The 57,671-nt window shown below is 67.7% G+C and carries 50 protein-coding genes (1 of these 50 running past the window's edge); 32 read left to right on the forward strand and 18 right to left on the reverse strand.

The annotated features are described in order from the left end of the window. Window positions 1–953 precede the first annotated feature (953 nt). Window positions 954–2,315: a hypothetical protein gene (locus tag ARTB_RS19290; protein WP_243181945.1), complete on the forward strand. Its 1,362-nt coding sequence runs from the start codon at window positions 954–956 to the stop codon at window positions 2,313–2,315. Window positions 2,316–2,375: 60 nt separating this feature from the next. On the opposite strand, the gene ARTB_RS19295 is transcribed toward ARTB_RS19290, so the two are convergent. Together ARTB_RS19295 and ARTB_RS19300 are read right to left on the reverse strand one after the other, a co-directional pair. Further along, window positions 2,376–2,573, reverse strand: coding sequence for a hypothetical protein (locus tag ARTB_RS19295; RefSeq protein ID WP_243181946.1), 198 nt, complete (start codon window positions 2,571–2,573; stop codon window positions 2,376–2,378). A 568-nt stretch (window positions 2,574–3,141) separates the two neighbouring features. Next, complete coding sequence (locus ARTB_RS19300) at window positions 3,142–3,360, reverse strand: hypothetical protein (protein ID WP_243181947.1); 219 nt, start codon at window positions 3,358–3,360, stop codon at window positions 3,142–3,144. Window positions 3,361–3,724: 364 nt separating this feature from the next. On the opposite strand from ARTB_RS19300, the gene ARTB_RS19305 reads away from it, so the two are divergent. From ARTB_RS19305 to ARTB_RS19315, 3 genes are all read left to right on the forward strand, one after another. After that, window positions 3,725–4,540 carry an MBL fold metallo-hydrolase gene (locus ARTB_RS19305; RefSeq protein ID WP_243181948.1) on the forward strand — a complete coding sequence of 272 codons (816 nt, stop codon included), beginning with the start codon at window positions 3,725–3,727 and terminating at the stop codon, window positions 4,538–4,540. A 375-nt stretch (window positions 4,541–4,915) separates the two neighbouring features. Beyond that, entirely contained in the window at window positions 4,916–5,059 is a 144-nt protein-coding gene (locus ARTB_RS19310) for a hypothetical protein (RefSeq protein ID WP_243181949.1), read from the forward strand. A gap of 131 nt (window positions 5,060–5,190) precedes the next feature. Beyond that, entirely contained in the window at window positions 5,191–6,471 is a 1,281-nt protein-coding gene (locus tag ARTB_RS19315; protein ID WP_243181950.1) for a MinD/ParA family ATP-binding protein, read from the forward strand. A gap of 8 nt (window positions 6,472–6,479) precedes the next feature. On the opposite strand, the gene ARTB_RS19320 is transcribed toward ARTB_RS19315, so the two are convergent. Both ARTB_RS19320 and ARTB_RS19325 read right to left on the reverse strand, forming a co-directional pair. Beyond that, the gene (locus ARTB_RS19320; protein ID WP_243181951.1) at window positions 6,480–7,376 is read right to left on the reverse strand and encodes a nucleotidyltransferase family protein; all 897 of its coding nucleotides are present in this window, start codon (window positions 7,374–7,376) and stop codon (window positions 6,480–6,482) included. After that, entirely contained in the window at window positions 7,376–7,672 is a 297-nt protein-coding gene (locus ARTB_RS19325; protein WP_243181952.1) for a PqqD family protein, read from the reverse strand. Before ARTB_RS19325 ends, ARTB_RS19320 begins: the two co-directional genes overlap by 1 nt. Window positions 7,673–7,787: 115 nt before the next feature. Between ARTB_RS19325 and ARTB_RS19330 the strand changes: the two genes are divergently transcribed. Both ARTB_RS19330 and ARTB_RS19335 read left to right on the forward strand, forming a co-directional pair. Next, complete coding sequence (locus ARTB_RS19330; protein ID WP_243181953.1) at window positions 7,788–8,522, forward strand: GAF and ANTAR domain-containing protein; 735 nt, start codon at window positions 7,788–7,790, stop codon at window positions 8,520–8,522. 396 nt (window positions 8,523–8,918) lie between these two features. Next, window positions 8,919–10,133, forward strand: coding sequence for an MFS transporter (locus tag ARTB_RS19335; protein WP_243181954.1), 1,215 nt, complete (start codon window positions 8,919–8,921; stop codon window positions 10,131–10,133). On the opposite strand, the gene ARTB_RS19340 is transcribed toward ARTB_RS19335, so the two are convergent. After that, window positions 10,127–11,152 (reverse strand): phosphatase PAP2 family protein, encoded by a 1,026-nt coding sequence (locus ARTB_RS19340; RefSeq protein ID WP_243181955.1) that lies wholly within the window; start codon window positions 11,150–11,152, stop codon window positions 10,127–10,129. The two genes, ARTB_RS19335 and ARTB_RS19340, sit on opposite strands and share 7 nt — an antisense overlap. A gap of 451 nt (window positions 11,153–11,603) precedes the next feature. On the opposite strand from ARTB_RS19340, the gene ARTB_RS21995 reads away from it, so the two are divergent. The 7 genes from ARTB_RS21995 to menD all read left to right on the forward strand — a co-directional run bounded on the left by ARTB_RS21995 (window position 11,604) and on the right by menD (window position 20,743). Beyond that, complete coding sequence (locus tag ARTB_RS21995) at window positions 11,604–12,035, forward strand: DUF6993 domain-containing protein (protein WP_439954153.1); 432 nt, start codon at window positions 11,604–11,606, stop codon at window positions 12,033–12,035. 14 nt (window positions 12,036–12,049) lie between these two features. Continuing rightward, complete coding sequence (locus ARTB_RS19345; RefSeq protein WP_243181956.1) at window positions 12,050–12,844, forward strand: class E sortase; 795 nt, start codon at window positions 12,050–12,052, stop codon at window positions 12,842–12,844. Between the two features lie 298 nt (window positions 12,845–13,142). Beyond that, window positions 13,143–14,078 (forward strand): o-succinylbenzoate synthase, encoded by a 936-nt coding sequence (locus tag ARTB_RS19350; protein WP_243182006.1) that lies wholly within the window; start codon window positions 13,143–13,145, stop codon window positions 14,076–14,078. Between the two features lie 79 nt (window positions 14,079–14,157). Next, on the forward strand, window positions 14,158–14,685 hold the full coding sequence (locus ARTB_RS19355; protein ID WP_243181957.1) for a MarR family winged helix-turn-helix transcriptional regulator: 528 nt from the start codon (window positions 14,158–14,160) through the stop codon (window positions 14,683–14,685). 145 nt (window positions 14,686–14,830) lie between these two features. Continuing rightward, entirely contained in the window at window positions 14,831–16,927 is a 2,097-nt protein-coding gene (locus ARTB_RS19360; RefSeq protein WP_243181958.1) for a PhoX family protein, read from the forward strand. A gap of 250 nt (window positions 16,928–17,177) precedes the next feature. After that, window positions 17,178–19,013 carry an arginine--tRNA ligase gene (argS, locus tag ARTB_RS19365; protein ID WP_243181959.1) on the forward strand — a complete coding sequence of 612 codons (1,836 nt, stop codon included), beginning with the start codon at window positions 17,178–17,180 and terminating at the stop codon, window positions 19,011–19,013. After that, on the forward strand, window positions 19,010–20,743 hold the full coding sequence (gene menD, locus ARTB_RS19370; RefSeq protein ID WP_243181960.1) for a 2-succinyl-5-enolpyruvyl-6-hydroxy-3-cyclohexene-1-carboxylic-acid synthase: 1,734 nt from the start codon (window positions 19,010–19,012) through the stop codon (window positions 20,741–20,743). The genes argS and menD overlap by 4 nt, the downstream gene beginning before the upstream one ends. An 82-nt stretch (window positions 20,744–20,825) precedes the next feature. Here the strand turns inward: menD and ARTB_RS19375 are convergent, their stop codons facing one another. The 4 genes from ARTB_RS19375 to ARTB_RS19390 all read right to left on the reverse strand — a co-directional run bounded on the left by ARTB_RS19375 (window position 20,826) and on the right by ARTB_RS19390 (window position 25,195). Further along, window positions 20,826–21,602 (reverse strand): amino acid ABC transporter ATP-binding protein, encoded by a 777-nt coding sequence (locus ARTB_RS19375; protein ID WP_028276658.1) that lies wholly within the window; start codon window positions 21,600–21,602, stop codon window positions 20,826–20,828. After that, the gene (locus ARTB_RS19380) at window positions 21,599–22,570 is read right to left on the reverse strand and encodes an amino acid ABC transporter permease (protein ID WP_243181961.1); all 972 of its coding nucleotides are present in this window, start codon (window positions 22,568–22,570) and stop codon (window positions 21,599–21,601) included. Before ARTB_RS19380 ends, ARTB_RS19375 begins: the two co-directional genes overlap by 4 nt. A gap of 35 nt (window positions 22,571–22,605) precedes the next feature. After that, entirely contained in the window at window positions 22,606–23,559 is a 954-nt protein-coding gene (locus tag ARTB_RS19385; RefSeq protein WP_243181962.1) for an ABC transporter substrate-binding protein, read from the reverse strand. Between the two features lie 241 nt (window positions 23,560–23,800). Continuing rightward, complete coding sequence (locus ARTB_RS19390) at window positions 23,801–25,195, reverse strand: isochorismate synthase (protein ID WP_243181963.1); 1,395 nt, start codon at window positions 25,193–25,195, stop codon at window positions 23,801–23,803. Window positions 25,196–25,348: 153 nt separating this feature from the next. On the opposite strand from ARTB_RS19390, the gene ARTB_RS19395 reads away from it, so the two are divergent. The 4 genes from ARTB_RS19395 to ARTB_RS19410 all read left to right on the forward strand — a co-directional run bounded on the left by ARTB_RS19395 (window position 25,349) and on the right by ARTB_RS19410 (window position 30,025). After that, window positions 25,349–26,140, forward strand: a complete 792-nt coding sequence (locus tag ARTB_RS19395; RefSeq protein WP_243181964.1) for a demethylmenaquinone methyltransferase — start codon at window positions 25,349–25,351, stop codon at window positions 26,138–26,140. Between the two features lie 12 nt (window positions 26,141–26,152). Continuing rightward, window positions 26,153–27,547 carry a geranylgeranyl reductase family protein gene (locus ARTB_RS19400; RefSeq protein ID WP_243181965.1) on the forward strand — a complete coding sequence of 465 codons (1,395 nt, stop codon included), beginning with the start codon at window positions 26,153–26,155 and terminating at the stop codon, window positions 27,545–27,547. A gap of 9 nt (window positions 27,548–27,556) precedes the next feature. Then, on the forward strand, window positions 27,557–28,657 hold the full coding sequence (locus ARTB_RS19405; RefSeq protein ID WP_028276664.1) for a polyprenyl synthetase family protein: 1,101 nt from the start codon (window positions 27,557–27,559) through the stop codon (window positions 28,655–28,657). 531 nt (window positions 28,658–29,188) lie between these two features. Next, complete coding sequence (locus ARTB_RS19410) at window positions 29,189–30,025, forward strand: DUF559 domain-containing protein (RefSeq protein ID WP_243181966.1); 837 nt, start codon at window positions 29,189–29,191, stop codon at window positions 30,023–30,025. Between the two features lie 138 nt (window positions 30,026–30,163). Here the strand turns inward: ARTB_RS19410 and ARTB_RS19415 are convergent, their stop codons facing one another. Both ARTB_RS19415 and ARTB_RS19420 read right to left on the reverse strand, forming a co-directional pair. Beyond that, window positions 30,164–30,592 carry a hypothetical protein gene (locus tag ARTB_RS19415; protein ID WP_243181967.1) on the reverse strand — a complete coding sequence of 143 codons (429 nt, stop codon included), beginning with the start codon at window positions 30,590–30,592 and terminating at the stop codon, window positions 30,164–30,166. A 20-nt stretch (window positions 30,593–30,612) separates the two neighbouring features. Beyond that, window positions 30,613–31,278, reverse strand: a complete 666-nt coding sequence (locus tag ARTB_RS19420; protein ID WP_243181968.1) for a trimeric intracellular cation channel family protein — start codon at window positions 31,276–31,278, stop codon at window positions 30,613–30,615. Between the two features lie 60 nt (window positions 31,279–31,338). Between ARTB_RS19420 and ARTB_RS19425 the strand changes: the two genes are divergently transcribed. From ARTB_RS19425 to ARTB_RS19480, 12 genes are all read left to right on the forward strand, one after another. Next, window positions 31,339–32,085 carry a sirohydrochlorin chelatase gene (locus ARTB_RS19425; protein WP_243181969.1) on the forward strand — a complete coding sequence of 249 codons (747 nt, stop codon included), beginning with the start codon at window positions 31,339–31,341 and terminating at the stop codon, window positions 32,083–32,085. A gap of 131 nt (window positions 32,086–32,216) precedes the next feature. Further along, complete coding sequence (locus ARTB_RS19430; RefSeq protein WP_243181970.1) at window positions 32,217–33,962, forward strand: nitrite/sulfite reductase; 1,746 nt, start codon at window positions 32,217–32,219, stop codon at window positions 33,960–33,962. Further along, on the forward strand, window positions 33,959–34,669 hold the full coding sequence (locus tag ARTB_RS19435; protein ID WP_243181971.1) for a phosphoadenylyl-sulfate reductase: 711 nt from the start codon (window positions 33,959–33,961) through the stop codon (window positions 34,667–34,669). Before ARTB_RS19430 ends, ARTB_RS19435 begins: the two co-directional genes overlap by 4 nt. Continuing rightward, entirely contained in the window at window positions 34,666–35,721 is a 1,056-nt protein-coding gene (cysD, locus tag ARTB_RS19440; RefSeq protein ID WP_439954152.1) for a sulfate adenylyltransferase subunit CysD, read from the forward strand. Before ARTB_RS19435 ends, cysD begins: the two co-directional genes overlap by 4 nt. Continuing rightward, window positions 35,721–37,145, forward strand: a complete 1,425-nt coding sequence (locus ARTB_RS19445) for a sulfate adenylyltransferase subunit 1 (protein WP_028276671.1) — start codon at window positions 35,721–35,723, stop codon at window positions 37,143–37,145. The genes cysD and ARTB_RS19445 overlap by 1 nt, the downstream gene beginning before the upstream one ends. Before the next feature lie 283 nt (window positions 37,146–37,428). Continuing rightward, window positions 37,429–38,595, forward strand: a complete 1,167-nt coding sequence (locus ARTB_RS19450) for an ABC transporter substrate-binding protein (RefSeq protein ID WP_243181972.1) — start codon at window positions 37,429–37,431, stop codon at window positions 38,593–38,595. Window positions 38,596–38,639: 44 nt separating this feature from the next. Continuing rightward, window positions 38,640–39,365, forward strand: a complete 726-nt coding sequence (locus ARTB_RS19455; RefSeq protein ID WP_243181973.1) for an ABC transporter ATP-binding protein — start codon at window positions 38,640–38,642, stop codon at window positions 39,363–39,365. Then, on the forward strand, window positions 39,355–40,293 hold the full coding sequence (locus ARTB_RS19460) for an ABC transporter permease (protein ID WP_243181974.1): 939 nt from the start codon (window positions 39,355–39,357) through the stop codon (window positions 40,291–40,293). Before ARTB_RS19455 ends, ARTB_RS19460 begins: the two co-directional genes overlap by 11 nt. A 198-nt stretch (window positions 40,294–40,491) precedes the next feature. Beyond that, a complete protein-coding gene (locus ARTB_RS19465; protein WP_223913715.1) occupies window positions 40,492–40,788 on the forward strand; it encodes a putative quinol monooxygenase in 297 nt (98 codons plus the stop codon). Window positions 40,789–40,911: 123 nt separating this feature from the next. Beyond that, a complete protein-coding gene (gene cobA / locus ARTB_RS19470; RefSeq protein ID WP_243181975.1) occupies window positions 40,912–42,198 on the forward strand; it encodes a uroporphyrinogen-III C-methyltransferase in 1,287 nt (428 codons plus the stop codon). An 89-nt stretch (window positions 42,199–42,287) separates the two neighbouring features. Next, the gene (locus ARTB_RS19475; protein ID WP_243181976.1) at window positions 42,288–43,763 is read left to right on the forward strand and encodes an FAD-dependent oxidoreductase; all 1,476 of its coding nucleotides are present in this window, start codon (window positions 42,288–42,290) and stop codon (window positions 43,761–43,763) included. 187 nt (window positions 43,764–43,950) lie between these two features. Further along, entirely contained in the window at window positions 43,951–44,952 is a 1,002-nt protein-coding gene (locus ARTB_RS19480) for a DNA topoisomerase IB (RefSeq protein WP_243181977.1), read from the forward strand. 19 nt (window positions 44,953–44,971) lie between these two features. Here ARTB_RS19480 and ARTB_RS19485 read toward each other — a convergent pair whose 3' ends face one another. After that, window positions 44,972–45,553, reverse strand: coding sequence for a hypothetical protein (locus ARTB_RS19485; protein ID WP_243181978.1), 582 nt, complete (start codon window positions 45,551–45,553; stop codon window positions 44,972–44,974). A gap of 111 nt (window positions 45,554–45,664) precedes the next feature. Beyond that, window positions 45,665–46,504: a DUF1206 domain-containing protein gene (locus tag ARTB_RS19490; RefSeq protein ID WP_243182008.1), complete on the reverse strand. Its 840-nt coding sequence runs from the start codon at window positions 46,502–46,504 to the stop codon at window positions 45,665–45,667. 259 nt (window positions 46,505–46,763) lie between these two features. Between ARTB_RS19490 and ARTB_RS19495 the strand changes: the two genes are divergently transcribed. Beyond that, window positions 46,764–47,300, forward strand: coding sequence for a hypothetical protein (locus ARTB_RS19495; RefSeq protein ID WP_028276681.1), 537 nt, complete (start codon window positions 46,764–46,766; stop codon window positions 47,298–47,300). Window positions 47,301–47,393: 93 nt separating this feature from the next. Here ARTB_RS19495 and ARTB_RS19500 read toward each other — a convergent pair whose 3' ends face one another. The 5 genes from ARTB_RS19500 to ARTB_RS19520 all read right to left on the reverse strand — a co-directional run bounded on the left by ARTB_RS19500 (window position 47,394) and on the right by ARTB_RS19520 (window position 54,949). Continuing rightward, the gene (locus ARTB_RS19500) at window positions 47,394–50,162 is read right to left on the reverse strand and encodes a cation-translocating P-type ATPase (protein ID WP_243181979.1); all 2,769 of its coding nucleotides are present in this window, start codon (window positions 50,160–50,162) and stop codon (window positions 47,394–47,396) included. A 28-nt stretch (window positions 50,163–50,190) separates the two neighbouring features. Beyond that, complete coding sequence (ppk2, locus tag ARTB_RS19505) at window positions 50,191–51,060, reverse strand: polyphosphate kinase 2 (protein ID WP_243181980.1); 870 nt, start codon at window positions 51,058–51,060, stop codon at window positions 50,191–50,193. Window positions 51,061–51,403: 343 nt separating this feature from the next. Then, complete coding sequence (locus ARTB_RS19510; RefSeq protein WP_028276684.1) at window positions 51,404–52,084, reverse strand: FadR/GntR family transcriptional regulator; 681 nt, start codon at window positions 52,082–52,084, stop codon at window positions 51,404–51,406. Further along, window positions 52,081–53,373 carry an MFS transporter gene (locus tag ARTB_RS19515; RefSeq protein ID WP_243181981.1) on the reverse strand — a complete coding sequence of 431 codons (1,293 nt, stop codon included), beginning with the start codon at window positions 53,371–53,373 and terminating at the stop codon, window positions 52,081–52,083. The genes ARTB_RS19510 and ARTB_RS19515 overlap by 4 nt, the downstream gene beginning before the upstream one ends. Window positions 53,374–53,506: 133 nt before the next feature. Then, complete coding sequence (locus ARTB_RS19520) at window positions 53,507–54,949, reverse strand: PucR family transcriptional regulator (protein ID WP_028276686.1); 1,443 nt, start codon at window positions 54,947–54,949, stop codon at window positions 53,507–53,509. A gap of 146 nt (window positions 54,950–55,095) precedes the next feature. On the opposite strand from ARTB_RS19520, the gene ARTB_RS19525 reads away from it, so the two are divergent. Beyond that, window positions 55,096–56,526: a gamma-aminobutyraldehyde dehydrogenase gene (locus tag ARTB_RS19525; protein ID WP_028276687.1), complete on the forward strand. Its 1,431-nt coding sequence runs from the start codon at window positions 55,096–55,098 to the stop codon at window positions 56,524–56,526. Between the two features lie 84 nt (window positions 56,527–56,610). Beyond that, on the forward strand, window positions 56,611–57,671 hold the 5' portion of the coding sequence (gene gabT / locus ARTB_RS19530) for a 4-aminobutyrate--2-oxoglutarate transaminase (RefSeq protein WP_243181982.1). 304 nt of this gene lie beyond the right edge of the window; only the first 1,061 of its 1,365 coding nucleotides appear in the window; the start codon lies at window positions 56,611–56,613; the stop codon falls past the right edge of the window.

Genomic DNA, 57,671 nt, shown 5'->3' on the forward strand with positions numbered 1-57,671 from the left:
AACGACGCGCCCAGCCGGACCTACGCCGCGGCGCTCAGGACCAGAGGCAAGCACGGCGGCGTCATCGCCTGCGCGATGGCGCACCGCGCATCACGGATCGCCTACGCCATGGTCCGGGACCAGACCAGCTACGACCCCGGCCGCTGGAAGTGACAAACCGCGGCACACCATGACGCCAACCAGACATCCCCCCGGAGCCAAAGGAGGTGCCCGCAGCATCCCTTCACAACCCTGGCCGGCGGTGAGACGCTGGAACCGACGAAGGGCCGGACCAGACGCCGATACAGCTATGGCGGACGCCTTCCGCGTTACGCCGTCTCTAGCTTGGCGCCCGGCCCTTCGCCCCGCGGGCAACCCGAACGACGCCAGATGACCCGGGTGAAATAGCCGAGGTCGCATAAGTCAGCGTGGGCGCCCACAGACCAACGCCGGTGCAGCCACCAAACCGCCCCTCCACAACACTTCAGAACGCCCGCCAGACACATGGGGCGAACCGTCACGCCCGCCGCATGCACTTGACACGACCTATAGCCAGCTAGTGCCAGCAGGTCCTATGGGTGTGGTCCTGGAGTTAAACCTCCGGAGCCACACTGGATGGCTATTCTGTTTGGGAACGTAACAGGTTTACGGAGCCCTGTGATTAGCGCAGGTGCCCGCTTCCAGTCATGGCCCAACTGGTCGCGGGCTACCACCTAACCAGGGGCCGCATACTGCGGGCATTGGCGAAACTACATGAAGCTGTCCGAACCGTCCGTACCGCCTTGAAACTGCGCCGAGGCCAGTGCGAGTGGTGCCACAAGCCGCTGGGCGATTAAGCAATGGACCGCCACTGCTCGGAGGACTGCAAAGTCGAACAGTGGCTGGCCCACCAAATCTAGGTCCCGTGAGCCGCGTTAGCGGCATAGGTGTTTTGGCCCGCTAATATTGGGGCAACTACTCCTGGGGGAACCACCGTGATTGAGCTGCTTGCTTTCGTTGCTATGGCCGTCGCCTGCTTCTTCGCCCCTGTCTTGCTGATGCAGATTCCTCGACTAAAGTCGCAGCTCGCGGCGAAACTAGCCGAGAACGGCAAGCAGCCGCGTGCTTGGTCGCGTCGCCTGACCGGTGCCGGAGCGATTGCGGCGAGCCCGCTCTACGGATATGCGTTCCCCCTGGCGGCGATTCCGGCCGCTGTGATGGTGTTCGTAAAGCCAATCGCCGGCTGGCCCGGGCGGACCAAGCCGATTGTCTGGTGGTCACTCGCCGGCATCGCGGCAATGGTGATCGGCGCCAAGTATCAGCAGCAGGAAATCAGTGGAAACATCCTCCACTACGCCGCCATGGCGCTATTTGTTACGGCGGCAGTCAAGATGACAAACGGGCAGTCCTCAGCCGCTCAACTTCTCGGCTGGGCGTCCATGGGCAGTGCGTTGTTCTTCGTGATCTTCCACCCTGCGAACACCGACACTTTCGAGCACCTTTGGAAATACGGGGTTGGCCCTTACGTTGCGATCGTTGCCGTCTGGTTCTTCTGTAGCCTGTCAGGCCGTCGCGCCCTGCCGATGCTCGCCCTGTTCGTCGTCGGTTGCGCAAGCCTAATCCTTGGCTTCCGGTCGCATGGGCTGGTGTGCTTCATTGTCGTTGTCGTCCTGCTGGTGCGGGGAGATACCCGGAGTGCTGCGGCGAAGCTTTTCAAGGGGATCATTGCTGGTGGCGCCCTTTATGGGCTCTCCCAAGTCCTGCCTGCCGCAATCGAGAACGGCCTCTTTGGAGAGGCGGTCCGCCTGCGCACGATGAGTCAGCTAGGCGAGGATGGCCCCGCGCTGCTCGCCGGGCGCGTCGAGCCGCCGCTCTCAATCGCCGCTATCTGGGAGCGCCCATGGTTCGGCTGGGGGAACCTGAACGCCATAGACAACCACACCATCAGCAATGGAGCCGAGATCGCCTACAGCCTGGGGATGGTGCCCGAGGACTACATGAGGCTCTGGGTGCGTGCCGATGGGCGCGTGTCCGTTCACTCGCTCCTGGGAGAGGGCTGGGTTGAGGGTGGAATTGTCGCCGCCATCCTGCCCCTCCTACTCATCGGGCTGTTCGCTACAGCCATCCTGAAAGCAAACGGCAACTGGGCGCCACTCGTCATCCTCATTTCCATTCAGGGCATCTGGGACGTGTTCTTTTCCACATGGGCCTACAACCGTGCGCTCACGCTCGCGCTCTCTGCGGTCCTCGCGGCGTGGGCCATCGCGCACAAGCCCGAAGACTCGCGTGCGATGACCCATGTCGACCTGACTACCGGACAGCCAGTGCGAGTGGTGCCACAAGCCGCTGCGCGGTGACGCGATGGACCGCCACTGCTCGGAGGACTGCAAAGCCGAGCAGCGGCAGGCCCACCAAATCTAGATACCGTGTGCGGCTTTCAGGTTGGCGCGCTCATCCGTGCGCTGCGTGGGCGTCAGGGCTGAGGGCCAGACAACAATCTCGGCAAGGTCGATCTTGCTCCACCCAGTCCCGGCAATGTCGCGGCCCATGGTGAGGCCGCCGGTGGCGCTTGCACCAAGATCGGCGGTAACCGCCGTGCCGTCCATGCCCAGCACGCCCGCCGCGCCGATCGCGACGAGGGTGAATATCTGTCATCCGGCGTCCACGCTGGGCGAGCCATACGCCGCCGGCGGTGAGAGAGTCACCGACGCCTGACAGGAAATCTGTGCGGGGGAGCGCCGCGACGGTGACGCCGGTCGTGGTGTTGTAGACCTTCGGGCCGGCGTCAGTGTCGAACATGACCGACTTACCAACAATCAACGGGTTACGCGGGTCGCCGGTTGATGCAACAAGTGCGCGGTTCCCGGTGACCGGGTCGTTGACGTTGACGTACAGGGCCCGGGAAGGGCTGGTGCCCGTCGCTTCCGCCACGGCGTACTCCGTGATGGACAGCTGGCTGACAACGTCCGGGGCGAGCTGCGCGGTGGTGATGCCGCCCGGGCCGAGCCCCATCCTGGTCCTCAGAACAGTCTCAGCGTAGGCCGTGGGGCCACCGTCAGAGGCCTGGGCCATCAGCCACGTCTGCCGCCCGTACGTGTCAGCGAACCCCGCAAGGACTTCTTTAGCAGCAAGCTGAGTGCTGCCAAGCTGCGGCATACGTGCCGGCGTCATCATGACTGGCGATCAGGTCAGCGGCGTGGTCCGTTGGTGAACCGTCCGTGACAGGAACGTTTCGCGGCCCGTTGAGTCCGTGATGGATACAAGTGTTTCGGTAGCTGCCAGCATTGTGTTCGGCGCGCCGGGGTCGGTCCTTTCCACGAGGTCCCGTGTTGCGATTTCGGTTGACACGGCGGCAGCCACGGCAGCGGCAGGGGTGGAGTCGGTAGCGAGTGCGTCAGCCACGGCGGATGGAACGGCGGTCTCAACGCTGGCAACAATAGTGGCAGAAAGTGCCGCGTGGCGATCATGCGCGAATGATGCCAGCCGCCTATCCGCAGGAGAGCTGGAGGCCGCCGTCGTCCGGGACGGCAGAGTCTTCGCATGGAGTGATCATTTTGTTAATGCTTGCGGTTTCCTGAACTGGGCGGCCGACGAGATCGAAAACCCGAGTTCGTGCTGGCAGTTGTCTGGATCAGGCGCGGACCGCTGGCGGAAAGTCTTCCCGTGAGGTGCGGGCCTCCAGCTTCTGGCTGGCTCCGGCGGGTAGAATCAAGGCCTATACAGCGCACCAACAACGCCGGAATAGCGTCTGAATTACGGAGATTTAATGTCACGATGGCTCGAAGTCGGTCCGGACAACTACGTACTGACAACACAAGGTTCTTGGCTCAACACGGGTCTGGTGGTCGGTACTGAGCGCGCCATGGTGATCGACACCGGCGGCGGCCCACGACAGGGACGCGAGATCCTGGCTGCCGTGCGGGAAAAGACCGGGCTGCCGCTCGTTGTCGTCAACACGCACGCCCACTACGATCACTTCTTCGGCAACGCGGTCTTCGCCGATGACGGCGTGACGGAGTTTTGGGCGCACGAGAACTGCGCCGCGGACATCGAGGAGAACGGCGACGAGCAGCGCCGGTTCGTCGCCTCGGCGGAGCCGGAGATGGCGGCAGGGGAGGGCGCCGACGTCGAACTCGTGGTTCCGAACGCGATCGTGAAGGACCAGCCGGTCCTCGTGGACCTTGGCGGACAGACCGCCACGTTGTTCTATCTGGGCCGCGGCCACACCGACGGCGACCTCCTGGTCGGCACCGCGAGTACCCTCTTCGTTGGCGATCTCGTAGAACAGGGGTCACACCCGTCCTTCGAGGACTCTTTCCCGGAAGAGTGGGCCGACGCCCTCCGGCACCTGTCCGCGCTGCGGCACCGCTACGAATTCCTGATCCCGGGCCACGGCGAGCCGTGCAGCGACGAGTTCGTCAAGACGATGGCCAACACGATGACGACCGCGGTCCGGCAGGCAACCCAGGCCACCCGGGAAACTCCGGACGACGCAACCAAGGCAATCCCGATCCTGCCGTACGGTCCCGAGCAGTCGCGCTGGTTCATCACGCGCCTGCAGGACACGCGGGCCCACCACTAGAATCCGCGGGCTCCGGGCGGGTCTTAAGGACAGCGCCGGCAGCCTGTGAGTAATCTCATTCGGGACCTTTCCGGGTCCGCTCTCTCCGCCGTGTTCTACGTGCTGCTTCGCCTCAGGCGCCGCAGGCACAGCCCCACCCCCGCTACTCAGCGCCAGGAGTCATGACAGTGCCGTACGTCGATATCAACCCACACCGCAACCGCCCGAAATGGTGGGCCTACGCCGGTCTGGTCCTCTTGACGGTGGCCACCGGCGGCGTGATATTCGTGGCACTGACAGCTCTATAGCTGCGTCTGCCGCCACAGTGTACGTGATTTACGACATAATGCCCTGACTTGCCCCACCCGAAATCGTTGTGCCTGTAGCATCAGCGGCATGGGGACGAACAGGGGTAGGTACTACGCCAAGGATTCCAGGCTTGAGTTCCGGAGGAGGCGCCTGCAGGCGTTGGCCTATGTGGGGTTGGGGTTTCTGGCCATTGCGACGGCCATGGTGGTGGTGTTGGCGCTGCAGCGGTGATTGCGTCAGGAAACCCGGCCGCGCCGTGCCGCTGGTCCGTCGCGGACCACGTGTGGGCCTAGACTTGCTTTTTGGACCAATTCAAACAAGCAACGCAGCGGCCTGCGCCGTGATCCCTGGGGGGAACAAACATGTCCAAACCGGTGGACACCAAAACTGCCAACGACACGGTGGACGCAGGGCAGCCGGACCTCCGGCGTCGGCGTGACCGCCGCGCCGACGACTCCGATGCCTGGACGGGAACCATGCCCATCATCACGCCCAACGAAGCCGACGGCCAAGCTGTTCGGACCGCCCCGAGCAGCTCATGGGCAGAAGCGGCCGCCGCGGCTGATGCGCCGCCCGCGGCGCCCACACGCTCACCCTCCGGCGCAGCGCCGGCGACCTTGCCCGAAGCCCCCGGATCAGCACCGTCCGAGCCCGCGCAGCCGGCCCGCTCCACGCGATCGGTCAGCCGATCCGCCGCACTGGCCGACGGACCGGTGCCTGACTTCATCAGTTCCCCGGGCCTCTTTGTCCGCGAGCAGAAGCCCCGGCCCGTCGGCGGGTTCCGCGGCGCCCTCTACAAGCTGACCGGCGGCGGGCTGAACCTGGGCCCGAGCGCCCGGCAGCGTGAAGAGGACGAGCTGGCCCGGCGCATCTCCCGCCAGCTCCAGGGCAGCTACAACACGGCCGTGTTGAGCCTCAAGGGCGGCATCGGCAAGACCTCCACCACGGTGGGCGTCGGACTGACTCTGGCCGAGTTCCGCGGTGATCCGCCGTGCGCGATCGACGCCAACCCCGATTCCGGCGACCTCGTAGAGCGCGCCCTCGGCGAGGGCATCTACCAGCAGCAGAGCCCGCGTACCATCACGGACCTGCTCAAGAACATCGAGTCCGTCGATTCGCTCACTGCCCTGGCCCGCTACATGCACCATGCCGGGAGGCTCCACCTCATTGCCGGGGAACAGGACCCCGAGGTGTCGGACTCACTGACGGCCGAGGAATATCTGCGGATCCGCAGGCTCATTTCCGCCTACTACTCGGTGGCGCTGATTGACTGCGGTACGGGCGTCACGCACAATGCCATGAGCGGCATCCTGCAATCGGCGGACAACCTGATCATCGCGGCCGGGTACGCTGTCAGCGGCGCCAAACGGGCCCGCAGCACCCTGCACTGGCTGGCCAGCCACGGCTACGAAGAGTTGGCCCGCAACGCCATCGTGGTCATCACCGACAAGGACGAGGTGTCCTCCCGGGTGGACAAGGACGCGATCGAGGACCACCTGTCCGGCATCTGCCGCCAGCTGATCGCGGTCCCGCACGACCGCGGCGTGGCCGACGGCGACCTGGTCACCCTGGATGTGCTCCGCCCGGAAACCCGGCGCGCCTACCGGGAAATCGCAGCCGCCATCGTGGACGGGTACGCCTGAGCGGATCGCTACCGGCGGCGTGAAGCCCTGATCTTCCGGGCCGCTGTTGGAAGGCCAGTCAGTCCACGGCGCCAGCGCGCAACGTAGGCCCTGAGGACCCCGGCAACGGAGTCGTCAAGGTAAATGTCGCGCTCCCGCAATGTTTGCCGTGAGGGGAACACAGCACGGGCCAGAACCAGCGGTTTGACCCGCCAGGGACTTTCGACGAGCGAGATCAGGTAAGCCGTTCCGGGGTCTTGTACGGCCGTGCGGTGGCGCCACTCCTCGCTGACAGTTCCCTGCCGGCCCCGCAGATCTGCTACGCCCAGATCGTCCAAGAACGGGTTTAGCGCCGCCGTCGCCTGCAGCTCCGCGCTGAGATCCACGATGTCCTGGTACATGGTGACGTCCACCCGCTGGAGCAGCCCCGAGTACTCGCGCTGATGGCGGGGGTTATCCATGGCGCGGAGGCTGTGCAGTGCCTGAAAGATTACGGCCGCAGGTTTGGAAGGAACGGCCACACTCCTGGCCGCCATGACCAGGTATTGTCTGTCGCGCCAGAGTGTGTCGAAGGCACTGCCGGGTGGGGCTTCCATCCCGGGAAATCTGTCATGCACGTCGATATCGCAGTTCCACTGCGGATGATACAGAGTGCGGGAGTGCGAGTACCGGCGAACGACTGTCACGCCGGATGGCCTCTCGAGCCAGCCCCTGCCGCCCAGAAGGTCCACCATTTTGTCCAGGTCTTCGGGGCGGACCAGGACGTCCACGTCCGCAGAAACATGGTGCGCGCGGAGTCCCATCATGGTGGCGGCCGGACCCTTGATAAACAGCACCTGGAGCCCGGCTGACGCTGCGACGTAGTCCACCAGGGCGGTGGCCAGGAGGACGGCTTCGTCCTGGTGCAGGGTCTCTGCGCTGTCCATCAGCTGGCGCCTTCGCTTTGAGGAGACGGCGTGATCATGCCGGCGCCGCTCAACGTGCGCATCAAACCGATTACGTCATCCGCGATGGCGCCGGCCTCTGTGGCGTATTCGCGGGCAAGCCATTCGATGAGCTCCGCCTCGGTCCTGGTCCCGTCCAGCCCGTTCCACACCGAGGCAGCCGTCCCCACCAGGATGACCGGCACGTCCTGCTCAAGGTGCAGCACGGCTACGCGGCCGCCGTCGGGGCTGTGGACGCAGGCGACGTCGGGGCTGACCCGCCACACCTGTTCCGTCATGAAGCCTCCGCCGACACTTGAGAGGCCTTCAAGAATCACGCGGCCCTTCGCAAGGCTTCATGCTACCGCGCGGCAGCCAAGTTGTTTCGCGCCGGTGACCGACTTAGATTTAGGCATGACCAACAACGCCGGGGACGAAGCCGCCCTGCAACTGCAGGACCTCCTGATGGGAACCGAGAACGTCGAGGACTTCCTGGGCCGCCTGGCTGGATTCTCGGCCGCCACACTCAGCCAGGCCGCCGGCGCGGAGATCGAATGCGGCGTGACGCTGCAGCGCCGGAAGAAGACCATGACGGTGGCCGGGAGCAGCCCCCGGGCCGTCATCCTGGACCGCATCGAGCAGACCCTCGGCGACGGCCCGTGCATCGCGGCGCTGCGGACCAAATCCGTGGTCCTGCTGGCTGACGTCGACACCGATCCGCGCTGGCCGGAGTACCAGCGGCAGCTCGCGGCCCATGGCTGCCTCAGCACCCTCGGCGTACCCCTGGAAATCGACGAGGACGCGGCCGCAGCCCTGAACTTCTTCGGCTCTGACACGGGGATTTTCACCGAGGCAATTGCTGCCGAGGCCTCCGGTTTTGCCGACCTCGCCGGCCGGGCCCTTCGCCTGGCCGTCCGGATCGGCACCGCGCAGTCCCGGGCGGAGGACCTGCAGGCCGCCATGGAGCACCGCACGTCCATCGACCTGGCCTGCGGCGTTATTATGGCCCAGAACCGCTGCTCCCAGGACGAGGCCATGGGCATTCTCACCCGGGTGTCCAGCAACCGGAACCAGAAGCTCCGCGACGTCGCGGCAGACGTCCTGCGGAATCTCACCAGCGGGGAAGTCCACACGCACTTCGACGCCTGAGCTCCCCGGCGCGCCCGTGTACGGGGCACTCCGCGGGGCTGGCCCTCCGAAGGAAGCAAGTAGTTCGGTGGTGCTAAGACAAGTACTCACCACTCTGTCCCAGCGCCTTCCCAATCTCGCAGGCTTAGTCGCGTGGGTGAGATGCCCGCGCAGCCGGGGACGGCTTGACGCTGAGTTTGGGGAGATCAGATGAGCACTAGCAACGACATGTATGCACGTGAGGAGCTGCGTTACTCCTCAAGGCGGCGCGCTTGGCGCTTGGCGCAGCTTTCTGGGTTGGCTGTGCTCGCTGCCGTAACGTTCACGGTTGTTTACCTGGCTTTAGCCCGTCAGTTCTAGGGCCGGCAACCCGACGCCTGGACTCCCCGGTGGGTGGCCCGCCCTAGGATGAAGGGGATGACCACCACACAGACCGCCCCCTTCAGCCTCCGCAGCATCGCCGTCCCCGCCTTCGGCCCGGCGCTGCTGTTCAGCATCGGCGAGGGCGCCATCCTGCCCGTGGTGGCATTGTCCGCCCGTGACCTCGGCGCCTCTGTCGCCGTTGCCGCGCTGGTGGTCACCCTGATCGGTCTGGGCTCCTGGTTCTTCAACCTTCCCGCCTCGCTCATCACGCTGAAATTCGGCGAACGCTGGGCCATCGTCGGGGCCGCGGCGGCCAGCGCCGTCGCCCTCGCCGCCGCGGCGCTGGCACCACTTGTGCCCGAAGGGCTGTGGCTGCTCGCGGCGGCCATGGTGGTCGTCGGCATGGCCGCAAGCGTCTTCAGCCTGGCCCGGCAGAAATACCTGACCGAGGCGGTGCCGGTGATCCTCCGCGCACGGGCCCTGTCCACGCTTGGCGGCGTTAACCGGATCGGGATCTTCATCGGCCCCTTCATCGGCGCTGCCGTGATGCAGTTCGCCGGAATCACCGGCGCCTACTGGGTGGGCGTCGTGGCCATGGCCGCGGCCGCCGCCTTGTCGGTGACCATCCCGGACCTCGTGGCCGCGCCTGCGGCGGACGACGGCGTCCCCATCCGGCAGGCGACGCTTCGCAGCGTCGCCGTGTCCCACGCCGGGGTTTTCCTGAGCGTCGGCATGGGGGTGCTGCTGCTCAGCGCGCTGCGCGCATCCCGGCAGGTGGTGATCCCGCTGTGGGCCGAGCACCTCGGGATGGACGCGACGCAGGCATCCCTGATCTACGGGCTGTCCGGGGCCATCGACATGCTGGTCTTTTATCCGGCCGGCAAGCTGATGGACCGCAAGGGCCGGCAATGGGTGGCCATTCCGTCGACCCTCATCATGGGCACCGCCATGCTGCTGATCCCGCTCAGCACCGGCTTCGCAGGCCTGCTCCTCGCGGCGCTTCTGATCGGCTTCGGCAACGGCATCAGTTCGGGCCTGAACATGACGCTGGGGGCCGATTTCTCACCCGACAACGGCCGCGGCCAGTTCCTGGGCATCTGGCGGTTCATGGCCGACGCCGGCGCCACCGGCGGGCCGGTGCTCCTCTCCGGCATGACCGCCGTGGCCTCGCTCGGGGCCGGGGTGGCCGCCACCGGCGTGATTGGCTTCGCAGCCGCCGCGGTCTTCGCCGTCACCATTCCCCGGCTCAAACACCGCCGGAACTACTGACCGCTGCCCGGCGCAGGGCGGCGTCGTGCAGCATGACCGAACAGCCAGACACCGGCCACGGTGGCGAGGTAGCCCGTGATGACGATCAGTGAAGTCCCGGCCCAGAAGTAGCTGGTGGTGCTGATCTCCTGGCCGCCCGGGCCGATGCTCAGCAAGGCATAGGCCGCCACGCCGGCCGCGGCAAGACCGGTGAGGACGGGAAGCACCACCCACAACCTGGCTGACGCCCAGTGTCCGTTGTGGCCGTCCCAGACGTTCCAGCTCCGGCCGGTACGGATGATCAGCCAGCCGGCCGGGAGCATAAAGGCCCCCACCACGAGGAACGCCGCGACGACGTCGGCCGGACGGTGCCACTGGTTGATCAGCGTGGACACCCCGGTGGCGACGGCGAAGCTGCCGCCCAGGAAGCCTGCCAGAGGCCGCCAGCGCGGCGAGACCATGAGGAACACGGCCGCCGCGGCCGAGGCCGCCATCGTGGTGTGGCCGGACGGCAGCGAGTTCAGCTCCAGCGTCTCGATCCCGCGGTACGGCCGGACCGGCACCAGGTCCTTGAGGATCTGGGTGGCCATGTTGGCGCCCACACAGGCCGCAATCGCAATCCCGGCCGCCGCCCAGCGCCGCCGCACGATGGTGACGAATACGACCACGATCGATGCGATCACCACAGAGAGCGCCGGCAGCCAGTCCAACAGCTTGGTGGCTGCCTTGCCCGCGGTCCCGCTGAGCTCCACCGCTTCCACGAGCGCCGATTCGTCAATGAACTGGCCCGTGGTGGTGCGGACAAAGAAGAAATAGGTGGCGGCCAGTGCGGCGACGCAGGCAACCGTGGCCAGCACGAACAGGACGGCCGTGCCCTTGCCAGGGGACCACGCCGCCTGCGGATCCCGCGTTCTGCCGGCCGGCGTCTTTGGCGCCCGGGTGGTTGGTGCCTGAGTCCCAAGGACCTGCGTTTCCGGGATCGGCGCCCCGTGGACCCGGGCAGACGGGTCCCATGGGGTGCGTTCCTGCCGAAAAGTCATGCCATTAAGGCTCCCACAGAACCCTGCGCGCCACCTGAAGGGCCCGGCGCGCGGCGGGGCGAGTAGTGTCCGGACAAAAGCCGAGTACCCGCTACGCGTGCCGTGCAGGAACGGGATTCATAGAGTCGACAGTGCCGGTGTGGCTTGTCCCCGGCACGACGCTCCTTGAGCGGGGCCGGCGAAGACGAGTTTCCTGGACCAGGGACTCACCCCCAGTCGACGCCGGCCCAATCAAGGGCCCCAGAGAGGTGCAGACGCATCCCTGCCCGGCCTCGATGAACTACTCCTTGCCGGCGCCCAGCTTGCGGCCGCGGCCGCGTCCGTCGCATGGAGCCAGACCCCGGTATGGGAGGATGTTCCGGTGACTTCCCGCGACCCCGCCCAGCGCCGCCGCCCACGCGGCGGCTGGTACGTGGGGCTGGCTGCTGCGGTCCTGCCATTGGTGATGGGTATGTCTGCGTGTGCTGCCCCTTCACCGACCCTGTCCTCCGGCTCAGCGAGCGAGGCAGCGCCACCGGCTGGGCAAGCATCGTCTGCCCGATCCCGGGAAACGGCCGGGACAGCGCCGACCGGTTCCGCAACTGCTGCTGCCTCCGGCGTTCCACGTGCTGTGGAAGCGGCCCTGCAGACCCTGCTTGCGTCGTCGTCGCAGCCGAGCAGAGAGCAAATCCGCGCGAGCCTTTCCGCGGCGGGGTTTGCCCCGGCCGCGGTGGAGGTTTCTGCCTCCCGCACACCCACCGGGCTGGCCGCCGACGCCGTGGAAGTTGGCGTGTTGAGCGGAACCGAATGTGTGATGGCTCAGATCCGGTCCGGAACCGTGGAATCGTCAGTATTGCCGGTTCTTCCGAGCGGGCGATGCTTCGTCGGCAGCGTCCAGCGGTAGGGAACAGGAGGGGCATGACGAAGGTATTGAACCGCCGCGCCACAGTTGCGCGAGAAACTAAACGCACCCGCCGGCGTCGCTCCCTGCTGGCCGTCCAGGTGGTGGGCGAGCTGCTGATCACGCTCGGCGTGATTGCCGTGCTCTTCGTCGCTTGGCAATTGTGGTGGACCAACGTTGAAGCCGATGCGGCTCAGGGGGCTGCCGTGAAGCAGTTCGTGCAGGAACACCAGGCACCTGCACCGAATGACCCTGCGGCCACGGCGCCGGGGGACACCAAGGGAGCCCCTGCAGTGCCGGTCGGCAAAGTGCCGGGTCACGGACAGGCGATCGGGGTCATCTACATTCCCCGCTTCGGAGCCGACTACAGCAGGCCGATCATCGAGGGCACCAGCCAGGACGTCCTGGACACGCTCGGCCTGGGCCGCTATGCGGGAACGGCCATGCCCGGGGCTATGGGGAACTTTGCCGTCGCCGGCCACCGCCAGACACATGGCGCGGTGCTCGACAACATCCACACACTGGTGCCCGGGGACAAAATCTATGTTCAGACCGCCGACGGGTTCTACACGTACGTTTTCCGGAACCAGGAGATTGTCCTGCCGGACCGGACGGATGTGCTGGCGCCGGTGCCGACTCAGCCCGGCGCAGAGCCGCAGCAACGGATTTTGACCATGACAAGCTGCAATCCGCGCTTCGGCGCCCAAGAGCGCATCATCGCGTACTCCATTTTCGATTCCTGGCAGCCGCTCAGCGCAGGGCCTCCGGCGCCCATCGCTAAGCAGCTCGCCGCGCTGCAGGGGAAGGGCTAGGCCGTGTACCTTTGGCTTTTTCGGCAACTTCCCGGGCCTCTTTGGCTGAAGATCCTTCTGTCCGTGGTGATCCTTGCGGGAGCCCTGGTTGTCCTGGACCAGTTTGTGTTTCCTTGGATGGCTGAAGTGACGCATCTGACCGACGCCACCGTCGGGCAGAGCTGAGCGCGGCACAACCATGAACACGAACCCGTTTCCACCGCGGCCGGGCCGTCCCGGAAGCCGCTCGGAGGAACTCCGCGATCAGCTCCCCGCGCTGGAGGAACTCCTCAACGTCGCCCACGTGGTGAGCCTGCCGATGCGGGTGAAGTTCCGCGGAATCCTCCAGCGCGAAGCCCTGCTGCTGAACGGCCCGCTCGGCTGGGGCGAATTCTGCCCCTTCCCCGAGTACGGCGACCCGGAAGCGTCCCGCTGGCTCGCCGCCGCGATCGAGGCCGGCTGGCAGGGCTTTCCCGAGCCGCTGCGCACCAGCATCCCCGTCAACGCCACGGTCCCCGCCGTCGCCGCGGACCGGGTCCAGGAGATCCTGGCACGCTTCGGCCGGGTGGACGCCGTCAAGATCAAGGTGGCCGAGCCCGGGCAGAGCCTGGATGACGACGCCGCACGGGTAGCCGCGGTCCGCGAGGCACTCCCGGACGCGGCGATCCGGGTGGACGCGAACGGAGGCTGGGACGTCCCGGCCGCCGTCGAGGCGCTGACCCGGCTCGCCGGCGTCGGGCTGGAATACGCCGAACAGCCCGTGCCGGACATCGCCGGGCTCGCCGAGGTCCGCCGCCGGCTGCGGGCCGCCGGGATCCCGGTGCTGATCGCCGCGGACGAAAGCGTGCGCAAGGAGGACGATCCGCTCAAGGTGGCCCGCGCCGGCGCAGCGGATCTGATCGTTGTGAAAGTGGCGCCGCTCGGGGGAGTGCGCCGGGCCCTGGACATCGTGGCGCAGGCCGGGCTCCCCGCCGTCGTCAGCTCGGCGCTGGACACCTCCGTGGGAATCCGCGCCGGATTGGCGCTCGCCGCGGCGCTGCCGGAACTGCCGTATGCCTGCGGGCTGGGTACCGTGTCCCTGCTCGCCGCCGATGTCACCCGGGACCCGCTGGTTCCCGACGACGGCGCCATCCGGGTCCGCGAGGTTGCCGCCGATCCGGAGCTGCTGGCGGAATATGCGGCCGCGCCCGGGCGCCGCGACTGGTGGCTCGACCGCCTGCGCCGGGTCCACGCGGTGCTGGCTGCCAGCCAGTGACGCAAGTGGTTTGAGAGTAAAGTGGATGCGGACGCGGCGAACTAGCCGCCGAAGATAGCTTTGGAGCGGAAGATTCGTGATGACCACCTCGGCACCCCGGCAAGATGACACGCTGGCTACGGCAAAGCGCGCGGAGGGCCAGATGGTTGCCCAGAAGGACGGGCTGCTCCGGATCGTGCAAGGCCTGCGGCGGGTCGACACGGGAACCTATGCCCTCCGCATCCGGCTGGCCGAGAATCTGGGGATCGGGACGATCGACATCAACGCGATGGCCTTTGTAGGCGAGGTCGACGGCCTCACTCCCAAGGATCTCGGTAAGGCCCTGAACATCACCACCGGCTCGGTAACGGCCATGGTGGACCGCCTGGAATCCAAGGGCTTTATGGTGCGGAAGCCCAACCCCACGGACCGGCGCAGTGTGCTGTTGCACCTGAGCCCGGAAGGAACCGACGCGATGCAGTGGGCCAACGACCACTTCGCCGCAGCGGCCGAGGCCCTTCTCCAGGAATCTTCCGAGGGCAGCATTGTGAACATCGCCGAATTTCTCGAGGGCATTGGCCAGCGGCTGATGGCTGCCGCCAGCGCCCCGGAAGAGACGGACAGCTAGCCTCTGTCCCTTGGGGGTTCACCGGTGACGCTTCCTCAGGTTTGTAGCGGGAGTTCACCGGGACTTCATGTGAGGGTCGGTTCCTCGTAGCCGGCGGCTGGAAGGGTGGGCGCGACCGCAACTCACCCCCATGGAAGGTCTCTCCATGTCTGTCACCTCCGGACGCAAATTTTCCCTGCTCCCCATGCTCGGCCACACCAAAGGCAAGCGAAGCCCCGTCACCTGCGCGCTGAAGTGTGACAACGCCTGCTCGGGCGAGGTCTGCAACACCAGCACCAACAGCTACTTCCGGGACATCGCTTCCGCCACCATGTCCCGCCGCGCCGCCCTGGGCTTCGGCGCCGCCGGCGCGCTCGCCGTCGTCCTCGGCAACGCCGTGACGTCCGCCGATACGGCAGTGGCCGACGGCGGCCCGGGCCTCGCCGCCGCGGCCAAGGACGGGTTTGGAAAATCCAAGCTGCAGTTCACCGCCATCGCACCGGTGGACGCCAGCGTGGACAAGCTGACCGTCCCCGCCGGGTTCACCTGGCAGCCGGTCATCCGCTGGGGCGACCCGCTCTTCAAGGACTCGCCGGCCTTCGACCTGGACCACCAGAGCGCGGCGGCGCAGGCCCGCCAGTTCGGCTATAACAACGACTACACCGACATCCTGCCGATCGATGGCTCCAGGGACCGCCGGGCCGTGCTCTTCACTAACCACGAATACACCAATGAGTCCATCATGCTGCCGGCCGGATTCGACGCCGCCGAGGCCCGCGCGATCGGCCGTGCAGCCCACGGCCTCACGGTGGTCGAGTTGGAGCGTGCGAACAAGAACAAGCCCTGGAGCTACGTCAAGGGCGCCGGGCTGAACCGCCGCTTCCTGACCGACACCACCTACGAGCTCGACGGCCCCGCCGCCGGGTCCCCGCTGCTGAAGACCGCTGCCGATCCGTCCGGCCGGGCCATCCAGGGCACCCTGGGCAACTGCTCCGGGGGCACCACCCCGTGGGGCACGATTCTCTCCGGCGAGGAAAACTTCAACGGCTACTTCGCCGCGCCCGGAACCTCCGACGCCGACAAGCGCTACGGCCTGACCAGCAAGCCCACCGCCCGCCAGTGGGAACTCGATGACCCGCGCTTCGACACCCGCAACCCCGGATACCAGAACGAGGCCAACCGCTTCGGCTGGATCGTGGAAGTGGATCCCTTCGATCCCTCCTCCACGCCCCGCAAGCACTCCGCGATGGGCCGCTTCAAGCACGAGGGCGCCAACGTGATCGTCGCCAAGTCCGGCCACGTGGTGGCCTACATGGGCGACGACGAGCGCTTCGACTACCTGTACAAGTTCGTCTCGGCCGGCACCTATCGGCCCGGAAAGACGGCGGAGGACCGCAAGAACAACCTCACGCTGCTCTCGGAAGGCGACCTGTACGTCGCGAAGTTCGCCGGCAATTCCCCGGCCGACGGGTTCGACGGCGCGGGCAAGCTTCCGGCCGACGGCGCCTTCGACGGCGCCGGTGTTTGGCTGCCCCTCGTGGTGGGCGGACAGTCCAAGGTGGCCGGAATGTCCGTGGAAGAGGTGCTGGTGTACACCCGGCTGGCCGCCGACAAGGTGGGCCCCACCAAGATGGACCGCTGCGAGGACGTCCAGCCCAGCCCGCACACCGGCAAGGTCTACGTGGTCTGCACCAACAACGCGGACCGCGGCAAGCCCGGAAAGGAAGGGGCCACCGAGGTCAACCCCCGTACCCTCAACCGCGACGGACACATCGTCGAAATCACCGAGACCGGGGACCAGAGCTCCACAACGTTTGGCTGGAACCTGCTGATGGTCTGCGGCGATCCGGCCAAGAACTCCGCCACCTACTTTGCCGGGTTCCCTGCCAGCCAGGTCTCACCGATCTCCTGCCCGGACAACGTGGCCTTCGATTCCGTGGGCAACCTCTGGATCTCCACCGACGGCGCGCCCTCCAGCATCGGCTACGCCGACGGGCTCTTCAAGGTGACCCTGGACGGTGCCGAACGCGGCAGGGTGGAGCAGTTCCTCGCCGTCCCGCGCGACGCCGAGACCTGCGGCCCGGTCATCCACGACGAGGAGCGCACCGTCTTCGTTGCCGTTCAGCACCCGGGCGAGGAAGGCACCTTCGCCGATCAGCACTCGTACTTCCCGGACTACGTCGCGGCCGGCGCCACACCGAAGCCCGGCCAGGTGCGCGCCCCGCGTCCGTCCGTGGTCCAGGTGTTCCGCACCGACGGCTAGCTTCCTGCCGCCACGCTCCCTCACGTTTGGCAGGTTTCCTTCCCACGCTCCCTCACGTTTGGCAGATTTCCTTCCCACGCTCCCTCACGTTTGGCAGGTTTCCTTCCCACGCTCCCTCACTTCCCTTATTTTGGCGGCGAGACGTGAGGGAGCGTCGGGTTTTTGGCGGTGGGACGTGAGGGAGCGTCGGGTTTTTGGCGGCGGGACGTGAGGGAGCGTCGGGTTTTTGCCGAACTGATAATTTGGGACTGTGAATAATCCGGCCGAATTGGTTGTCCCCAGAGTCCAGGCTGCAATTGCCACCGCGTTTGGCGAAGAGTTCCGGCAGACGGATCCGGTGGTCAGGCCCTCCCAGTTCGCCGACATCCAGATCAATGCCGCCATGGCCCTGGCCAAAAAGGCCGGCCTGCCGCCGCGGGACGCCGCCGCCAGGATCGTGGACGCCCTGAACCTGGACGGCATCTGCAGCAGTGTGGAAATCTCCGGGCCCGGCTTCATCAACCTGAGCTTTGACGGCACCTGGATCGAGGAACTGCTCAATGCAGAGTCCGTCCAGGCCGCGTCCCCGGCCACGGCCGTCACGCCCGCCGCGACACCGCAGCGCGTCGTCGTCGACTATTCCTCCCCGAACGTCGCCAAGGAGATGCACGTCGGCCACCTGCGCACCACCGTGGTGGGGGACAGCCTCGTCAAGGTGCTCGAAGCCCTCGGCGACACCGTGATCCGGCAGAACCACATCGGTGACTGGGGCACCCCGTTCGGGATGCTGATCGAACACTGGCTGGAGATCGGCGAGGACTCCCCGGAGGCGGCGCTGCTGGTGGAGGACCCCAGCGCGTTCTACCAGGCTGCCCGGGCCAAGTTCGATGCCTCCGCCACCGACGAGGACGGCTTCGCCACCCGGGCCCGGCTCCGGGTCGTTGCCCTGCAGGGCGGCGACCAGGAGACCTTCGCCGTCTGGCAGCGGCTGGTCGCCCAGTCCAAGCGCTACTTCAACGCCATCTACTCCACCCTCGGCATCAGCCTTACCGATGACCACATCGCCGGCGAAAGCTCCTACGACGCGCATCTGGCACAGCTGTGCCAGGAACTCGAGGAACGCGGCCTGGCCCGGATCAGCGACGGCGCCCTGTGCACCTTCCCCGCAGGATTTACCGGCCGCGACGGGCAGCCGCTGCCGCTGATTATCCGCAAGTCCGACGGCGGCTACGGCTACGGCACCACGGACCTCGCCACCATCCGCTACCGGGTCCGCGACCTGGCGGCCAACCGGATCCTCTACGTCGTGGGCGCCCCGCAGAACGTGCACCTGCGCATGGTCATGGCCAGTGCCCGGGACGCCGGGTGGCTGCCGGAGACGGTCGAGGCCGTGCATGTGCAGATCGGCAACGTGCTCGGCGAGGACGGCAAGATCCTCAAATCCCGTTCCGGCGCCCCGGTGAAGCTCATGGCCCTGCTCGAAGAGGCCGTGGACCGTGCCCGCGCCGTCATCGACGCGAGCCGGCCCGAGCTCAGCGAGGCGGAGCGCGCCGTGACCGCCCGCCAGGTGGGCATCGGCGCCGTCAAGTACGCCGACCTCTCCACCGGCCACGACACCGAGTATGTCTTCGACTTTGACCGCATGCTCGCCCTCAGCGGCAACACCGGGCCCTACGTGCAGTACGCTGCGGCGCGGATCCGCTCCATCCTGCGTAAAGCCGGGGTACTGGAAGGGATCACCGGCGACGGCGGGAGGCCTGCAGCCGGCGCCGCGGGAACTCCGGCGGCCGGCACGCCGGAAGCCGAAGCATCCGGCGGCCCCGCCACGGCGATCGCCGTCGTCGAACCCGCAGAACGCGCGCTGGCCCTGCACCTGCTGGAGTTCGACGCGACGCTGAACAAGGTGCGGGACGCGCTGGAGCCGCACCGGCTGTGCGGCTACCTCTTCGAGCTCGCACAGCTCTTCACCACGTTCTACGACCAGTGCCCGGTGCTCAAAGCGGAGGAATCGGTCCGTGACTCGCGGCTGGCCCTGTGCGCGCTGGCGCTGCGCCGCCTCTCCGGCGGCCTGGAACTGCTGGGCATCGAAACGCCGGAGAACATGTGAGTCCGGCGGATTCCGCTGCGGGCTCTTCAGCTCCTGGCGGCCTGACCGCGGTGGAGGCTGCGCGCATCGCCGTCGACACGCTGCTCGCCGCCGGTGTGCGCCAGGTGGTGGTGTCCCCGGGATCGCGCTCGGCGCCCATGGCCTACGCCCTGGCCGAGGCCGAAGCCGCCGGACGGGTGGAGCTGCTGGTCCGGATCGACGAAAGGTCCGCCGGCTTCACCGCCCTGGGCCTGGCCCTGTCCGCCGGTGCGCCCGCCGCCGTCCTGACCACATCCGGGACCGCCGTCGGCAACCTCCTCCCGGCCGTCATGGAGGCCAACCACGCCGCGGTGCCGCTCGTGGTCATCTCCGCCGACCGGCCCGAGGAGCTGCGGGGGACCGGCGCCAACCAGACCACCGTGCAGCTGGACCTCTTTGGCGACCACGTCCGCTTCGCCGTCGACGTGCCCGCGGGCAGCGATCCGCAGCGCGCCGTCGAAACGGCCCTCAGTGCCGCCACCGGAGCTTTCGAGGACGCCCCGCCCGGGCCGGTGCAGCTGAACCTTGCCTTCCGCGACCCGCTGGTCCCGGCCGTGGGCGACGGGCTGCCCGCGGCCGCCGGACGCGGCATCTACCGGGCCGCCCGGAACCCCCTGGCCCTGGACTTTCCGGCCGCCTCGACGGCGCTGCCGGAGCGGCGCACCGTGGTGCTGGCCGGGCACGACGCCGGCCCGGTCGCCGAGGCTTTCGCCCGCGCGCACGGCCTGCCGCTGCTGGCCGAGCCGTCTTCCAACGCCCGCTTCGGCCCCAACGCGGTGGGGCCCTACCGGCTGCTGATCGAGCACTTCGGCGCGGACGCGGCACAGCCGATCGAACGCGTGGTTCTCTTCGGCCGGCCGACGCTCTCCCGGCCGGTGAGCGCGCTGCTGGAGCGGGCGGATGTCCCGTCGGCCTTGTACCAGCCCGTTCCGGTGGCCTGGTACGAACCCGGCCGCCGCACCGAACTGCCGCTGGAAACCCTGGCGGACCTGGCGGAATTCGCCGGCCGCGGATCTGCCGCCTGGCTCGATGCCTGGCTGCTGGCAGGAGCCGCCGCGCAGCATGCAGTGGACCTGATCCTGGCCGCATCCCCGGCCGCGACCGGCCCGTCGGTGGGTGCCGAAGTCTGGAAACACGCCCGCGGGCAGCTGGTCCTGGGCTCCTCGAACGGAATCCGCGACGTTGACCTCGCCGGGGCGCCGCCCGCGGAACCCCAGGCCACCATGTTCGCCAACCGGGGCCTGGCCGGGATCGACGGCACCACGTCCACCGCCACCGGGATCGCGCTTGGCGGCGGCCAGGAAACCACCGTTCTCATGGGGGATGTGACGTTCCTGCACGACGCCGGGGGACTGCTGCTCGGCGCCGGCGAGACCGAACCGCAGCTGCGGATCGTGGTGCTCAATGACGCCGGCGGTGCCATCTTCGGGCTCCTGGAGCACGGCACAGTCGCCGCGGCGGGGCGCTACGGCGACGCCGTCGAACGCCTCTTCGCCACCCCGCAGCGGGTGGACCTCGCCGCGCTGGCCGCGGCATACGTCGTCCCGCACCGCCAGGTCGGCACGACGGCGGAACTCGCCGAGGCGCTGTCCGGTCCGCTGGTGGGCCGCAGCATCATCGAGGTGCGCACGGACCGGCACCGGCTCGGGGAATTGCACCGCGCCATCCGGGCCGCGGTGGCCACGGCCGTGGAGGGCCTCCCGCAGACGTAGCGCCCGTTTCCGCTACGAAAAAGGACAGCCGCTACGTGGATCCACGTAGCGGCTGCCCGAAATCGGTATGGAATTGTCCGGGCTACAGCACCCGGCTGAGGAACTCCTTGGTGCGGGGGTGCTGGGGATTGGCCAGGACCTCCCGCGGGTCGCCCGACTCCACGACGATGCCGCCGTCCATGAAGGTCAGGCGGTCGCCGACCTCCCGGGCGAAGCCGATCTCGTGGGTCACCACGATCATGGTCATGCCCGACTTGGCGAGGTCCTTCATCACGTTCAGGACATCGCCCACGAGCTCAGGGTCGAGCGCGGACGTGGGCTCATCGAACAGCATGAGCTCGGGGTCCATGGCCAGGGCCCGGGCAATCGCCACGCGCTGCTGCTGGCCGCCGGAGAGCTGGGAGGGGTAGTGTCCGGCGCGGTCGCCGAGCCCCACCCGGTCCAGGAGCTCCAGTGCCCGTTTGCGGGCGACGGCCTTTGACTGGCCCTTGACCTGGACCGGGGCCTCCATGATGTTCTGCAGCGCGGTCTTGTGCGGGAACAGGTTGAAGCGCTGGAAGACCATGCCGATCTCGCGGCGCTGGGCGGCGATTTCCTTGGTCTTCAGGTCATGGAGCCTGCCCTTGACCTCGCGGTAGCCGATCAGGTCGCCGCCCACCGAAATGCGCCCGGCACTGATGGTCTCCAGCAGGTTCACGCAGCGCAGCATGGTGGACTTGCCCGAACCGGACGGGCCGATCACAACCGACACCTCGCCCTGGTTGACGGTCAGGTCGATGCCGCGCAGCACGTGGTGTGTGCCGTAGTACTTGTGAAGGCCCTCGATCTTGACCAGGGGCTGCTCTGTGGTGATCGTCATTTCGCCTCCTCCTCGGGGAAGTCCATCTTGAGGTCCGGCTCGGCGTTGGCGCTGGGGGCCACGGCTGCGGACGCCTTGGCGGCGGCGGGGTTGATCGCTGCCGGAACCCGGTTGTCCACGCCCTTGCCGTAGTGCGCCTCAATGAAGTGCTGGCCCACCATCAGGATGCTGGTGATGACGAGGTACCAGAATGCGGCGACAATCAGGAGCGGAATGGGAAGGTAAATTCGGTTGGCCAGGGCGTTCGTCGCGAAGGTCAGGTCCAGCGTGAATGGCACAGCCAGGACCAGCGACGTGGTCTTCAGCATGCCGATGGTCTCGTTGCCGGTTGGCGGCACGATGACGCGCATGGCCTGCGGCAGGATGATCCGCCGCATGATCTTGCCCTTTGTCATGCCGAGGGCCTCGGCGGCCTCACTTTGGCCCTGGTCCACGGACTTCAGGCCGGCCCGGAAAATCTCTGCGAGATACGCGGACTCATTCAGGCCCAGGCCCAGGATGGCCGGGATCAGGCCGTGGGTGGGGTCCGAGGTCACCCAGGTGTAGGTTGCAGGACCAAACGGGATTCCGAGGACGATCGTCGGATAGAGAACCGTGGCGAGCCCCCAGAACAGCAGCTGGGTGTAGATCGGTGTGCCGCGGAAGAACCAGACCCAGGTCCAGCTGGACCAGCGGAACACCGGGTTGTCGGACTGCCGCATGAACGCCAGGAGGATGGCCAGGACGATGGCCAGGACCATGGACGCAAATGTCAGGAACAGGGTCCAGACGACGCCCTGGACCACCTTGGTGTCCAGGATGTAGGTGCCGACGACGTCCCAGCGGAAGTTGGGGTTCGTGAACAGGCTCTGCAGGAAGGCAAGCAGGAAGCCGACGATGATGATGGCGCTGATCCAGCGGCCGGGGTGCCGTACCGGTACTGCATTGTTCAGTACCGGTGCGGCGTGAGGGTCCTGATGGCTGTCCATCTCTGCCCCTGCTGCGGATCCGGTTGTGGGGAGGCTCAAGACGCGGCCGCCGGGTTGACCTCGGACTTGGTGATGGCACCGTCGGTGACGCCCCAGCCCTCAAGGATCTTCTTGTAGGAACCGTCTTCCATCAGTTTGGTCATGGTCTTCTGGACGACGTCCGCCAGGGCCGTGTCCGACTTGGCGACGGCGATGCCCTGGGGAGCAGAATCGTAGACTTCGCCGAGCTTCTCGAGCTGGCCGTTGGTCTGGGTCAGTGCGTAGCCGATGATGGGGGAGTCGGCGGCCATGGCATCGATGCTGCCGTTGACCAGTCGGGTGGTGATGTCCGTCTGGGTCTTGAGGGTCACGATGTTGATGGGCTGCTTGCCCTCGGCGGTGCACTTCTTGTTGCGGTCCGAGAGGTCCGGATCTTCCTGGATGGTGCCGGTCTGCACGCCGATGGACTTGCCGCAGAGGTCATCGAGGGAGATCTTCTTGGGGTTGCCCTTCTGAACGGCCCAGCCGGTACCTGCCTGGTAGTAGCTGACCATGTTTACCGCGGCAAGCCGCTCCGGGTTGATCGTGAAGGAAGAGACCCCGAGGTCGTACTTCGGGCCCAGGGCCGGAAGGATGCCGGTGAATTCGGCCGTCTGGACCTGGACCTTCAGGCCGAGCGCCGCGCCGATCGCCTTGGCGATGTCGACGTCGTAGCCCACGGGGGTCTGGCCGTCGGTGCCGAGGAATTCCGCGGGGGCGTAGGAGGTATCCGAGCCCACGGTCAGGGTGCCTTTAGCCTTGATCGCCTCGGGCAACATGGCCGCCAGGGCATCGTCCTTCTGGACCGTGCTGGGGTCAAAGCTGGCCGCGGCACTGCCCGAAGCGGAAGCCGCGCCGGAGGGGCCGGTCTCGGAGGCGTTCGTGCAGGCCGTCAAGGCCAATGCGCCGACGGCGAGCACCGTGGCGACCTTCAGTGCGGGGTTGCTCAGGAGCGAAGGGGAGATCTGCATTTTCTTACCTTTTGTTGCCGGAGGGATGCGTAACGAGGCCGATTTATAGTGTATCGCCGAACAAGAGATGTACGTCACAGAAAACTAAGTTTCACTATTGGATAACTAAACCAGACCCGAACGCAATATCTTTAATGCCCGATCTGTCTGTGATCCCGGATTCCTGTCCGTTTCGCCAGTTCCTGCGGTGCAAGTTCGACGGCCGATTCGCCGGCCCGGCCGGCGTCACCGGCCCCGCGGCCTAGCTGCTGATGCCGAGCGACTCCAGCATCGGCCGGAACTTCGCCCACGTCTCGGCGAGCTCAGTCTCGGGAACCGAGCCGTCCACCACGCCGCAGCCCGCATAGAGCCGGACCGTGTGCGGGGATTCGATGACGGCGCCACGCAGGGCGATGCCCCACTCGCCGTTGCCGGCCGCGTCGAGCCAGCCGACCGGCCCGGCATACGGGCCGCGGTCCAGGTGCTCGAGCTTGCGGATGAGCGCCCCGGCCACGGTCGTGGGGGTACCGCAGACGGCGGCGGTCGGATGCAGCGCGTTGATCAGGGCCAGGCACGTGGGGACGTGGCCTTCCACCTCGGCCAGTTCAGCCTTGACGTCAGAGGCCAGATGCCACACATTGGGCAGTTCGAGGATGAAGGGCTCGCTGTGCGCGTTCATGGCCTCGGAAAACGGGGCCAGCTGCGTGGTCAGGGACTGGATTGCGATGTCGTGTTCGTGCCGCTGCTTCTCGGAGCCGGCCAGCACCCGTTCGGCGAATTCCAGCGGCGAGCCCGCCATGCCATCGGCGTCGCGGCGGTCCAGGGTGCCGGCCAGGACGCGCGCCTGCGCGGTGCGGCCCTCCACCTGGATCAGCATTTCCGGAGTAGCCCCCACCAGCCCGTCCACCCCGTACGTCCAGCATTCGCGGTACCGGGCGGACAGTTCGCGCAGCACCTCGGCGGCCTTGACGCCGGTGGGGACGGTGGCCACGACGTCCCGCGCCAGCACCAGCTTTTCCAGGGCGCCGGTCCGGATCTCCGCGACGCCGGCGGCAACGGCGGCCATCCAGCCTTCCTCGCTGAGCGAGCCGGTGTGCAACGTTGCCCCTGCGGCCAATGGCAAAGGACGGACGACGGCGCCACCGGCCTGCGCGGCCGCCGGCACCGGGTCGTCCACCACGGTCGCGCTGGTCCCCGGATTGGCGCCGATCCCGGGATTGGCGCTGGTGCTGTGAAGCCAGCGGTCCAGGGCGGCGCGGGCACCGGCTTCGGTGAGGTCGCCGTCGTCGAACGTGAGCTGGGTCAGCCAGGCCTGGCCGTCACGGAGCCCGACAACGATTTCCGGGACCAGCAGCCGGGACTCATGGGCGGAGGCCTTGGAGAAGGCGAAGGAGCCGAAGGCGACCGGGCCGGTGCCTGGGCAGCCCACACTGTCCTGGATGTCTGCCTCCAGGACCTGGTGGCGCCACCAGATGTCCGCTTCAAGGAAGCGCTCGGGCCCGGTGGCGGTGAAACGGGCTATCTCGCCGAAGCCCACGAGACCGGCCTCGCGGCGGGTCCAGCACAGGACATCGTCCCGGACCAGAAACGACGGCAGGCCCCCGGGGAAAGTTTCGGCATCGAGGGGGACTGTCAAGGTGCGGAACGTGCTCGTCATGATGGCATAACACTAGCCCGTGATCGCCCATTGGGTGGATATACACGAGCCGGCCGGGCCTGCACGGGGCCGCGGCGGCCGTTGCCGCAGGTGAAAGCCGCGTCAATTGGCGGCCCGTTCGTGGGAGCGCCGATCATTTGAGACAATGTCAGGGTGAACCGAGCATCCTTGGATAAGCGTCCGGACGAAGTAGCCACGATGTTTGACGACGTCGCCCCCAAATACGACGTCGTCAACGATGTCCTGTCCTTGGGGCAGACACGGCGTTGGCGCAAGGTGGTGGTGGAGGCCATGGGCGTCTCGGCCGGCCAGCACGTCCTGGACCTCGCCGCCGGCACCGGCACCTCCAGCGAGCCGTACGCCGACGCAGGCATCAACGTCATCGCCTGCGATTTCTCCCTCGGCATGCTCAAGGTCGGCAAGCGCCGCCGCCCTGACATCGACTTCATCGCCGGAGATGCCACCCGCCTGCCGTTCGCGGACAACACCTTCGACGCCAGCACGATCTCCTTTGGCCTGCGCAACGTCAACGAGCCGAAGAAGGCCCTGGCCGAGATGCTGCGGGTCACCAAGCCCGGCGGCCGGCTGGTCATCGCGGAATTCTCCCAGCCCGTGGTGCCGCTGTGGCGCACGATGTACACCGAATACCTCATGCGGGCCCTGCCGGCCATCGCCGTCAAGGCCTCCTCCAACCCCGACGCCTACGTCTACCTCGCCGAGTCCATCCGCGCCTGGCCGGACCAGGACCACCTTGCGGCCTGGCTGCAGGAGGCCGGCTGGGAATCCGTCACCTACCGCAACCTCAGCGGCGGCATCGTCGCCGTGCACCGGGCCCAGAAACCGGCAGACCCCTCAACCGGCGCTGCCGCCGGCGCTGCGGCGCTGGCCGCCCACACCGGACCCGTGGCCAAGCTGCGCCGCAACATCACCCGGCCCGGCCGATAGCCGATCCCTGCTGTGAATGTACTGATCGTCGGGGCGGGCCCGGCCGGATCCACCGCCGCCTACTACCTTGCCAAAGCCGGCATTGACGTCACGGTGCTGGAGAAAACCAGCTTTCCCCGCGAGAAAGTCTGCGGCGACGGACTCACGCCGCGCGCGGTCCGCGAGATCCAGAAGCTGGGACTCGCCCACCCCGAAACCGACGGCTGGCGGCGGAACAAAGGCCTGCGCCTGATCGCCGGCGGCCGCACGATCGAACTGGCCTGGCCGGAGGTTGCCGACTTCCCGCAGTACGGGCTGATCCGGACCCGGCTCGGCTTCGACGAACAGCTCGCCCGGCATGCGCAGTCCGCGGGCGCCGTCGTGCTGGAACGCCACAGCGTCACCGAAGCGCTGCGCTCCGAGGATGGCCGGGTCACCGGCGTGCGCGCCGCGCTGCTGGACAACTCCGGACGCAAGACCGGCGAGACGCGCGACTTCAGCGCCGACGTCGTCCTCGCCGCCGACGGAAACTCGACGCGCACCGCCGTCTCACTGGGCATCGGCAAGCGCGACGACCGGCCCCTCGGCGTGGCTGTGCGGACCTACTTCACCTCGCCGCGGCACGACGACGACTGGATGGAAGGCTGGCTCGAGCTTCCCGGCCGCGACGGCAAACTCCTGCCCGGCTACGGCTGGGTGTTCGGCGTCGGCGACGGCACCTCCAACGTGGGCCTGGGCATCCTGAACTCCTCGAAGGACTTCGGCAAGCTGGACTACAAGCAGGTGCTGCGCGAATGGACCGCCGGCATGCCCGCCGACTGGGGCTTCACCCCGGACAACCAGGTGGGCGAAATCCGTGGGGCCGCGCTGCCCATGGGCTTCAACCGCACCCCGCACTATTCTCCGGGCCTGCTGCTCCTCGGCGACGCCGGCGGCATGGTCTCCCCGTTCAACGGCGAGGGCATCTCCTACGCCATGGAGTCCGCCCGCTTCGCGGCCGAATTCATCGCCGACGCGGCTGCCCGGTCGGCGTCCGCCGGCTGGGGGACCGGGGCAGAGGCTTCCAGGGCCGCCGACGCGCACCTTGCCCGTTACGCCGACTACGTGCGCCAGCAGTGGGGCTCACACTTCACCCTGGGAAGGGCGTTCGCCGCCCTGATCGGCAAGCCGGCCGTCATGAAACTGGCCCTACGGACCGGTATGCCTGTCCCCGTGCTCATGCGTTTCGTGGTGCGGATGCTGGCCAACCTCACCGATCCGGCCGCCAAGGGCTTCGAGGACCGGGTCATCCGGGTCCTGGAATCCCTGGTACCCGCCACGTCCAATCAGGCCACGTCCAATCAGGCAACGTCCAACAAGGCCGCGTCCACCACGGACAGCGTTCCGCACTCCGGCGCCAACTCCGCGGTTTCCGCAACAAAAAGTTAGGGTTAACCCGTGACCAACTCTGCAGACCAAAGCTGGACGCACGCCGGACACGGCCTGCCGAGCGCTGAACCCAGCCTCAACACCACCGCGATCGCCACCGGGCTCCAGCTGCCGGCAGGCTTCTCGGCCATCGCGGGCGACCCCGAGCTGGGCCCGGCGCTCACCACCAACCTGGCGCGCGTCGAGAAGAAGCTGCGCGAAGCCATTGCCAACTCCGATCCCCTGGCTGACGCAACGTCGCGCCACCTCGTGGAAGCCGGCGGCAAGCGGATCCGCCCACTGCTGACCCTGCTGTGCGCCCACCTTGGCGACGCCTCCCTGCCTGCAGTGGTGCAGGCCGCCGTCGTCGTCGAACTGACGCACCTCGCCACCCTGTACCACGACGACGTCATGGACTCCGCGCCGTTCCGCCGGGGGGCGCCGACGGCCCACGAGGTCTGGGGCAACTCCGTCGCGGTCCTGACCGGCGACCTCATCTTTGCGCGCGCCTCCATCCTGGTCTCGGAGCTCGGGTCCCGGGCGCTTGGCATCCAGGCCCGCACCTTTGAACGGCTCTGCCTGGGCCAGCTGCACGAGACCGTGGGACCGCGCCCGGACGAGGACCCCTTGGCGCACTACCTCTCCGTCATCGCGGACAAGACCGGCTCGCTCGTGGCCGCCTCCGGGCAGCTGGGTGCGATCTTCTCCGGCGCCGACGAAGCCTACGAGCCGATCCTGGTCGAGTACGGCGAGAAGGTGGGCGTGGCCTTCCAGCTCGCCGACGACGTCATTGACGTCACCGGGATCAAGGTCAAGTCCGGCAAGTCGCCGGGAACCGACCTGCGCGAGGGCGTGCCCACCCTGCCCGTGCTGCTGCTGCGCAACGCGGCCCGCGACGGCGACCTGGCCGCCGTCGAACTGCTGACGCTGATCGACGGTGACCTCAGCTCGGATGAGGCCCTGGCCGCCGCCGTGGCCGGACTCCGGGAGCACCCCGTCACTGCACAGTCCTGGGTGGTGGCACGCACCTGGGCCGATGAGGCCATTGCCGCCCTTGCCCCGCTGCCTGAGGGCGTCGTAAAAGCCTCGCTGACCAGCTTCGCCCACGCCGTAGTGGACCGCAGCAGCTAGGCGTCCACCGCCGTCCTGCCGCTGGGGCCGTCCCCGGCCACACCAGCTACGCCAGGCCCGGCGGTACAGCCGGTCCGGAGTCGCTCCCCGGCCGGTTCTTCCGGCTGGGCGCAGCCTGCCGATTAACCTGGCTTCCGGCTTAGACGGAATGGCCCCGGTTCCTCACAACGTTCGAGTCTTCCGTTGTGCCGAACCGGGGCCATTTCTCCGTTCGCATCAGATCCACCGGAGGCATTTGGTGAACCCAAGAAAGAGCATATGACAACTTTGTAATGCTGTCTAGCGGTTTTGTAATTTGATTGTCACGGGTTCGTCGGCGGCTTGGCGGACGCCCCGGGCACATGAGGCGGCCGCTCGCGTGACTGCGGCCGAGCGGGGCCACTTTGCCGCGCTGCGGTCTGCTTCCAGGCTGGTTTCTCGGCGTGTTGGAGTCAAAGTGCCCCACGGCGGCTGTGGATGTCCGGGATGAGGTTTTCCACATGGCGCAGCGGGGCCGGTCCCTAAGTGTCCCCGGCAGGGCACATTGGCGGAATGGACGTTGCCACTTATCTTGCTTCACGGGGCGGAGCGGCCGCCACGGCGGACCTTGGCCGGGCCGGATTCAGCCGCCACCGGCTTGCCACGGCCGTGTCCCTGGGCACCATAGTGCGGATCCGCCGCGGGCACTATGGGCTTCCGCAGGATTCCGGTGCCTACCGGGCGGCGCGCGAACTGAAGGGGTTGCTGACGTGCGTGTCGGCCGCTCCGTGCTACAGCTTGTGGACCTTGGCTCCGGCCCACTCCATGCATTTGTGTCTTGGGCACCGGGCCGCACCGCCCGGCACTGTGGCCCACGGCCGCTGCAGGCACCTCCGGCACCCGTGGCTGCCCGTGGCCGGACTCGCCGACGTCCTGATCCATGCACTCCACTGTCTGCCTGAATTGGAGGCCCTTGTCATGGTCCAGTGTGCGGTGGGCCGGAGGGACATCACCCTGGCCTTCCTCCGCAGCAAACTCGAAGGTAACCGCAACGGACGCGCCAGGTCGGTGCTGGACCTTGTCATTCCGCGGGCCGATTCGCTGCTGGAAGTTCTCGCCAACACCGCCTTCCGCAGGGCCGGGCTGCACGTGCGCCGGCATGTGGAGATTCCCGGGGTAGGGGAGGTGGACTTCCTTGTTGAGGACTGCATCGTCGTGGAGACCGACGGTGCCTCGCACCTGGAGCCGCTGCAAGTCAAGAAGGACCGGCGGCGGAACAACGCAAGCCTCATCGGTGGTTACCTTGTACTCAGGTTCGGGTACGACGACGTCGTCCATCACCCGGAGCGGATGGTTGCGGAGGTTCTGGCGGTGCTGAAGTTGCGGCGCAGTGGGGCCTTCCGGCCGTGACGGGCAGGTCGCTGCTGCCGTCCGGGGCTACATTGGCGTCTCAGCAGGGGATCACCGGACCCGACGACGGCGGGTCCGTGTCAAAGTGCCCCCGGACCGCCGGACCGCCGGACCCGGCCCGAGGAGAGGCCGTGGAGCCTAGTCTTCGTCCTCGTCGTTGAAGGCCCACTCGAACATGTCGAAGACGAATTCGGAGAAGGTCCCTTCCTCGCTCTTCCACTGGCCGCGGGCGTTGTTGCGGCGGTACACGATGGGATCCGGGATGCTGAGGTCCCCGACACGGAAGCCCCAGGTGAACTGCTCTTCCTCGTCCTCGAGGAACATGAGGAAGCCCTCATCATCCACTTCGAGCTCTTCGGGGTCCCAGAAGTAGTGGTAGGCCTCCATGATGTCCTCGCAGCCGCCGACTGCCAGGTAGAACTCGCGCAGGACCATCGGGACCTGGAACTGGTGTTCGGCGAGGGCGGCGTCGAGCTCCTCGGCCGGGAGGCCATCTTCTTCCTGCCATTCGTCTTCGAGATACTTCGGGACAAGCGCGCGGAATTTCTCGAGGAACATGTCAGTCATGGTCTTATCCTAGCTAATCCTCAGCGGTCGTTTTCCGCGCTGTCCAGGCCCAGCCGGTGCCAACCGCGCACCGCCAGCGGAACGTACCAGTGGCGCCGCCAGGCCGTGACCCGGAAGGCGAAGACAAGCCCGGCGACGGCGCAGGCGCTCACCGCGGTGAAGGTCCCCGTGAGGGACAGGATCACGGTCAACGCCGACCCGGCGAACGCCGGCAGAGCGTACAGATCCTTGGGGTCGAAGAGCTGTGGGACCTCGTTGGCGGTGATATCCCGCAGCAGGCCGCCACCCACCGCCGTCGTGACACCCAGCAGGACGGCGGCCACAGGATTCATCCCGGCGGCCAGCGCCTTCAGTGTGCCGGTGATGCAGAACAGGGCCAGCCCGCCGGCGTCGAACAGCATCAGCAGCGACGTGAAGCGCTGGACGCTGGAGAACAGGAAATACACCAGCACCGTGGCAAACAGGGGCGGTGCCAGATATGCCGGGTTGGTGAACGCGGCGGGCGGCCCCGCGTTGATGATGATGTCGCGGATGACGCCGCCGCCCAGGCTCACCACCGAGGCCAGGAGCAGCGAGCCGATGATGTCGAACTGCTTCCGCGCAGCGAGCAGCGAGCCGGAGACCGCAAAGAAGAACACGCCGGCGAGGTCAAGCCAGACCAGGACAAGGCTGAAGGAGAAGGTCATGAAGCGTCCCGGTCGGTTGCAAGGGGCGGATAGGGCGGCTCCAAGGTTACGCTAACGGCTATGAATACCCCCATCCTGATCGCCTGCGCCCACGGCACGTCGAGCCCGCAAGGGGCCGCGGAGGTCAACGCGCTCCGGGACGGCATCGCCGGGCTCCGTCCCGGGCTGGACGTCCGCGAGGCCTACGTCGACGTGCAGGATCCGGACCTGCCGGCCGTCGTGGCGGGCCTCCCGGCGGGGGTAACCGCCGTCGTGGTTCCGCTGCTGCTAAGCGTCGGATACCACGTCAAGGTGGACATCGCCCGCGCCGTGAAGAGCCGGCCGGACACTCTGGCCGCGGCGCCATTGGGGCCGGATCCGCGGCTCGCAGCGCTGCTCGATGCGCGGCTGCGCGAAGCCGGGGTAACGGACAACGACGCCGTGGTCCTCGCCGCCGCCGGGTCCTCCGATCCCAGCGCCGCACAGAATGTCGAGGAACTCACGGACCAGCTCCGTGCCCTGCGTTCCAACCGGATCGTGGCCGCCTACGGCGCCTCCGCCAAACCCTCGGTTCCCGACGCCGTCGCCATGCTCCGCGAGGAGGCCGCCGGCGGTGCCGGCGCGGGGGAGTCGGCCGGAGCGGTGGACCTTGGCGGCCGCGTCGTCATCGCCTCGTATCTCCTGGCGCCCGGGTTCTTCCATGACCAGCTGGCCAAGGCCGGCGCGGACCTGGTGACGGCGCCGCTGCTGCCCTCCCCGGTCCTCGCCGAAATTGCCCTGGAACGCTACGACGCGGCGCTGGCCGGGGCCCGGCAGCCCCGGCCCTGACGGTCCGCGCAGATGCACAGCTGCAGGGCGACTTCAAGGGTTTTCGGCGGTTCGTGACGAAATGTTGCCCTAGGTGACTCCCCGTTTCTGACCCTTTGTGACGGGATTACGGCCGCCCCTACAGTCGATGCATGACTGATACAGCTCTAGCCGGAGCGTCCACGGACGAGGCTGCCGCCGGCCGCACCAAGCGCCCTCCCCGCCCGGCCGCAAAGCCGCACGGCCAGTGGAAAGTGGACGGCACCACGCCGCTGAACGCCAACGAGACCTGGAAACAGGAAGACAACGGCCTCAACGTCCGCGAGCGTATTGAGTCCGTCTACTCCAAGCACGGCTTCGACTCGATCGACGGCACCGACCTGCACGGCCGCTTCCGCTGGTGGGGGCTCTACACCCAGCGCAAACCCGGGATCGACGGCGGCAAGACCGCCACGCTTGAGCCGCACGAGCTCGAAGACAAATACTTCATGCTCCGCGTCAGGATCGACGGCGGTGCGCTCACCACCGGGCAGTTGCGCGTCATCGGCCAGATCTCCGTGGACTTCGCCCGCGACTCGGCCGACCTCACGGACCGCCAGAACATCCAACTGCACTGGATCCGGGTCGAAGACATGCCCGAAATCTGGCGCCGGCTCGAAGGCGTGGGACTGTCCACCACGGAAGCCTGCGGCGACGTGCCCCGCGTCATCCTCGGCTCCCCGGTGGCGGGCATCGCCAAGGACGAGATCATCGACCCCACGCCGCTGATCCAGGAACTCGCCGAGCGGTTCATCGGCGACCCGGAACTGGCCAACCTGCCGCGCAAATTCAAGACCGCCATCACCGGCCACCCCAGCCAGGACGTGGTGCACGAGATCAACGACGTCGCCCTGGTGGGCCTGGTCCACCCCGAACTCGGCATCGGCTATGACCTCTGGGTGGGCGGCGCGCTCTCCACCAACCCCATGCTGGGCAAGCGCCTCGGCGCCTTCGTCCGGCCGGACCAGGCCGCCGACGTGTGGCTCGGCGTCACCAGCATCTTCCGCGACTACGGCTACCGGCGCATGCGCACCAAGGCCCGCCTGAAGTTCCTGCTGGCCGACTGGGGGCCGGTGAAGTTCCGCCAGGTCCTCGAGGACGAATACCTCGGCTACAAGCTCGCCGACGGCCCGGCCGCCCCGAAGCCCTCCACGCCCGGCGACCACATCGGCGTGCACGAACAAAAGGACGGCAAGTTCTTCATCGGCGCCACCCCGCTGGCCGGCCGCCTCTCCGGCAGCCAGCTGGTCAAGCTCGCGGACACCCTGGAGGCCCGCGGCTCGCAGCGCCTGCGCACCACCCCGCACCAGAAGCTCGTGGTCCTCGACGTGCCCAAGGACGAGGTGGACCCGCTCGTGGCCGAACTCGACGCGCTGGGCCTGTCCGCCCGCCCGTCCGTGTTCCGGCGCGGCACCATCGCCTGCACCGGCATCGAGTTCTGCAAGCTCGCCATCGTGGAAACGAAGGTGACTGCGGCGACGGCGGTTGCCGAGCTGGAGCGCCGGCTGGCCGACCTCGCCGAGAGCAAGCAGCTGCCCCAGGCGCTGTCCCTGCACATCAACGGCTGCCCCAACTCCTGCGCCCGGATCCAGACGGCGGACATCGGCCTCAAAGGCATGATGCTGCCAACGCCCGACGGCGACCCCACCCCGGGATTCCAAGTCCACCTCGGCGGCGGGCTCGCGTCCGACAGCCGCGAGGAGGCAGGCCTGGGCCGCACCGTCCGCGGCCTGAAGGTCACGGCCGAGGAGCTGCCCGACTACGTCGAACGCGTGGTCCGCAAGTTCGTCGCCGACCGCTCCGAGGGCCAAAGCTTCGCCGAGTGGGCCTTCGCCGCGGAGGAAGGTGATCTGCAGTGACCGCAGCACTCCGCTCCCACGACGAGCTCAAGGCCCTCGCCGAGGCCGGCGCCGCCGAGCTCGGCTGGGACGCCCCGGCCCGCGACGTCATTGCCTGGGTGGCCCGCAATTTCGAACTGCCGACTGTCGCCGTCGCCTGCTCCATGGCGGACGCGGTCCTCCCGGCGCTGGTCGCGGACGAGCTCCCCGGCGTCGACGTCCTGTTCCTGGAGACCGGCTACCACTTCCCGGAGACGCACGCGACGCGCGACGAGGTCGCGGCCAACCTGCGCGTCAACGTCGTGGACGTGCTGCCGGAGAACACCGTGGAGCAGCAGGACCGGCTCCTGGGCAAGGACCTCTTCGCCCGCGACCCCGCGCAGTGCTGCGCCCTGCGCAAAGTGGCGCCGTTGCGCCGCACCCTGGCAGGCTACGAGCTCTGGTTCACCGGAGTCCGCCGCGACGAGGCGCCCACCCGCACCAACACGCCGCTGATCGCCTGGGACGAGGCCAACGGTCTGGTCAAGGTCAACCCGGTGGCGGCCTGGACTTTCGACCAGCTGGTGCAGTATTCCGACGACAACCTTCTTCCCGTCAACCCGCTGCTTTCACAGGGCTACCCGTCCATTGGCTGCCAGCCCTGCACCCGCAAGGTGGCGCCCGGCGACGACCCCCGCGCCGGACGCTGGGCAGGAACCGACAAGACAGAATGCGGACTACACGTATGAGCAATGTTGAGACTTTCGTGGCCGTCGACCCCGATGCCGCCCCCGCCCCTTCGCGGGACGGCGATGCTGCAAGCAGCATCGCGTCCCGCTCCGACAGGCCCGATGCCACTCCCTGGGCGGCATCGGGGCCGACGGCGGAGGCCCGCCTGAGCTCCCCGGCTCGCCTGTCGTCGTTGGACACTTTGGAGTCCGAGGCCATTCACATCATCCGCGAGGTCGTCGCCGAGTTTGAGAAGCCTGCGCTGCTGTTCTCCGGCGGCAAGGATTCCGTGGTGATGCTGCACCTGGCCACGAAGGCCTTCTGGCCCGGCAAGGTGCCCTTCCCGGTGCTGCACGTGGACACCGGCCACAACTTTCCCGAGGTCATCGACTTCCGCGACCGCACTGTGGAACGGCTGGGCCTGAAGCTCGTCGTCGGCTCCGTCCAGGAGTTCATCGACTCTGGTGAGCTGGCCGAGCGTGCCGACGGGACCCGGAACCCGCTGCAGACCGTCCCGCTGCTGGATGCGATCCAGCGCAACAAGTTCGACGCCGTCTTCGGCGGCGGCCGCCGGGACGAGGACAAGGCCCGGGCCAAGGAGCGGATCCTGAGCCTGCGCGACGAGTTCGGCCAGTGGGACCCCCGCAACCAGCGGCCCGAGCTGTGGAACCTCTACAACGGCCGGCACACGGTGGGCCAGCACGTCCGCGCGTTCCCCATCAGCAACTGGACCGAACTGGACGTGTGGCGCTACATCGAGCGCGAGAACATCGAGCTGCCGGGCCTGTACTACGCCCACGACCGCGAGGTCTTCGCCCGCGACGGCATGTGGCGCGCCGTCGGCGAGGTCTCCCAGCCGCGCGAGCACGAGGAAGTCATCACCAAGACCGTCCGCTACCGGACTGTCGGCGACATGTCCTGCACCGGCGCCGTGGAATCGGCCGCCGCCACGGTGCGCGACGTCGTCATTGAGGTTGCCGCCTCGACCATCACCGAACGTGGCGCCACCCGGGCCGATGACCGCATCTCCGAGGCCGCCATGGAAGACCGCAAGAAGGACGGCTATTTCTAATGAGCACGGAAACGTTTCTCCCGGGCCCGGACCTCGTTGCCGCGGCGCTGCCCACTACGCTGTTCCGCTTCGCCACCGCAGGCTCCGTCGACGACGGCAAGTCCACCCTGGTGGGCCGGCTCCTGCACGACTCGAAGGCGATCCTCGCCGACCAGCTCGACGCCGTCGCCCGCACCTCGGCGGACCGCGGGTTCGGCGGTGAAGGGGCCACCGGCACAAAAGCGATCGATCTCGCCCTGCTGACCGACGGCCTGCGCGCGGAGCGCGAGCAGGGCATCACAATCGATGTCGCCTACCGCTACTTCGCCACGGACCGGCGCAGCTTCATCCTCGCGGACTGCCCCGGGCACGTGCAGTACACCAAGAACACGGTGACAGGCGCGTCCACCGCGGACGCCGTCGTCGTGCTCATCGACGCCCGCAAGGGTGTCCTCGAGCAGACCCGCCGGCACCTGTCCGTGCTGCAGCTGCTGCGCGTGGCACACGTGATCGTCGCCGTGAACAAGATCGACCTCGTGGATTTCAGCGAGGACGTGTTCCGCGGGATCGAGGCGGACGTCCAGCAGGTCGGGCGCGAACTCGGGCTCGGTTCCGACGGCGTCGCCGATCTCCGCGTCATCCCCGTCTCGGCCCTCGACGGCGACAACGTGGTGGACCGCTCGGAACGGACCCCGTGGTACGACGGCCCGGCGCTCCTGGAGGTCCTGGAGACGCTGCCGGCCGCCGACGAACTCGAAAGCCACCTCGAAAGCTTCCGTTTCCCGGTCCAGCTGGTGATCCGGCCGCAGGGCGCGCTGGCTCCGGACGCCATCGCCGGCGGCCTCGATCCCGAGGCCTACCGCGACTACCGTGCCTACGCCGGCCAGATCACCGAAGGCTCCGTGAAACTGGGGGACCAGGTCAGCATCCTGACCCCGGGCCAGGCCCCGCGCACCACCACCATCACCGGGATCGACTTCGCGGGCCGCGAGCTCGCCGAGGCGGCCGCCCCGCAGTCCGTGTCCCTGCGCCTGGCCGATGAGTTCGACGTCGCCCGCGGTGACACGATCGCGGCGGCGGGGACCGTGCGTGAAAGCAGTGCAGACCTCTACGCCGCCCTGTGCTGGCTCTCGCCCAAGCCGCTCCGGGAGGGCTCCAAGGTCCTGGTCAAGCACGGCACCCGCACGGTCCAGGCCCTGGTCCGGAACGTGACAGGCAGGCTCGACCTCGCCAGCTTCGGCCTGGAGCCGACCACCACCCTGGAGCTCAACGACATCGGGCACGCGCAGCTCCGGCTCGCCGCGCCGCTGCCGTTGGAGAACTACCTGCACCACCGCCGCACCGGGGCGTTCCTCGTGATCGACCCGCTCGACGGCAACACCCTCGCCGCAGGCCTGGTCAACGACCACCCCGGCGACCACGAGGACGAGCGCTACTCGATCTAGGCCACGTGCCACACGGGCGCAGCTTGTTCCCCGGTCGGTCGCCCTGGGCGGCGGTCCGGGAAACAAGCTGCCGTCTTTTGGGGCCGAATGTGACGCTGCGTGAACCCGCGTGACCCCCGGTTTCCGGGCCGTTGAACCCCGAATATGACACTCCCTATGGTGAATGAATGAAGACACAGGAACGGTTCCCCGGCCTCCCCCGCAGGGACTTCCAGGGGCGATGTCGCCGGCGCTGACCATCCGCCCGGCCCTTCCGCACACACCCCAGAACAGGACTTCACCCATGTCACACACCCCCGAAAACCCCGGGCCCGGCACCACCCGGATCGTCGCCGGCGAGACCGGCAAACCCAAACGCAAGCGCACCCTGGAGATCGCCCTGGTCGCGGGCCTCGTGCTCCTGATCGGCGCCGGCGCTGCCGTTGCATCCTCGCTGTCCCGCAGCCCCGAAACCGCCCCCGCAGCGGCAACGGCGGACGCCGGCCCGGCCACGGAACTCAGGCTCGGCTACTTTGGCAACATCACCCACGCCCCGGCCCTGGTGGGTGTCAACAAGGGGTTCATCGCCAAGGACCTCGGGGCGACCAAGCTCAGCACGCAGGTGTTCAACGCCGGCCCGGCCGCGATCGAGGCCCTGAACGCCGGCGCCATCGACGCCACCTACATCGGCCCCAACCCGGCCATCAACTCCTATGTCAAGAGCAACGGCCAGTCCATCAGCATCATCGCCGGCGCCGCGGCCGGCGGAGCGCAGCTGGTGGTCAAGCCCGGCATCAACTCGGCGGCCGACCTCAAGGGCAAGACGCTCGCGTCGCCGCAGCTCGGCGGCACCCAGGACGTGGCCCTCCGCGCCTGGCTCGGCAAGCAGGGGTTCAAGACCTCCACGGACGGCAGCGGCGACGTCTCGATCAACCCGACCGAGAACGCCCAGACCCTCAAGCTGTTCCAGGACGGCAAGCTCGACGGCGCCTGGCTGCCGGAGCCCTGGGCCTCCCGCCTGGTGCTCCAGGCCGGCGCAAAGGTCCTGGTCGACGAGAAGGACCTGTGGGAGAAGGGCGAGTTCGTCACCACCGTCCTGATCGTGAACAAGACGTTCGCGGCCGAGCACCCTGCCACGGTGCAGGCGCTGCTGAAGGGCCATGTCGAATCCGTGGACTGGCTCAACGCGGCGCCCGCCGCGGAGAAAGCCACCGTCCTCAACGACGGACTCAAGGCAGCCGCCGGCAAGGCGTTGCCGGCCGACGTCATCGACCGGTCCCTGAAGAACATCGTCTTCACCACCGACCCGCTCGCAGGGACGTACAGGAAACTGCTCCAGGACGGCGTCGACGCCGGCACCACCAAGCAGGCCGACATCAACGGCATCTTCGACCTCACGGCGCTCAACAGCGTTCTGAGCGAGAGTGCGGCCGGCAAGAAGATCTCCGCCGAGGGGCTCGGCAAGGACTAGCGCCCGGGCCCCCAGACATCCGCCACAACAGTAAGGACCAGACCATGCCAGTCGTACTGGAACACCTGGGCAAGCGCTTCGGCGCCGGCGCCCCGGTGCTGGACGACGTCAACGCCACCATCGGGCAGGGCGAGTTCGTCGCCCTGCTCGGTGCCTCCGGCTGCGGCAAGTCCACCCTGCTCAACATCATGGCGGGACTGGAGGCCCCGACGTCGGGCGCCCTGGAAGTGCCCAGCGACGGCGCCGCCTTCATGTTCCAGGACGCGGCACTGTTTCCCTGGCTGACCGCGCGGGAGAACATCGAGCTGGCCCTAAAGCTGCGCGGCGTCGGGAAATCCGACCGCCGGGTCCGGGCGGGGGAGCTGCTGGACCTGGTGCACCTGGGCGGTGCGGGGGACAAACGGCCCCACGAACTCTCCGGCGGGATGCGCCAGCGCGTCTCCCTGGCCCGGTCGCTGGCCCAGGACCGCCAACTGCTGCTCATGGACGAGCCGTTCGCGGCCCTGGACGCGATTACGCGGGACCTGCTCCATGACGAGCTGGAACGGATCTGGAAGGAAACCGGCCGGACCATCGTCTTTGTCACCCACAACGTCCGCGAGGCCGTCCGGCTTGGCCAGCGAGTCCTGCTGCTCTCCTCCCGGCCCGGCCGCGTGGTGCGGGAATGGCACGTCAGCGAAGAGCACCGCACCGACGCCGGGCTGGCCGGCCAGCTCACCGGCGAAATCACCACCCGGCTACGCGAGGAGATCCGCCGCCATGCCAAGTAACCAGCTTCCCGTGGCGGAAGCACCGGCCGAGGCCCGCAAGGTCCACGCCGCCCTGACCCGTTCCTCCACCGGCAAGGAAGATCTCCGCGAGCTCGAAGCGGGCCTCGACTCCCTGCAGTCTGACTCCATCCGCAAGGTCCGCATCGACTGGAGCCGGATCCTGCTGCCGGTGGCCGCGCTCGCGGTGCTGATCATCCTCTGGCAGTTGTACGTCTCCCTCGGCTTCAAGCGGCGCGACGTCGTGCCCGGCCCCCTGGATGTCATCGGCCAGGTCGGAATCCTGTGGGGCGAGGGCAAGCTTCAAGAGGCCGTCTGGACCTCGCTGCAGCGCGGCGTCGTGGGCTTCCTGATCAGCGTGGTGATCGCGACGCCGGTGGGTCTGGTGCTGGCCCAGGTGGCACCGCTGCGGCGCGCTTTCGGGCCGCTGATCTCCGGGCTGCAGGTCCTGCCGTCGGTGGCCTGGGTGCCGGCCGCTATTCTCTGGTTTGGGATCACGGATGCCACCGTGTATTTCGTGGTGTTCATGGGTGCGATTCCCTCGATCATCAACGGCCTGATCTCCGGTGTGGACCAGATTCCGCCGCAGTACCGCAGCGTCGGGAAGGTCCTGGGTGCGTCCCGTCTCCAGCTGGCCCTGCAGATCATCCTGCCGGCGGCCCTGCCCGGGTACCTCGGCGGCCTCAAGCAGGGCTGGGCGTTCTCCTGGCGCTCGCTCATGGCGGCGGAAATCATCGCCGTCGGCGGCACCATCGGCTTCGGTCTGGGCTCCATGCTGGACCAGGGCCGCGTCCTGTCCGACATGACCATCGTCATGTCCGCCATCCTGCTGATCCTCGCCGTCGGAATCCTGATCGAGCTGCTCGTGTTCGCGCCGGTTGAAAAGCGGCTGCTCCGCCGCCGCGGCCTCCTGGCCGGCAGCACCCGCTAGGCCAGCCCCCAGCCCCTCCAAAGCAACGCGCGGTTACTTACGGCCCATATTTCCATTGGTTTATGGGCCGTAAGTAACCCCGCGTTCCTTTTTCGATGGCTCCTTGCCCGGGTACAGGCACGGGCCTACACTCACGCCTAGAGGCCGGATTGCGGCCCCTTCCACGGCTGATGCAAGCCCGATTCCTAGGAGGTCGCTGTGGCAGCAAAATTTGGCGTGCTGGCCCTGGTCGAAGCCAAAGCGGGGAAGGAACAGGACGTCTGGGACTTCCTGAACGGAGGGCGCGAAATCGTGCTCAACGAGCCCGGAACGCGCACCTGGTATGCCTTCCGGGTCAACGAGAACACCTTCGGTATCTTCGACACCTTCGATACCGAGGAGGACCGTCAGGCCCACCTCAGCGGCGCCATCCCCGCCGCCCTCGGCGAACACGGTCCGGCCCTGCTCGCCAAGGATCCCGACATCAAGCTGATCGAACTCATCGCCGTGAAATAGGGGTGCCCCCGGCCGCCGCAGATCAGGAGCGGCGATTGCCATTATGTGACGCGGCGTTACCTTGCGTGAACTGGTGTTGCCGCACCGTTGTTCCGCTATGTGACGCCGCCCTATCGTCGATGCATGGCAATTCAGGACATTTACCCCACGGCGCTGCGCCTCCTCGGCCGTCCCGTGCTGGTGGTCGGCGCCGGACCGGTGGCCGCCCGGCGCACCAAGGGGCTGCTCGACGCCGGAGCCCGCGTCACCGTCGTGGCCCCGGCCGCCTGCCCGGCGCTCGCCGAACTTGCCGGCGCCGGCCTCCTGAACTGGGAGCCCCGCCCGTACCGTGCGTCCGACGTCGACGGCGTGTGGTTCGTCCAGACCGCCACCGGCGACGCCGCCGTGGACGCCCAGGTCTCCGCCGACGCCGAGGCGCAGCGCATCTGGTGCGTCAACGCCTCCGACCACGAAGCCTCCGCCGCCTGGACGCCCGCCGTCGCCGTGGTGGACGACGTCAAGATCGCCGTCAACGCCGGCGGAGACCCGCGCCGCGCCATGGCCCTGCGCGACGCCGTCGCCACGGCCCTGGCCACCGGAGACCTGCCGCTGCGCCGGCACCGGGTTCCCGGCACGGGGGCAACTCCGGGATCCGTGGCCCTCGTGGGCGGCGGTCCCGGCGACACCGGACTCATCACCGTCCGCGGCCGCCGGCTCCTTGGCCAGGCCGACGTCGTGGTGGCGGACCGGCTCGGCCCGCGTGAACTCCTGGCCGAACTGGCCCCCGACGTCCGCGTGGTGGAGGTCGGCAAGACCCCCGGCCACCACCCGGTGCCGCAGTCCGAAATCAACCGGATCCTGGTCGAGGAAGCCCTGCAGGGCCACCGCGTGGTCCGGCTCAAGGGCGGCGACCCCTACGTGCTGGGCCGCGGCGGCGAGGAAGCCGAATTCTGCCGGCAGCACGGCGTCGAGGTCGAAGTGGTTTCCGGCGTCACGTCGGCGATTTCCGTGCCCGCCGCCGCCGGCATCCCGGTCACGCACCGCGGGCTGGCCAAAGGCTTCAGTGTGGTCACCGGCCATGAGGAACTCTCGGAAGTGCCGGCCCGTGCCGACCACACTGTGATCCTGCTCATGGGTGTGGGCCAGCTGCGCGATTCCGCAGCCTCCCTGGGCCGCGCCGGTTTGCCTCTTCAGACGCCTGTTGGCATCGTAGAGAATGGATACCTGCCAAACCAGCGGGTGACCATCGGAACCCTCGGGACCATCGCGGACCAGGCGGAGGCCGCAGGCGTAGCGAATCCCGCCGTGATCGTGATCGGCGACGTGGTCCGCGTCAGCCCGTTCGCGCCGTCGCACTTCAAGACCGCGGACTACAGCACCACCTCCCCGAACGCTCCCCGCACCACCAAGACCCGCGTACTGACCCCCTAACACCCGTCGATTGCTCCACAACTGCCGTTATCAAGCCCCAAAAGGGCGTTTGTGGAGCAACGGATGCAGAAGAAAAAAGGAACACAGCCGTGTCAACTAGCACCCCCGTAGGAACCGCCGCCCGCCCGCTGCGCGTCGCCGTCGTCGGCTCCGGTCCCGCCGGCGTCTACGCCGCGGACATCCTGACCAAGAGCGAGGCCGTCAAGAGCGGCGAGCTCACCGTCAGCATCGACCTCTTCGACCGCTACCCGGCACCCTACGGTCTGATCCGCTACGGCGTGGCCCCCGACCACCCCCGCATCAAGGGCATCGTCAACGCCCTGCACAAGGTCCTGGACCGCGGCGACATCCGGTTCTTCGGCAACGTGGACTACGGCACGGACTTGTCCATGGATGACCTCCGCACCCACTACGACGCCGTCATCTTCGCCACCGGCGCCATCAAGGATGCTGACCTCAACATCCCCGGCATCGAGCTCGAGGGCTCCTACGGCGGCGCCGACTTCGTGTCCTGGTACGACGGGCACCCCGACGTGTCCCGCGAATGGCCGCTGGAGGCCAAGGAAATCGCCGTGATCGGCAACGGCAACGTGGCCCTCGACGTGGCCCGCATGCTCTCCAAGCACGCCGACGACCTCCTGGTCTCCGAAATCCCGGACAACGTCTACGCCGGGCTGAAGTCCTCGCCGGTCACGGACGTGCACGTGTTCGGCCGGCGCGGACCCGCCCAGGTCAAGTTCACGCCCCTGGAACTGCGCGAACTCTCCCACTCCAAGGACGTGGACATCATCCTCTACGCCGAGGACTTCGAGTTCGACGCCGAATCGGACCGGCAGATCCAGAGCAACAACCAGACGAAGACCATGGTGGGCACGCTCACCAACTGGATCGCCGAACAGCCCGAGGACCTCTCCGAGCTCACCGCGTCCCGCCGGCTGCACCTGCACTTCCTGCACAGCCCCGTCGAGATCTACGCAGAAACCATAGACGGCGCCGACGCGCCCGGCCGCGTCGCCGGGATCAAGTTCGAGCGCACCGAACTGGACGGCACCGGCAACGCCCGCGGCACGGGCGAGTTTGTCGAGTACCCGGTCCAGGCCGTGTACCGCGCCATCGGCTACTTCGGCTCCGCCCTCCCCGAGGTCGAGTTCGACCACAGCAAGGGAGTCGTCCCGAACGACGGCGGCCGGGTCCTGGACGCCGCCGGCACCCACGTGCCGGGGATCTACGCGACAGGCTGGATCAAGCGCGGCCCGGTGGGACTGATCGGCCACACCAAGGGTGACGCCCTCGAAACCGTGACCTACCTGCTTGAGGACCGCGAAAACCTGCCGCTGGCCGCGGCGCCCGCCCCCGAGGCGATCGTCGAGCTCCTGGCGGGCCGCGGCGTCGCGTACACGAGCTGGGAAGGCTGGCTGGCCCTGGACGAGCACGAGCGCGCCCTCGGTGAAAAGGCCACCGCTGCCGGCGGGTCGCACGGCGTCGCCGTTCAGCGCGAGCGCATCAAGGTGGTGCCCCGCGAGGACATGGTGGAGATCTCCCGCGGCGCCGCCGTCGAGGTCTAGCCTCGACGCAGAGCAACGACGCAGAGCAACGACTCAGAGCAACGCGGGGTGACTTCGCGCCCATTCCAGACAGGAAGAGGGTCGCGAAGTGGCCCCGCGTCGTTTTCATGGCCTCCAAGGGCGTGGAAACCCGGGTGGTAGTCAGTAGGCTTACCGTCATGGATGAACACTCGCCCGGGGCCGGCCAATGAGGCTCCGCCACAGCAACGCGTCCGGCCGCGGATACCGCAGGGTCCCCGCAGGGACTGGGTTCAGTTACAAGGACCTGGACGGTTCCACCCTGCCGCCGGGCCCCGTGCGGGAACGGCTCGAGGGCATCGGGATCCCGCCGGCCTGGACCGACGTCTGGATTGCCCCGTACGACAACGGACATATCCAGGCCACGGGCGTCGACGCGGTGGGCCGCCGGCAGTACATCTACCATCCGAGCTGGCGGGAACGGAAGGACCGGCTGAAGTTCGACCGTTCGCTCCAGCTGGCTGAGACCCTGCCGGCCGCACGCCGCCTGGTGACCATGGACCTGCGCTCCGAAGGGCTGACGCGGGAACGGGTGCTGGCGGCCGCCTTTCGGATGCTCGACAGCGGATCATTGCGCGTCGGCTCGGAGCGCTACACCAACGAAAACGGCAGCCACGGCCTCGCCACCCTGCTCTGCGCCCACGTCAAGGTGCGCAAGGATGAACTCCGGCTCAGCTTCCCGGCCAAGAGCGGCAAGACCTGGGAGTCGCGGATTGACGACGCCGACCTCGCCGCCGTCGTGCGCCAGCTCAAGCGCCGCGGCGGCAACGCCCGCCTGCTGGCCTACAAGGACGGCCGCAGCTGGCATCCGGTGTCGAGCGCGGACATCAACGAGTACGTCAAGGAGCGCACGGGGGAGGACTTCACCGCAAAGGATTTCCGCACCCTGCGGGGGACGGCGGCGGCAGCGGTCAGCCTGGCGCAGAGCGGCCCCCAGGCGAAGGTCTCTGCCCGGAAGAGCGCGGTGAGCCAGGCCATGCAGGACGCGGCCGCGGTCCTGGGCAACACACCGTCGATCGCCCGGAAAAGCTACGTGGATCCCCGGCTGCTGGACCACTTCGCGGCCGGGGAAACTATCGACCCGAGGCGGCTGGATTCCGCCGAGTCCGAGATCCGCGCCCTGCTGTACCAGGAAGGCGACGTGGTGCCGCTGCGGAAGGCCGCCGGCTAGGGCGCGGCCCGGCGGCACCTCAGAACTCGGCGTTAATGAACCCGATGACAATCGCCGTCCACCAGCACAGCTGCGAGATCACCAGGCACAGCAGCAGATGGACCCGTTGGCCGGCGGTCAGGTCCCTGAACGAGGCGTCGGGCGTCAGCCTGGCCAGCCGCCTCATGAGCGGAATGAGCATTATCCCGTTCAGGCTGAGCACAAGGACGGCGGCGAGCTTGAGGTCCGTCATCGGGTTGCTCAGGTGCGGGTTCAGGAACGCGCCCGTGGCCAGCATGCCGGCCAGACCGCCCCAGATCAGCGGTGTCGCCGCGCCGTCGAGCCTGATGGTTTCGGCCAGGTCGCGTCTGCCGATCAGCCACAGGAAGCCGTGCCAGTCCATCAGGACGACGGCGCCAAAGGCCACGACCATCGACAGCACGTGCAGCACGACGGCGATATGGTGGACATAGGTGTCGACATGGACCGCGGTGGACAACGTGACCGAGAGCAGCCAGGCCGCGGCGGCCGCGGCGGACAGGCCGGCCACAAGCCGCCGCGTGGACCGCTCAGATTCACGGTGCCGTCGGAGGGTGCGCCTGCTCACCGGAACGTAGCTCATGCCATACCTCTGCGAGACCTGCCGCGGTGGCCCTCCCAGCCCGGCCCGGGGTAGCTCCACGATAGTCCCGCGGGCGGATGCCAACAAGGAAATCCCCATCCGGGGCGGCGGCTACATCCGGCCGAAGCGCGCCCGGACCAGCGCGAACACGCCGTAGGCAATGAAGCCCGCCCCGATCGCCAGGAGCAGGTATGGGCCGAAGGGGTGGTCCCGGAGCGCCTTGAGGCTGCCGTCCAGGCCGGTGGAGGAACCGGGATTGTTGGTCGCCGCGGCCACGACGAAGAGCAGCCCGGTCAGGATCAGCGCCAGCCCTTTCGAGACGTGCCCGGTGACGCCAAGGGCGCTGATGACCCTGCCGCGGCGGGTCCCCTCGAAGTGCTGCAGTTCCTCCTTGAACTTCTTCCCGAAGCCCTTGACGATGAAATACACGCCGATTCCCATGATGGTGAGCCCGAGGCCGACAAGGGCCGGAACCCCCAGCGGTGACTGGATCAGGGCCGTGCTGAAATCCCGGGTCGAGTCGCCCGAATCGCCGCGCTGGCCGAGCCCGAAGCCCGCGAAGCTCAGCCCGACGCTCCCGTACGCTATGGCGAGGAAACCGGAGGAAATGAGTTTGCCCAGCTGCTCCCGGCGCGGCAGGTGGCGGCCCCGGAGCGTCGCCTCGCTCAGCTGCCAGAGCGCGAGGCCCGCGCAGGCGATGCAGGCCGCCCACATCACCGCCGGACCCCAGGGGTTGGCGGCGAGTTGTTCGATGGCGCCGGTGGGTTCGGCCTGGCCCGGCGCGCCCAGGACCAGGGCGACGGCGATGGCCCCGATCACGATATGAAGCAGCGCCATCACCGCGAATCCGGAACGTGCGACGACGTCGAGCGCGGTGCTGTTCGACGCCGCCTCCGCGGTGTCGACGGCGTCGCCGATAGCGGCTTCGATCCCGGACTCTTCTTCTGCCATGGTGATGCGGGTATTCCTCATCTGGTCCGGTGGAACGGCGGTGTGCCGGTGTTGCGCCGGTGTGCCGTGTCGTGCCTGCGGCGGTGTGCCTATGCCGCCGATTCTACGCGCGGCGAAGTGGCAGCCGCGTGGACTACCGCGTTTTTGGTAAGTGTGCTTACCATAGCCGAGTCATGGCCCCGCTCGTGGACATGCCGCGGACCGGCAGCCTTGCTGCCCCTGCGATTCGGATTCGAAGACAGATGATAGGAAGCTCAACATGGCAGGTAATCTTGTTGCCCGATCCATTCACGACCTGACGGCAGCCGCCTGGTTCGGCGGTTCCCTGATGGGCGCCATTGGGCTCAACGGTGCTACGGCTGTTGCCAAGGACCCTGCGGAACGTACCCGCCTCTCAAGCCTGGGCTGGAAGAAGTGGGCGCCGTACCAGACGGCGGCGTTTGGGGCGCATTTTCTTTCGGGCCTCGCCATCATGTGGGAGAACAAGGGCCGGATGGCCAAACAGGACGGCGTCACGCGCCTGAGCGTCTACAAGTCCGTCGTCACCCTCGCCGGAGCCGCTGTGACCCTGTACGCGGGCCTGCAGGGAGCCAAGGTGGACAAGCTGGCCGCCGAGGGCGCCAAGGGTGCCACCGAGCCGAAGCCGGGTGCCTCGGAGGAACTCCGTTCCGCGCAGCAGCAGCTGAAGATCCTGCAGTGGACCATCCCCGTATTCGCCGGCTGGGTGGTCGTGCTCGGCGCCAAGCACGGCGAGATGCAGCGGCCCAAGAACGTCCTGAAGGGCCTCGTCCGCTAGCCCTGGCACAGCCGTATGCGCCACTGTCGAGGGCCGGAACATCGCGTTCCGGCCCTCAACAGTGGCAGTCGCACTCTCGCCGGAACAGCACTCTCACGCCGGAACCGGGGGAGCCGAGACTGCGGCCCGGCCCTTCGATTGCCGGGCCCGCAGGATGATCTTGAAGATTTCACCGAGGAACAGCAGCACCACGCCCGGCACCAGGCAGAGCAGCCACTGCTGGCCGGTAAGCGGCAGCGTGCCGAACAGGTCCTGCATCACCTTCATCTGGGTGATCAGCATCGAGCCGAGGACGGCCCACGCGAACGCCCAGAGCAGCTTCGGGTTGGACACCGTGGCGGGCCCGAAGGCGCTCTCGGTCGGGTAACGCAGATTGAGCGCCACGAAGATGTTCATCAGCCCCAGCCCCACCACTGCCATGGTCTGGCCGACCTCCAGTGAACCGTAGGTCGTCTTGCCGATCTGCACGAGGATCAGCGTCGCGGCCGCCATGAAAAGCCCGACGATGAACAGGCGGACCATCATCGACCGGACGAGGATCGGCTGGTTGAAGGGCCGTGGTTTGCGGTCCATGATGCCCGGCGTCGCGAGATCCAGGCCCATCACGGCCCCAATCGGGGCGACGATCGCCATGTGGATCCACAGCACCTGGGCGGGGCTGAGCAGGGCCGTGCCGGCTATGGCGAAGGCCGAGGATCCGATGAACGCCAGAATGAACATAAACAGGTTGGCAACCTGGATCCGGATGAACTTCTGCAGGTTGTCGTACACGAGCCGGCCCTCTTCGACCGCCGCGACGATGGTGGCAAAGTTGTCGTCGGCCAGGATCATCTTGGCCGCACCCTTGGCGACGTCGGTGCCGGTGATGCCCATCGCGATCCCGATGTCGGCGGCCGCGATGGCCGGCGCGTCGTTCACGCCGTCGCCGGTCATGGCCACGATGTTGCCCTTGCGCTTGAGCACCTCGACCAGCCGTACCTTGTGTTCGGGGGCGACACGGGCGATCACGCCGATCCCGTCCACCTGGCTGTCGGCCTCCGCGTCGCTCATCGCCGCGAACTCGGCCCCGGTCACCGCGCGGCCCCTGATGCCCAGTTCGTCGGCGATCGCCGCAGCAGTGACGGCGTGGTCGCCGGTGATCATCCGGACCCGGATGCCGGCGTGCTTTGCCTTGGCGATGGCAGCCACCGCCTCGGCGCGCGGCGGGTCAACCTCGCCGATCAGCGCCGAAATCTCCAGATCCTGCATCAACGCCATCAGGTCGCCCGAAGGCTGGAACGTCGCCGGGTCGAACTCGCGCTGCGCCAGGGCGAGCACCCGCCTGCCCTGGCTGGCGATGCGATCGTTCTCGGCAAGCACCTTGCCCCGCATTTCGTCGGTGAGGCGCTCGGCGTGGCCGCCCGGCATCCGGCCGAACGAGGACCTGCTCAGGAGGACGTCGGGTGCCCCCTTCACGTAGGCCCGGATCACGGGCATGCCATCGTCCCCCGGCATCCGGTGGAACGTGGCCATGAACTTGTAGTCGGAATCGAACGGTACCGACGCCACGCGCGGGTTGTTCCGGCGGAATTCCCTGACGTCCACGCCGCCTTTCTGCGCGAGCACGTAGAGCGCCGCCTCGGTGGGGTCCCCGACCACCTCGCCGTCGTTGATATCGGAGTCGTTGCACAACGCGCAGGAGAACATCACGTAGTCCAGGTCCCGTTCGGCGTCCCCGGTGGTCCGTTGGATCTGGCCGTCGAAACTGTAGCCCTCACCGCTGACGGTGTAGTGGTGCTGCACTGTGGTGATCTCGCGGACCGTCATCTGGTTCAGGGTCAGGGTGCCGGTCTTGTCCGAGTTGATGGCCGAGGTGGAGCCCAGGGTCTCGACCGCAGGGAGGACCTTCATGATGGCGTTCTTCTTGGCCATATTGACCGACCCGACCGACAGGATGGTGGTGACGACGGCGGGCAGCGCATCCGGGATGGAGCCGACAGCCAGCGCCACACCGATTCCGAAGAGCACCGCGAAGGACTCGCCGGAGGCCAGGCCCATCACGACGATGGCGATAAACGCGAAGAGGGCCGCGACAATGATGAAGATGGTGAGCCGGTCGACCTGCTTGGTGAGCGGGGTCTTCTCCACTTTCTGCCCGGACAGCATGTGGGCGATGTGGCCGACCTCCGAGCCCATGCCGGTGGTGGTGACGAGGATTTCGCCGTGGCCCCGCGTCACGTTCGTGTTCATGAATGCCATGTTCAGGCGGTCGCCGATGCCGACGTCGTGCCGGCCGATGGTCTCGGTGTCCTTCTCGACGGCGACGCTCTCCCCGGTCAGGGCGCCCTCCTCGATCTGGAGGGTTGCCGCCAGGATGATCCGGCCGTCGGCGGGGACGCGGTCACCGGCATCGACCACCACGATGTCGCCGGGGACGATCTGTTCGGCGGGGAGCTCCACAACGTCACCGTCGCGGCGCACCTTGGCCATAGCCTTCATCATCTCCCCCAGGGAGGCAGCGGCTTCTTCGGCCTTGCCCTCCTGGTGGTACCCCAGCCACGCGTTGAACAGCGTCAGCAGGGCAAGCCCAATAGCGGTTCCGTACTCCGCGATCAGCAAGCTGACCAGGGCGGCGACCACAAGGACGATCTGCATGTAGTCCTGATAGTGCTTGAAGAACCGTTTCCATACCGGCTCCTGCTTAGCGGCGGCCAGGGCGTTCGGGCCGTACTCCTGCAGCCGCTGCTGCGCCTCTCCCGTGCTTAACCCGCCAACTGGATCCACCTTCAGCTCGGCCGCCACTTCAGCCGGTGCCAGCGCGTACCAGCTCGCGTCAGCCTCCGCCGGGGCCACCCCAGCTACTGCTCCGGGATCGTCGCTCATGACTTCCTCCTCATCGCCGGGGCGCTGCTTAGAACGGGGTGGGGATGTGCCGCACGGACAGTGCCGGCTCGGTGTAATCGCCGGCCTTCTGGCGCTTGGGGAGCTCGACGTCAAGCCCCGGGTACGGCTCGTAGGGCACCTGGCTGAGAATATGGCTGATGACGTTGAGCCGGCCGCGCTTCTTGATGTCATTGTGCGCGATGTACCACGGCGCCCAAGCGGTGTCGGTCGCCTCGAACATGGCGTCCCGGGCCCGGGAATAGTCGTACCACCGTTTGTAGGACTTCAGGTCCATCGGAGAGAGTTTCCAGGTCTTGCGCGGATCATCCATGCGGCTCTCGAGCCGCCTGGTCTGCTCGTCCGCACTGACCTCGAGCCAGTACTTGAGCAGGATGATCCCGGAGTCGACCATCGCCTTCTCCACCATCGGGGTCATGTCGAGGAACCTCTGGGTCTGTTCCGGGGTGCAGAAACCCATCACCCGTTCGACGCCCGCACGGTTGTACCAGCTGCGATCGAAGATGACCACCTCGCCCGCCGCCGGGAAGTGCGACATGTAGCGCTGGAGGTACATCTGCGACTTCTCCCGCTCGGTCGGTGTGGGGAGCGCGACCACGCGGAATACCCGGGGGCTCACCCGCTCGACGATGCGTTTGATCGTGCCGCCCTTGCCGGCCGTGTCGCGGCCTTCGAAGACGATGCAGATTTTGGCTCCGGTGGCCTTCACCCACTCCTGCATGGCGACCAGTTCACCCTGCAGGACCTCCATCTCCGCTTCGTACTTCTTGCGCGGCATCTTCTTCCCGGCGCGCTCATCCTCTGCGTCGGAGCCCTTGGACTTTTTCTTCTTCTTGCCCACCATCGACCTCCTCGCGACGTACTTGCTGAGGTAAACCACAACACTGCGACACCGGCGAGACTGTCATCCAACGAGACCGGCACCCCGGCCCGGGACTGGGGCGCAGCTGCACTTGTCGCGGGCACCCTCGTGCGGCGTCCTGCCATTCTTAGTGTTGACCGCGGCTGGAGTCCGGTCTACGGCACTAAGACCCTAATGGGCGCCGGTGGAACCGGGTGTCTCTCGGCCGAGCCGGCCCCTGCTGCTGGGCGCAGGGGCCGGCGGTCCGGACTCGGCGCTGACGCCGATGATGACGGAAACCCGCCTGGCCGCGAGGCCGGTGCGCGGGTGGCGGCCGCCACTGAGACAGAGCATCTTCCGCGCACCTTGGGAAAGTCTTGGGTTACTCCTGGAGCCATTCCGCGCAGGAATTCAGGTTCCGGGTGACGCTTTCGACGGCGGCCGCCTCGTCGCGGGCGGCAATCGCGGCCACGAGTTCGTCGTGGCCCTCGTGCGGCAGGCCGTTGAAGCCTCCCCGACGCTGCTGGCGGAGCAGGTCGTTGTGGAATACGCTGCCGAAACTGACATACAGCTCATGCAGCAGCGGGTTGGCGGACGCCTCGGCCACGCGCGCATGGAAGTCCCAGTCTGCCCGTGCCCACGCGGCGTAGTCCTCGGCGAGCCAGGCGGCACGGCGGGCGGTGAGCAATCCGCGCAGGGCGGTGAGGTCGTCGGCCGTCGCATGCCGTGCAGCGAGCCGGGCCGCCTGGGTGTCCAGCCCGACCCGGACCTCGAGGATGTGCTCCTGGGAGTGGTCCTCATACATGCGCTGCGTGGCGCCTGCGATCTCGCTCGTGGCGCGGACATACGTGCCGTCCCCGCGGCGGACCTCGAGCATTCCGCTGTGGGCCAGCGCTTTGATGGCCTCACGCAGGGTGCCACGGGAGACCCCAAAGGCGGCCATCAGCTCAGGTTCGGCCGGAATGCGCTGCTGCAGCGGCCACTCGCCCGAGTGGATCAGGGCCCGCAGCTTGGCAGTGATTTCCTCCGCCAGCGGTGGCCGGTGCGAAGCTGTGAGTGTCATGGCCGGGTTCCTTCCGAGGGGTGCGGGGCGGTGGCCCGCAGTTTTTTGGCTGGCAGTTCCTTGGCCCGCAGCTCCTTCGGGCCGGCCGAGAGCAGGTGGCCAACCGCGATCTGGCCGAGGGCCACGGCCAGCAGCAGGGCCAACGGCAGCGTCCAGGAATTGGTGGCGCTGTGCAACAGGCCCATGCCGAACGGGCCGAGCGTCGCCAGCAGATACCCGGCGGACTGGGCCACGGTGGACAGCGCGGTGGTCTCGGCCGTGCTGCGGCCGCTGCGGCTGATCATCACCATGACCAGCGGGAAGATGCCGAGGCCGAAGCCCACCAGCACAGCGGTCAGGGGAGACCAGGCAGGGGGGAGGACCAGCATGGCCAGGATGCCCAGGGCCATGGTCACGGTGGCAAGGTAGAACGCCGTCCGCAGCATCCGGGGGCGTGAACCGATGGCCACCAGCACCATGCCGGCGGGGACGGAGACGAGCTGCATGAGTCCGAACATGAGCCCGCTGTCGGAGGCGGTGAGGCCCATGGTGGCCAGCATGTAGGGGAACCAGCTGAGCACGGCATAGGCCAGGAGCGCCTGCACCGTGAAGCCGAGGGTGATCAGGGCGCCCGTGCGGGTCCGCAGCAGGGGCCATGGCGAGACCCGGGCAGCCTTGGTCGCGGACGCGTTGCGGTGGGCGTGCACAGCGATCGGGAGGAAGCCGAGGCACGCCCCCAGGGCCAGGAATCCGATCGCGCCGACGCCCGCCGACGGCGAGCCCAGGGCCTGGGCCACCGGAACGATCAGCACGGCGGTGGCGGTGGCGCCTGTGGTCATGGTCAGCGTGTAGACGGCGGTCATGAGGGACGTGCGGTCCGCGAAGTGCACGCGGATGAAAGAGGGCATGGCCACGTTGCAGATGGCCAGCCCGGACATCCCCGCCACGGTGCCGGCCAGCAGCATCCCGGTGGACGGGACGCCGCGGAGCAGCAGCCCGGCGGCCAGCATCACGAGGGAGAGCAGGATGGCTTTTTCCAGCCCCAGCTGCCGGGTGAGCCAGGACGTGGCAGCGCCGGCCACCGCGAAGCACAGCGTGGGGATCGAGGGGAGCAGCGCTGCGATCAGCGGGCCGTAGCCCAGGACAGCCTGCAGGTCGTGGAAAAGCGCGGCGGCGCCGGTGATGCCGGCGCGCAGGTTGAGCCCGATGAGCACGAGCGCCACGACGCCGGCGACGATCACGCCCCGCGGGCGGACCGCGCCGGGTGGAGCTGTCTGGGAAAGTGCGGAAACCGCCGTGCTGCTAGCCATAGCTAAAGGTTAGACGTTTGATGTTTGTGACTCAGCCTTTAGTGGCGAATATCTCTGCATGTGACCCCGCGTTGCTTGAGTTGCGGCTGGTGTGCGGCTGGTGTGCGGCGGTGGTCGGTTGCGGGGCTGCGGGTCAGCGCGGGTGCCGGGCGCTGAGCCGCTGCACCGCGAGCGCGAGCCAGAGCTGCACCCGGTCCGCTGTCTGCGCGGGGTCGTATCCGGTGAGTTCGGTGATCTGCGCCAGCCGGTAGCGGACAGTATTGCGGTGCAGCGTCAGTTCCTCGGCGACGGCCGCCACCGAACCGTTGTTGCCGAGGTAGCTTTCCAGCGTGGCCATGAGTTCGGCGCCGTGCGCCGCGTCGAAGGCCCGCAGCGGGTTCAGGGATTCGCTGGCCATGTCCGCCAGCGGAACGTCCTCGCTGGCCAGCAGCAGCGAGGTCAGGCTCAGCCGCTCGGGCTCGTTGACCGGCAGCCCGTGGCTGGCCGCGTCGCGGGCCTCGAAATAGCTCCAGCGCAGGCCGTTGGGCTTGGTGTACGCCCCGCCTATGCCGATCGTGGCATGGATCCCGGCCTCGGCGAGGTGGTCGCTGAGGCTGCGGGCAAGGGCGCTCGCGCCGCTGCCGTCGTCGGCCACCACCACCACGAGGTCCTTCCCGACGACGGAGCCGACCGCCGCAGCCAGCGGCTGGGGCAGCGACGAGCTTCCCAGCTGTTTCTGGTGGGCGGCCGATTCGGCGAGCAGGACCACGTTCTTGCGGGTGCTGTTGATGCCGACGCCGGCCAGGCGCCGGGTGGCTTCGGACGCCTCCAGCGTCCCGTGGATAACGTCGTCGAGGACCTGGCCCGCCAGCGCCCGCTGCGCCTGCCGTTGCTTGACCATGTTGTTGAGCTCAACGCTGATCAGGTTTTGGGCGTAGCCCACGATGCCCGTGTCCTCGAACGGCTGCTTCACCCACAGGGTGCAGGCGTCGCGGCGTCCCGTGGGGATGGGATAGGACGCCCAGCCCTCGGCCTTGGGCGCCGGGTGGCCGGCAACGCTGTTGTACAGCTGGGCGGTGAACTGGGTCAGGACGATCTCGGTGCGCAGCATCGACCCCAGGTGTTTCAGGAGCTCGGCGAGGCCGCCGCCGGTCAGCAGGGCGCGGGCCAGGATCTGGTGCCCGGCGATGAGCCGCTCAAGCTTGACCAGGTGGTCCGCGGACTGGGCGTCGGCCACGAGCTTTCCGATCGCGATGAACGGTGTCTCGTAGGGCACTTCCACCACCGGCAGCCCCCACCGGTTGGCTTCGGCGATCAGGGCCGGCGGAACGGCGTCGTGCGTCAGGCCCACCCCGAACCCGATGCCCACCGCGCCCGCCCGCTGGACCTGACGCACGAACCGGCGCTGCTCCGCGGCACTCTTGAGCCGCATCCCGGTCGTCAGGATCAGTTCGCCGCCATTGAGGAACCGCTGCGGATCCTCCTGTTCGGTGACGGCCACCCAAAGAATGTCCTGGTGCCAGGTGGTTTCGGCGAGTCCGGCCTTGGTGAGATGCAGGGACGGAACTCCCAGTAGGGCTGCGAGTGAAATGGCCATGGATTCAGGATAGCCGGGTGCTGGTCAAGCGCACTAAAGTTCTGCGGGGATGGTGTGCAGGTGCCTATTCCCTGCCTTGGCCTGCTGGCATAGGCTCGTGACCAGTCACACATCCGTCATTGGCAGTAAGAAAGAGGTTGTACACCGTGGTTCAAACCTTGCAGAACTTCATCAACGGCGAGTTCGTCACCCCCGCCGGCACAGGATTGCTGCCCATCGTGAACCCCGCCAACGGCGACGTGGTGGCGCAGGCGCCGATCTCGGTGCAGGCCGACGTCGACGCTGCCATGACGGCAGCCAAGAACGCGTTCAAGACCTGGAAGCACACCACGCCCGGGCAGCGGCAGCTCATGCTGCTCAAGCTCGCGGATGCCGTCGAGGCCAACAGTGACGAGCTCGTGGAGGCCCAGCACCGCAACACCGGCCAGGTCCGCTCCCTGATCGCCTCCGAGGAAGTGGCCGCGGGCGCCGACCAGCTGCGCTTCTTCGCAGGCGCCGCCCGCATCATGGAAGGCAAGTCCGCCGGCGAGTACTTCGAAGGCCACACCTCCTACGTGCGGCGCGAGCCGATCGGCGTCGTTGCGCAGGTGGCCCCCTGGAACTACCCGTTCCTCATGGCCATCTGGAAGATCGGGCCCGCCCTGGCCGCCGGCAACACCGTCGTCCTCAAGCCCTCGGACACCACCCCCGAATCCACCCTGGTGCTGGCCCGGCTCGCCGGTGAGATCTTCCCGGCCGGCGTCCTGAACGTTGTCCTGGGCACCGGCGAAACCGGCGCCATGATGGTCGAGCACAAGGTCCCCGGCCTGGTCTCCATCACCGGTTCCGTCCGCGCCGGCATCGCTGTCGCCTCGGGTGCCGCCAAGGGACTCAAGCGCGCCCACCTGGAACTCGGCGGGAAGGCCCCGGCGATCGTGTTCGCCGACGCCGACATCAAGAAGAGCGCCGCGGCGATCGCCGAGTTCGCCTTCTTCAACGCCGGCCAGGACTGCACGGCCATTACGCGCGTCCTCGTCCAGGATTCGGTGCACGACGACGTCGTTGCCGCCATGGTGGAGCACACCAAGACCCTGCACACCGGCTCGCAGAACGACGAAGACAACTACTTCGGCCCGCTGAACAACGTCAACCACTTCAACGCGGTCACCTCCGTCGTCGAGCACCTGCCGGCGAACTGCAAGATCGAGACCGGCGGCCACCGTGCGGGCGAGAAGGGCTTCTTCTTCGAACCCACCATCGTCACCGGCGCCAAGCAGACCGATGACATCGTCCAGAAGGAAACGTTCGGCCCGGTCATCACGGTGCAGAAGTTCAGCACCGAGGACGAGGCCGTGGAACTGGCCAACGACGTCGAGTACGCCCTGGCCTCGAGCGTCTGGACGACGAACCACGGAACCGCCATGCGCCTGAGCCGCGACCTCGATTTCGGCGCAGTCTGGATCAACACCCACATTCTCCTCACCGCCGAAATGCCGCACGGTGGCTTCAAGCAGTCCGGCTACGGCAAGGACCTGTCCATGTACGGCGTGGAGGACTACACCCGCATCAAGCACGTCATGAGTGCGCTCGACGCATAACGCAGACGCATAAACGCGGATCCGCATAACTCAACCTGACGCATAACTCGCGCGCCTCAACCGCACGCTTAGGAAGGCCTTCCCATGACCACCACCGCACATGACATCACCTACCGGCTCGAGCAGAAGCGCCGCGTCCAGGCCGACTTCCCGGGCCCCAAGTCCGTTGCCTTGACCGAGCGCCGCAAGGCGGTCGTCGCGGCCGGCGTCGCGTCCAGCGTCCCGGTCTTCGTGGCCGACGCCGACGGCGGCATCATCCACGACGTCGACGGCAACTCCTTCATTGACCTCGGCTCCGGCATCGCCGTGACGAGCGTCGGCGCCTCGGACCCCGCCGTCGTCGGCGCCGTGAAGGAAGCCGTGGAGCACTTCACCCACACCTGCTTCATGGTCACGCCGTACGAGGGCTATGTCGCCGTTGCCGAGCAGCTGAACCGCCTCACCCCGGGCGACCACGAAAAGCGCACGGTGCTGTTCAACTCCGGCGCGGAGGCGGTCGAAAACGCCGTCAAGGTGGCCCGCCTGGCCACCGGCCGGGACGCCGTCGTCGCATTCGACCACGCCTACCACGGCCGCACCAACCTGACCATGGCGCTGACCGCCAAGGCCATGCCGTACAAGACTAACTTCGGCCCGTTCGCGCCCGAGGTCTACCGCATGCCGATGAGCTACCCGTTCCGCGAGGAAAACCCGGAGATCACCGGTGCCGAGGCCGCCAAGCGCGTCATCACCATGATCGAGAAGCAGATCGGCGGCGAGCAGGTTGCCGCGATCATCATCGAACCCATCCAGGGCGAAGGCGGCTTCATTGTCCCCGCCGACGGGTTCCTGCCCGCGCTGGCGGACTGGGCCAAGGCCAAGGGCATCGTGTTCATCGCCGATGAGGTCCAGTCCGGCTTCTGCCGCACCGGTGAATGGTTCGCCGTGAACCACGAAGGTGTTGTCCCGGACATCATCACCATGGCCAAGGGCATCGCCGGCGGCATGCCGCTCTCCGCCATCACGGGCCGCGCCGATCTCCTCGACGCCGTCCACCCGGGCGGCCTCGGCGGCACCTACGGCGGCAACCCGGTGGCGTGCGCAGCAGCGCTGGCGTCGATCGGCTCGATGGAGCAGTACGACCTCAACGGCCGCGCCAAGCACAT

The sequence above is a fragment of the Arthrobacter humicola genome (assembly GCF_022803015.1).
GTDB lineage: Bacteria > Actinomycetota > Actinomycetes > Actinomycetales > Micrococcaceae > Arthrobacter > Arthrobacter humicola_A.

Coding starts and splice junctions, on each gene's coding strand:
- ARTB_RS19305 (WP_243181948.1), top strand. CDS start 3,725: ATGTCACGATGGCTCGAAGTCGGTCCGGACAACTACGTACTGACAACA.
- ARTB_RS19310 (WP_243181949.1), top strand. CDS start 4,916: ATGGGGACGAACAGGGGTAGGTACTACGCCAAGGATTCCAGGCTTGAG.
- ARTB_RS19315 (WP_243181950.1), top strand. CDS start 5,191: ATGTCCAAACCGGTGGACACCAAAACTGCCAACGACACGGTGGACGCA.
- ARTB_RS19320 (WP_243181951.1), bottom strand. CDS start 7,376: ATGGACAGCGCAGAGACCCTGCACCAGGACGAAGCCGTCCTCCTGGCC.
- ARTB_RS19325 (WP_243181952.1), bottom strand. CDS start 7,672: ATGACGGAACAGGTGTGGCGGGTCAGCCCCGACGTCGCCTGCGTCCAC.
- ARTB_RS19330 (WP_243181953.1), top strand. CDS start 7,788: ATGACCAACAACGCCGGGGACGAAGCCGCCCTGCAACTGCAGGACCTC.
- ARTB_RS19335 (WP_243181954.1), top strand. CDS start 8,919: ATGACCACCACACAGACCGCCCCCTTCAGCCTCCGCAGCATCGCCGTC.
- ARTB_RS19340 (WP_243181955.1), bottom strand. CDS start 11,152: ATGACTTTTCGGCAGGAACGCACCCCATGGGACCCGTCTGCCCGGGTC.
- ARTB_RS21995 (WP_439954153.1), top strand. CDS start 11,604: ATGTCTGCGTGTGCTGCCCCTTCACCGACCCTGTCCTCCGGCTCAGCG.
- ARTB_RS19345 (WP_243181956.1), top strand. CDS start 12,050: ATGACGAAGGTATTGAACCGCCGCGCCACAGTTGCGCGAGAAACTAAA.
- ARTB_RS19350 (WP_243182006.1), top strand. CDS start 13,143: ATGCGGGTGAAGTTCCGCGGAATCCTCCAGCGCGAAGCCCTGCTGCTG.
- ARTB_RS19355 (WP_243181957.1), top strand. CDS start 14,158: ATGACCACCTCGGCACCCCGGCAAGATGACACGCTGGCTACGGCAAAG.
- ARTB_RS19360 (WP_243181958.1), top strand. CDS start 14,831: ATGTCTGTCACCTCCGGACGCAAATTTTCCCTGCTCCCCATGCTCGGC.
- ARTB_RS19375 (WP_028276658.1), bottom strand. CDS start 21,602: ATGACGATCACCACAGAGCAGCCCCTGGTCAAGATCGAGGGCCTTCAC.
- ARTB_RS19380 (WP_243181961.1), bottom strand. CDS start 22,570: ATGGACAGCCATCAGGACCCTCACGCCGCACCGGTACTGAACAATGCA.
- ARTB_RS19385 (WP_243181962.1), bottom strand. CDS start 23,559: ATGCAGATCTCCCCTTCGCTCCTGAGCAACCCCGCACTGAAGGTCGCC.
- ARTB_RS19390 (WP_243181963.1), bottom strand. CDS start 25,195: ATGACGAGCACGTTCCGCACCTTGACAGTCCCCCTCGATGCCGAAACT.
- ARTB_RS19410 (WP_243181966.1), top strand. CDS start 29,189: ATGGACGTTGCCACTTATCTTGCTTCACGGGGCGGAGCGGCCGCCACG.
- ARTB_RS19415 (WP_243181967.1), bottom strand. CDS start 30,592: ATGACTGACATGTTCCTCGAGAAATTCCGCGCGCTTGTCCCGAAGTAT.
- ARTB_RS19420 (WP_243181968.1), bottom strand. CDS start 31,278: ATGACCTTCTCCTTCAGCCTTGTCCTGGTCTGGCTTGACCTCGCCGGC.
- ARTB_RS19425 (WP_243181969.1), top strand. CDS start 31,339: ATGAATACCCCCATCCTGATCGCCTGCGCCCACGGCACGTCGAGCCCG.
- ARTB_RS19430 (WP_243181970.1), top strand. CDS start 32,217: ATGACTGATACAGCTCTAGCCGGAGCGTCCACGGACGAGGCTGCCGCC.
- cysD (WP_439954152.1), top strand. CDS start 34,666: ATGAGCAATGTTGAGACTTTCGTGGCCGTCGACCCCGATGCCGCCCCC.
- ARTB_RS19445 (WP_028276671.1), top strand. CDS start 35,721: ATGAGCACGGAAACGTTTCTCCCGGGCCCGGACCTCGTTGCCGCGGCG.
- ARTB_RS19450 (WP_243181972.1), top strand. CDS start 37,429: ATGTCACACACCCCCGAAAACCCCGGGCCCGGCACCACCCGGATCGTC.
- ARTB_RS19455 (WP_243181973.1), top strand. CDS start 38,640: ATGCCAGTCGTACTGGAACACCTGGGCAAGCGCTTCGGCGCCGGCGCC.
- ARTB_RS19460 (WP_243181974.1), top strand. CDS start 39,355: ATGCCAAGTAACCAGCTTCCCGTGGCGGAAGCACCGGCCGAGGCCCGC.
- cobA (WP_243181975.1), top strand. CDS start 40,912: ATGGCAATTCAGGACATTTACCCCACGGCGCTGCGCCTCCTCGGCCGT.
- ARTB_RS19480 (WP_243181977.1), top strand. CDS start 43,951: ATGAGGCTCCGCCACAGCAACGCGTCCGGCCGCGGATACCGCAGGGTC.
- ARTB_RS19485 (WP_243181978.1), bottom strand. CDS start 45,553: ATGAGCTACGTTCCGGTGAGCAGGCGCACCCTCCGACGGCACCGTGAA.
- ARTB_RS19490 (WP_243182008.1), bottom strand. CDS start 46,504: ATGGCAGAAGAAGAGTCCGGGATCGAAGCCGCTATCGGCGACGCCGTC.
- ARTB_RS19495 (WP_028276681.1), top strand. CDS start 46,764: ATGGCAGGTAATCTTGTTGCCCGATCCATTCACGACCTGACGGCAGCC.
- ARTB_RS19500 (WP_243181979.1), bottom strand. CDS start 50,162: ATGAGCGACGATCCCGGAGCAGTAGCTGGGGTGGCCCCGGCGGAGGCT.
- ARTB_RS19510 (WP_028276684.1), bottom strand. CDS start 52,084: ATGACACTCACAGCTTCGCACCGGCCACCGCTGGCGGAGGAAATCACT.
- ARTB_RS19515 (WP_243181981.1), bottom strand. CDS start 53,373: ATGGCTAGCAGCACGGCGGTTTCCGCACTTTCCCAGACAGCTCCACCC.
- ARTB_RS19520 (WP_028276686.1), bottom strand. CDS start 54,949: ATGGCCATTTCACTCGCAGCCCTACTGGGAGTTCCGTCCCTGCATCTC.